Annotated in this window: 46 protein-coding genes (2 of these 46 only partly in view); 20 read left to right on the top strand and 26 right to left on the bottom strand. The window is 71.0% G+C overall.

Annotated elements, in window-relative coordinates; genetic code table 11:
- Together IPH07_12460 and IPH07_12455 are read left to right on the top strand one after the other, a co-directional pair.
- Nucleotides 1–373, top strand: partial view of a hypothetical protein gene (locus tag IPH07_12460; GenBank protein ID MBK6918206.1) — the 3' portion only. Its footprint begins 329 nt before the window's first position; the window shows 373 of its 702 coding nt (coding positions 330–702); the start codon falls outside the window, past its left edge; the stop codon is at nt 371–373.
- A gap of 511 nt (nt 374–884) precedes the next feature.
- Complete coding sequence (locus IPH07_12455; protein ID MBK6918205.1) at nt 885–1439, top strand: hypothetical protein; 555 nt, start codon at nt 885–887, stop codon at nt 1437–1439.
- Nucleotides 1440–1498: 59 nt separating this feature from the next.
- Here the strand turns inward: IPH07_12455 and IPH07_12450 are convergent, their stop codons facing one another.
- Nucleotides 1499–2089, bottom strand: a complete 591-nt coding sequence (locus IPH07_12450) for a hypothetical protein (GenBank protein ID MBK6918204.1) — start codon at nt 2087–2089, stop codon at nt 1499–1501.
- Complete coding sequence (locus IPH07_12445; protein MBK6918203.1) at nt 2083–3324, bottom strand: DUF1513 domain-containing protein; 1242 nt, start codon at nt 3322–3324, stop codon at nt 2083–2085. Before IPH07_12445 ends, IPH07_12450 begins: the two co-directional genes overlap by 7 nt.
- A gap of 42 nt (nt 3325–3366) precedes the next feature.
- On the opposite strand from IPH07_12445, the gene IPH07_12440 reads away from it, so the two are divergent.
- From IPH07_12440 to IPH07_12425, 4 genes are all read left to right on the top strand, one after another.
- Nucleotides 3367–3657 carry a Uma2 family endonuclease gene (locus tag IPH07_12440; protein ID MBK6918202.1) on the top strand — a complete coding sequence of 97 codons (291 nt, stop codon included), beginning with the start codon at nt 3367–3369 and terminating at the stop codon, nt 3655–3657.
- 100 nt (nt 3658–3757) lie between these two features.
- A complete protein-coding gene (locus IPH07_12435) occupies nt 3758–4501 on the top strand; it encodes an FkbM family methyltransferase (protein ID MBK6918201.1) in 744 nt (247 codons plus the stop codon).
- A gap of 48 nt (nt 4502–4549) precedes the next feature.
- Entirely contained in the window at nt 4550–5662 is a 1113-nt protein-coding gene (locus IPH07_12430) for a hypothetical protein (protein ID MBK6918200.1), read from the top strand.
- Between the two features lie 115 nt (nt 5663–5777).
- The gene (locus tag IPH07_12425; protein ID MBK6918199.1) at nt 5778–7013 is read left to right on the top strand and encodes a hypothetical protein; all 1236 of its coding nucleotides are present in this window, start codon (nt 5778–5780) and stop codon (nt 7011–7013) included.
- Nucleotides 7014–8383: 1370 nt separating this feature from the next.
- Here the strand turns inward: IPH07_12425 and IPH07_12420 are convergent.
- On the bottom strand, nt 8384–9085 hold the full coding sequence (locus IPH07_12420) for a hypothetical protein (GenBank protein ID MBK6918198.1): 702 nt from the start codon (nt 9083–9085) through the stop codon (nt 8384–8386).
- 107 nt (nt 9086–9192) lie between these two features.
- Here IPH07_12420 and IPH07_12415 point away from each other — a divergent pair, with 107 nt between their 5' ends.
- The 3 genes from IPH07_12415 (at nt 9193) to IPH07_12405 (ending at nt 12683) form a co-directional block, all read left to right on the top strand.
- Nucleotides 9193–9585: a BlaI/MecI/CopY family transcriptional regulator gene (locus tag IPH07_12415; GenBank protein ID MBK6918197.1), complete on the top strand. Its 393-nt coding sequence runs from the start codon at nt 9193–9195 to the stop codon at nt 9583–9585.
- Nucleotides 9582–11111, top strand: coding sequence for a transglycosylase SLT domain-containing protein (locus IPH07_12410; protein ID MBK6918196.1), 1530 nt, complete (start codon nt 9582–9584; stop codon nt 11109–11111). The genes IPH07_12415 and IPH07_12410 overlap by 4 nt, the downstream gene beginning before the upstream one ends.
- A gap of 75 nt (nt 11112–11186) precedes the next feature.
- Entirely contained in the window at nt 11187–12683 is a 1497-nt protein-coding gene (locus IPH07_12405) for an RNA polymerase sigma factor (GenBank protein MBK6918195.1), read from the top strand.
- A gap of 63 nt (nt 12684–12746) precedes the next feature.
- Here IPH07_12405 and IPH07_12400 read toward each other — a convergent pair whose 3' ends face one another.
- From IPH07_12400 to IPH07_12380, 5 genes are all read right to left on the bottom strand, one after another.
- Nucleotides 12747–13367 (bottom strand): hypothetical protein, encoded by a 621-nt coding sequence (locus IPH07_12400; protein MBK6918194.1) that lies wholly within the window; start codon nt 13365–13367, stop codon nt 12747–12749.
- A gap of 284 nt (nt 13368–13651) precedes the next feature.
- Nucleotides 13652–16354 (bottom strand): serine/threonine protein kinase, encoded by a 2703-nt coding sequence (locus tag IPH07_12395; GenBank protein ID MBK6918193.1) that lies wholly within the window; start codon nt 16352–16354, stop codon nt 13652–13654.
- A 27-nt stretch (nt 16355–16381) separates the two neighbouring features.
- Nucleotides 16382–17080, bottom strand: a complete 699-nt coding sequence (locus IPH07_12390) for a sigma-70 family RNA polymerase sigma factor (GenBank protein ID MBK6918192.1) — start codon at nt 17078–17080, stop codon at nt 16382–16384.
- A gap of 239 nt (nt 17081–17319) precedes the next feature.
- Nucleotides 17320–18975, bottom strand: a complete 1656-nt coding sequence (locus IPH07_12385) for a cation:proton antiporter (protein ID MBK6918191.1) — start codon at nt 18973–18975, stop codon at nt 17320–17322.
- 95 nt (nt 18976–19070) lie between these two features.
- On the bottom strand, nt 19071–20150 hold the full coding sequence (locus tag IPH07_12380; protein ID MBK6918190.1) for a VWA domain-containing protein: 1080 nt from the start codon (nt 20148–20150) through the stop codon (nt 19071–19073).
- A 232-nt stretch (nt 20151–20382) separates the two neighbouring features.
- Between IPH07_12380 and IPH07_12375 the strand changes: the two genes are divergently transcribed.
- Nucleotides 20383–21249, top strand: coding sequence for a hypothetical protein (locus IPH07_12375; protein MBK6918189.1), 867 nt, complete (start codon nt 20383–20385; stop codon nt 21247–21249).
- A gap of 23 nt (nt 21250–21272) precedes the next feature.
- Here the strand turns inward: IPH07_12375 and IPH07_12370 are convergent, their stop codons facing one another.
- Nucleotides 21273–21434 (bottom strand): hypothetical protein, encoded by a 162-nt coding sequence (locus tag IPH07_12370; GenBank protein ID MBK6918188.1) that lies wholly within the window; start codon nt 21432–21434, stop codon nt 21273–21275.
- A gap of 32 nt (nt 21435–21466) precedes the next feature.
- Nucleotides 21467–22894 (bottom strand): hypothetical protein, encoded by a 1428-nt coding sequence (locus tag IPH07_12365; protein ID MBK6918187.1) that lies wholly within the window; start codon nt 22892–22894, stop codon nt 21467–21469.
- A 374-nt stretch (nt 22895–23268) separates the two neighbouring features.
- On the opposite strand from IPH07_12365, the gene rpoC reads away from it, so the two are divergent.
- The 3 genes from rpoC to IPH07_12350 all read left to right on the top strand — a co-directional run bounded on the left by rpoC (nt 23269) and on the right by IPH07_12350 (nt 30525).
- The gene (gene rpoC, locus IPH07_12360; protein MBK6918186.1) at nt 23269–27453 is read left to right on the top strand and encodes a DNA-directed RNA polymerase subunit beta'; all 4185 of its coding nucleotides are present in this window, start codon (nt 23269–23271) and stop codon (nt 27451–27453) included.
- Nucleotides 27454–27592: 139 nt separating this feature from the next.
- Nucleotides 27593–28993 (top strand): protein kinase, encoded by a 1401-nt coding sequence (locus tag IPH07_12355; GenBank protein MBK6918185.1) that lies wholly within the window; start codon nt 27593–27595, stop codon nt 28991–28993.
- 32 nt (nt 28994–29025) lie between these two features.
- Nucleotides 29026–30525: a trypsin-like serine protease gene (locus IPH07_12350; GenBank protein ID MBK6918184.1), complete on the top strand. Its 1500-nt coding sequence runs from the start codon at nt 29026–29028 to the stop codon at nt 30523–30525.
- Between the two features lie 27 nt (nt 30526–30552).
- On the opposite strand, the gene IPH07_12345 is transcribed toward IPH07_12350, so the two are convergent.
- From IPH07_12345 to IPH07_12330, 4 genes are all read right to left on the bottom strand, one after another.
- On the bottom strand, nt 30553–31509 hold the full coding sequence (locus IPH07_12345) for a hypothetical protein (protein ID MBK6918183.1): 957 nt from the start codon (nt 31507–31509) through the stop codon (nt 30553–30555).
- Nucleotides 31510–31569: 60 nt separating this feature from the next.
- Nucleotides 31570–32844: a peptidoglycan DD-metalloendopeptidase family protein gene (locus tag IPH07_12340; GenBank protein MBK6918182.1), complete on the bottom strand. Its 1275-nt coding sequence runs from the start codon at nt 32842–32844 to the stop codon at nt 31570–31572.
- A 120-nt stretch (nt 32845–32964) separates the two neighbouring features.
- The gene (locus IPH07_12335) at nt 32965–34248 is read right to left on the bottom strand and encodes a DUF1501 domain-containing protein (protein MBK6918181.1); all 1284 of its coding nucleotides are present in this window, start codon (nt 34246–34248) and stop codon (nt 32965–32967) included.
- A gap of 11 nt (nt 34249–34259) precedes the next feature.
- A complete protein-coding gene (locus tag IPH07_12330; GenBank protein ID MBK6918180.1) occupies nt 34260–36614 on the bottom strand; it encodes a DUF1588 domain-containing protein in 2355 nt (784 codons plus the stop codon).
- 236 nt (nt 36615–36850) lie between these two features.
- Here IPH07_12330 and IPH07_12325 point away from each other — a divergent pair, with 236 nt between their 5' ends.
- The gene (locus IPH07_12325; GenBank protein ID MBK6918179.1) at nt 36851–37786 is read left to right on the top strand and encodes a class I SAM-dependent methyltransferase; all 936 of its coding nucleotides are present in this window, start codon (nt 36851–36853) and stop codon (nt 37784–37786) included.
- Here the strand turns inward: IPH07_12325 and IPH07_12320 are convergent, their stop codons facing one another.
- A complete protein-coding gene (locus IPH07_12320) occupies nt 37787–39001 on the bottom strand; it encodes a hypothetical protein (protein MBK6918178.1) in 1215 nt (404 codons plus the stop codon). It lies immediately after the preceding gene.
- Between the two features lie 131 nt (nt 39002–39132).
- The gene (locus IPH07_12315; GenBank protein MBK6918177.1) at nt 39133–39594 is read right to left on the bottom strand and encodes a zf-TFIIB domain-containing protein; all 462 of its coding nucleotides are present in this window, start codon (nt 39592–39594) and stop codon (nt 39133–39135) included.
- A gap of 601 nt (nt 39595–40195) precedes the next feature.
- On the opposite strand from IPH07_12315, the gene IPH07_12310 reads away from it, so the two are divergent.
- The 6 genes from IPH07_12310 (at nt 40196) to fusA (ending at nt 47686) form a co-directional block, all read left to right on the top strand.
- Nucleotides 40196–40567 carry a 30S ribosomal protein S12 gene (locus IPH07_12310; GenBank protein ID MBK6918176.1) on the top strand — a complete coding sequence of 124 codons (372 nt, stop codon included), beginning with the start codon at nt 40196–40198 and terminating at the stop codon, nt 40565–40567.
- A gap of 30 nt (nt 40568–40597) precedes the next feature.
- Entirely contained in the window at nt 40598–41086 is a 489-nt protein-coding gene (gene rpsG / locus IPH07_12305) for a 30S ribosomal protein S7 (protein ID MBK6918175.1), read from the top strand.
- Nucleotides 41087–41196: 110 nt separating this feature from the next.
- Entirely contained in the window at nt 41197–41814 is a 618-nt protein-coding gene (locus IPH07_12300) for a sigma-70 family RNA polymerase sigma factor (GenBank protein ID MBK6918174.1), read from the top strand.
- Nucleotides 41798–44629: a serine/threonine protein kinase gene (locus tag IPH07_12295; GenBank protein ID MBK6918173.1), complete on the top strand. Its 2832-nt coding sequence runs from the start codon at nt 41798–41800 to the stop codon at nt 44627–44629. The genes IPH07_12300 and IPH07_12295 overlap by 17 nt, the downstream gene beginning before the upstream one ends.
- 37 nt (nt 44630–44666) lie before the next feature.
- Nucleotides 44667–45491, top strand: coding sequence for a hypothetical protein (locus tag IPH07_12290; protein MBK6918172.1), 825 nt, complete (start codon nt 44667–44669; stop codon nt 45489–45491).
- Between the two features lie 62 nt (nt 45492–45553).
- A complete protein-coding gene (gene fusA, locus IPH07_12285; GenBank protein ID MBK6918171.1) occupies nt 45554–47686 on the top strand; it encodes an elongation factor G in 2133 nt (710 codons plus the stop codon).
- A 47-nt stretch (nt 47687–47733) separates the two neighbouring features.
- On the opposite strand, the gene IPH07_12280 is transcribed toward fusA, so the two are convergent.
- The 10 genes from IPH07_12280 to ccoN all read right to left on the bottom strand — a co-directional run.
- The gene (locus IPH07_12280; protein ID MBK6918170.1) at nt 47734–48129 is read right to left on the bottom strand and encodes a c-type cytochrome; all 396 of its coding nucleotides are present in this window, start codon (nt 48127–48129) and stop codon (nt 47734–47736) included.
- A 250-nt stretch (nt 48130–48379) separates the two neighbouring features.
- Nucleotides 48380–48964: a protogloblin ApPgb gene (locus IPH07_12275; protein MBK6918169.1), complete on the bottom strand. Its 585-nt coding sequence runs from the start codon at nt 48962–48964 to the stop codon at nt 48380–48382.
- Between the two features lie 108 nt (nt 48965–49072).
- A complete protein-coding gene (locus IPH07_12270; protein ID MBK6918168.1) occupies nt 49073–49732 on the bottom strand; it encodes a winged helix-turn-helix transcriptional regulator in 660 nt (219 codons plus the stop codon).
- A gap of 40 nt (nt 49733–49772) precedes the next feature.
- Nucleotides 49773–52187, bottom strand: coding sequence for a cadmium-translocating P-type ATPase (gene cadA / locus IPH07_12265; protein MBK6918167.1), 2415 nt, complete (start codon nt 52185–52187; stop codon nt 49773–49775).
- The gene (locus IPH07_12260; GenBank protein MBK6918166.1) at nt 52169–52879 is read right to left on the bottom strand and encodes a sulfite exporter TauE/SafE family protein; all 711 of its coding nucleotides are present in this window, start codon (nt 52877–52879) and stop codon (nt 52169–52171) included. The genes cadA and IPH07_12260 overlap by 19 nt, the downstream gene beginning before the upstream one ends.
- Nucleotides 52876–53403, bottom strand: a complete 528-nt coding sequence (locus tag IPH07_12255; GenBank protein MBK6918165.1) for a FixH family protein — start codon at nt 53401–53403, stop codon at nt 52876–52878. Before IPH07_12255 ends, IPH07_12260 begins: the two co-directional genes overlap by 4 nt.
- Nucleotides 53400–54779 carry a cytochrome c oxidase accessory protein CcoG gene (ccoG, locus tag IPH07_12250; GenBank protein MBK6918164.1) on the bottom strand — a complete coding sequence of 460 codons (1380 nt, stop codon included), beginning with the start codon at nt 54777–54779 and terminating at the stop codon, nt 53400–53402. The genes IPH07_12255 and ccoG overlap by 4 nt, the downstream gene beginning before the upstream one ends.
- Nucleotides 54780–54824: 45 nt before the next feature.
- Nucleotides 54825–55379, bottom strand: a complete 555-nt coding sequence (locus tag IPH07_12245; GenBank protein ID MBK6918163.1) for a c-type cytochrome — start codon at nt 55377–55379, stop codon at nt 54825–54827.
- On the bottom strand, nt 55376–55591 hold the full coding sequence (locus IPH07_12240; GenBank protein ID MBK6918162.1) for a hypothetical protein: 216 nt from the start codon (nt 55589–55591) through the stop codon (nt 55376–55378). The genes IPH07_12245 and IPH07_12240 overlap by 4 nt, the downstream gene beginning before the upstream one ends.
- Nucleotides 55588–57671, bottom strand: the 3' portion of a protein-coding gene (ccoN, locus tag IPH07_12235) for a cytochrome-c oxidase, cbb3-type subunit I (GenBank protein MBK6918161.1). Its footprint extends 52 nt past the window's final position; only the last 2084 of its 2136 coding nucleotides appear in the window; its start codon lies beyond the right edge, outside the window — the gene reads right to left on this strand; its stop codon occupies nt 55588–55590. Before ccoN ends, IPH07_12240 begins: the two co-directional genes overlap by 4 nt.

The following is a 57671-nucleotide window of genomic DNA, read 5'->3' as shown; positions in this document are numbered from 1 at the left end:
ACCCGGGTACCCGATGGCCCGTGACGTCGCCGATGACGTCGCCATCTTCAATTTCTTCCTCCGTCCCGCACGCGAACACGACTCCCTTCGAGGTCATCTGACCGAGCAGGACTTCGACCTCGCCAACGTGCTGTTCGAACACCGCATCGCGGACCTGCAGCCGCGGGCGATCGCCTTCGTCTCACGACTCGCGGCGAAGAAGTGCCAACTCCTCGAACGGCTGGAGATGCCGATCGTCGTCACGTGCCACCCCTCCAGCGCGTGGTGGAACCGCCGCTCGGACAAGTACGAGGGGCGTTGCGGTCGAGAGATTCTCGCAGCGTTCGTTCGCGATAGGGTTCGCTGGCGCGAACCCGTGGGTGATGCGCATTAGCCACCCTCGTGCACGGCTACGTCGCGAACACCGATGGCCTGGTCCCGTGCTCCGACACCCATCGTCTCTGCGATGCTGGTGACTTGACCGTCACGCCCGAGTTCCGATTCGATGCGGGTGCGCGGCTGAAGCAGGACTTCTCCAACGGTCGCTCCAATCTGGCGCGGCACGGCCAACGATTCAAGTGCCGGAACGGCTGCAGGACTGGCCTGAAGCTGCGCTTCTCCGGTAGCACGATGAATTGTACAGCGGTTGATGGTGGGACGGTCGCGTGTCGTCACCGACTCGCCCGCGCAGCAGTGCATCATTCACGTCTGGGATTCGGGCGATGGCGCAGCCGCGGTAGTCCCCACGACGGACCGTCCGCTGCAGCCGTGTGGTGAGGAACGCCGATGCCGAGCATGAGCGATCGCGACCGATGCGAGCTCTTGCAGTCGCACGGCAACCGTCCACGCGTCATCGCGCGCCCCGCCGTCCTCGCGGCCGCACGATGTGGCAAGCTCGTGTACGGATGTCCGAGCTCGAGGAGCTGCGCGCGACGCCGGTGCCCCGCCCCACGGCGCTGTGTCGCCGCCTCGCGCGACGGGTCGACTCGACGTGGGGCTTCATCGCCTACGGCCTGGTGTGGTTCTGCTGCACGTGTGGCTTCGCGACGCTGGGGTTGCTGGTCGGCGTCACCATCACCGGCGGCGAGCAGGGGCCGGTCGCGCGTGCGGTGGTGATGGTGCTCTGGGTCGGCGGTTTCGTCGGCGGCTGGGTGCCGTTTGTCGTCTGGGTCCGTCGCCGGCGGGCCGGCGCGGCGAGACTGTTCCGCGAGGGCAGCTTCGTCGACGCGCACGTGCAGAGCGTCCAGCACGTGTGGGTCCGCGGAGTCGCGATCACCCGCGCCGTCCTGCACGCGGCCGACGAAGGCGGTGCGCATCGCATCGGACTGTCGGTGGGCGGACACCCGGAGGCCCCGCGCGTGGGCATGGCGATGCCCGTGTTGCTCGTGCGGGGTTACGGCTACTGCGCCGTGTTTCCAGCCGATGGCCGTCTCGTGACGTCGTCGCGCACCGACGCGTGAGCGCCAGCCGATCGCGCCCGAACGCGGGCGGGATGCCAACGCGACGGTGTTCGCCAGCTCTACTCCGAGACCCCGAGCTCGGCGGTCGCCCACTTCGCGAACGAGATACCGCTTGGCGGGTTCGCTCGAAAGCTGGCGGCCGTCGGCTCGCCGATGGCTGCGTCACACTTCGGAGCATCCGTGGTGATCGTGTGCTCCGCCAGCGTCTTGCCGGTCGACGGATCCACCAGGCGTGCCGTTCGACGCTGACCGACGCGCGCGAAGCTCGGCCCCTTGCTGCGACTCGTCTCCACGACTTGCACGCCTGCGACGCCGAGGCCGCTGGACTCGACGAAGTCACAGTCGCCCTGCGCGACCTCCTCCGGCGCGTCGAGGCAGAACACCGTGTTGACGTCGGCCAACGTCTTCGGAGGACGCAGCTTGAAGTGAACCCCGTCGACGCTCCATTCGTACGGGGCATCGCGGCTCGGCCGAGTGAACACCGCGAAGCCATCGCCGCTCCGCTCGTGCGCGCTGGTGCCCGCGACGGCCTCGCCGCCACAGGCGGCGGCGACCTTTTGCTGGTCCGCCGACGGCATGACGAGCCCACAACCACACAGCGAGAGGACGAGCGAGGCGACGCGGACGCGGGCGTGGGCGAACATCAGCATGGAGACGAAGCAGCGCGGCCGCCGTTGCACGCGCGGCGAGGGGTCGCGCTCCTGCGCCGGTGGGGGCACGCGGGCGCGTGGGCGGCCGGCGTCCGTCCGCCGCCTGTCACCCCGGCAGCTCGATGCCGATCGCGTCCGCATCGGCCCCGACGTCGTACACGAACAGATGCGAGCCCGTCGCGCCGCAGCGCACGCCGTCGCGGTTGCCCGGAACGTCCACCGGCTTGCAGGTGCGGGCGTCGACGCGGGCGAGCTTGCCGTGGATGCCGAAGCTCACCACGAACTCGTTGCCGTCCAGGGTGAGCGCGACGCCGCGGGGGTTGGGGACGCGCAGGCGTGCGCGCAGGCTGCCATCGTCGAGGTCCCAGAACGCCAGCAGGTGGCCCTCGGGGTTGGTGGTGGCGACCGTTCGCGTGGGCTCGTGCAGCGCGACGCTCAGGGTCTCGCCGATCATCGCAGCGACGCTCTCGCGACGGTGCTCCGACTCGCCGTCGCGGTGATCGACGCTGTGCTGCGGCCGACCACGGGGCACCAACGTGAGGCCGCCGCGACTGCGCTCGGGGGCGATGGTGCCGTGGCGCGGGGCCGACACGATCGCGAGGTCGCCGTCGTCGCCGATCGCGAGGTGGCCGACGTCGAAGCGGGGGTCGTCGAGCACCAGCTTGCGCAGTAGCTTGCCGCTCGGTAGCTCGAGCCAGCACACGCACGGCGGGTCGGCCTGGCCGAGCGCGCCGCCGCCGTGGCCGACGACCAGCACTGCGCCGCCGTCGACGAGCACGCAGTCGTGCGGCGCGACGCCACCCGAGGGCAGCTCGCCGATGCGGGCTCCGGTGGTGCCGTCGTAGATGCCGAGCGTGCCCGCTGCGCCCGGCGTCCTTGACGATCTCGGTGGCGAACAGCAGCGCGCCGTCGCGGGTGAACGCGCCGTGGCCGTAGAACTCGCGCTCGGGTCCGCAGTCGAGCGCGCGCTCGGGCGTCAGCGTGCGAAGCTCGACGATCGCCGCGCCCGGGCCGTGCTTCTCGAACACGGCCACCCGCGCCGGCGCGTTCGGATCGGGCACGAACCCGTGGGCGAAGAAGGGCATCGCCATCGCACGCGGCGGCGCGGCGGTGTCGGCGAGGTCGCGACTGACGATGGCGAAGTGACGGCGACCCTCGGACTGCCAAGCGCTGCCGGCCCACGCGTGACCGAGGGTGCCGTGGGCGCCGGGCTCGTGCATCGACACGGACGGCATCGTACACCGTGACCCGAGCACCGTCGTGCTACGCTGGACACCGTGACGCTCGCGGCTCGACAGCGCTACAGCTTCACCGAGTATCTCGCGCTCGAGGCAATCAGCCCCGTGCGTCACGAGTTCTGCGACGGACAGGTGTGGGCGATGGCGGGCGGCTCGCCGAGTCGCGCCGCGATCGCGGTGAATGTCGCGAGTCTCCTGCGCGAGGGCCTGCGCGGACGGCCGTGCCGCGTGTTCGGGTCCGACCTCCGCATCCGCGTGCGAGCAACCGGGCTCGCGACCTACCCCGACGTGAGCGTCGTGTGCGACGCGCTCGAGCTCGATCGGCTGTGACCTGCCCGTGTGCGAGGTTTACCTCGACCCGCTGGCGCCCGCGCCATAGCGGCGCGCGACGACGCTGGCGTGCGCGAACGATGCCGGGCGAGCATGGGCCATGACCGACGCGTCCACCGATCGGCAGCTCGCCTGGTACGCGTCGCTCCTGCGTCGCGCCGACGGCCTGCGCGAGGGCTTCGTGGGCGCGGTGGTGGCGGACGTCGGTGCGCACGTCGGTGCGCTCTCGGAGGGCTTTGCGTCGGCGGTCGGTCGCGAAGGTCGGGTGATCTCGATCGAGCCGCTGCGCTCCAACGTCGCGCGCATCGAGGCTCGCATCGCGGCCGGTGGCCACGCGCACTGGTCGGTGCGCAGCGTGGCGATCTCGGATCACGCCGGCACGCTGGCGCTGCGGGTGGCTCGCTTCGACGATGGCTGGTCGAGCGCGGTGGCCGGCGTGCGCGATGGCGGGGCGGTGCGGATCGAGGTGCCGTGCCTGCGCCTGGTCGACGCCGTGCCCGACGCGACGGTGGTGAAGCTCGACATCGAGGGCCACGAGTACGCGGTGCTCGACGACGCGCTCGAGGCCATGCCAGGGGTGTGCGCGTGGTTGCTCGAGCTGCACATGCTGGTCGACGGCTCGCGGCCGCTGCAGGGTGTGATCGGCCGGCTACGCCGGGCGGGCTTCGACGTGCGCGCCGCCGGACGCAGCGCTGGCGATCCGCATGGGCCGTGGCGCGCGGTGCCGATCGACGAGCGCCTCGACTGGTCGCAGATCCCGTGGGCGCAGGCACGCGCGGCGCAGGGCCAGGGTGCACCCGGGTCCGTGAAGTCGCTGCACGTGGTCGCGCTGCGCGAGCGGTGACGCGCGGCACTTCCCGCGGCCGGCGGACGGTGGTGTACGATCGACGGCATGCGCGAGCGCAACGCACCGAGGTCACGCGCCAGCTTGCTGCCCACCGCGGTGTTGCTCGCGGGGGCGTGTGGTGACGGCGACGAGAACGGCAGCAGCAGCTTCGGCGGCAGCCAGAGCGCGACTGCGACCGAGACCGACGCGAGCGCGAGCGCCACGCTCACGTCGGCCGGCACCAGCGCGGGCCCGGCCGACTCGAGTGCGGGCGAGGCCTCGAGCTCCGGTGAGGGTGCGAAGTTCGACGTCGGTACCGGCAGCGATCTCGCGAGCGATTGCAACGCCGGCGATCCCGACTGTGGCTGCACTGCCGTCGACATCGTGTTCGTGGTCGACAACTCCGGTTCGATGCAGGAGCACGCCGCGCCGACGGTGGCCGCGTTCGACACCTTCGTGAACGAGATGATCGGCGCGCTGCCCCCAGGCACCTCGCTTCACGTCGGCGTCACGCGGGCGACGGGCTTCTACGACCCCGGCAACGGCGGCGGGTGGGGCGGGCCTGGCTGCGAAGCCGCGCTCACCGACGGCGTGTGGAACCCACCCGACGTCGCCGACAACGGCGTGAACGGCCAGCAAGGGCGGCTGTTCGAGCACAATGGTCAGCGTTACTTCGACTTCACCACCGATGCCGACCCCGCAGCGCTGAAGACCTGGTTCCAGGGCGCGCTGATGGGCGCGATCGACGGCTCCGCGCAGCACTCGAACACCGAGACCGTGGTCGCCGGCGCGGCCTATCCCTTCCACGACGCCAACGCCACCTACAACGCCGGCTTCATGCGCGAGCAGGGCGTGCTGGTGTTGTTCCTCTTGTCCGACTCCCCCGATCTCTCGCCGCCCGCGATTGCGACCCAGGACTTCATCGACATCGTCAGCGACGCGAAGTCGGCCTGCGGCGACATGTGCATCATCACCACCGGTGCGATCGCGGGCCAGTGCTACGACCAGCCCGGCAACACCAACACCCGGCTCTACGACTTCATGAATGGCTTCGGCGCCGCGCCGCCGTCGTGGATCAACCTGCAGTTCGGCATGACACCGGACTTCGAAGGCGTGCTCGGCACCGCGCTCGCCGAGGTCATCGGCTCGACCTGCGCCAACATCCCGCCCGCGGGGTGAGCTGGCGGGCGGTCCCGCGCCCGCGTGCGCGCAGGACCGTGCGCATCGACGGGGCAGGTGTCGCGCGGCTCGCTTGCACCGGGCGCGTCTGCCAAGCTGCAGGACGGAGCACCTCATGGACGAGTCTCGTGTTCGTGCCATCGCCGAGCAGTCGGCGTCGCTGCGAGAGCAAGGCCCGCACGAAGAAGTCGTGCAGGCGAGCGAGCCCGGGGACGACGCGCGGCGGGCAGCAGTGCATGCGGCATTCTCGGCGCTCACCGACGCCGAGCTGGAGTCCGCGATCGACGACGAGGATCCCGACCGTCGTCTCGCTGCGTGCTGGCGGGTGATGCTGCGGCAGCAGTCGCTGCCCACGACACCGCCGGACGATGGTGTGCGGCTGTTGCTGTTGGTGAACCTCGCGGCCGTGCAGTCACTCGACCTGCTCGAGACGCTCGCCGTGCTCGACCCCTGCGCGAGCGTGCGAGCCGCGGCGGCGACGCTGCTGTGGAGGGTCGCGCGTGACCGCGATCGCGTAGTCGACGTGTTGGTCGCGCGACTGGCGTGCGAGCGCTCCAGTGCGGTGCTCGTGTCGCTGCTACAGCTCGTTCCTCCACTGCCGATCGACCGCGTGCGCGCGATGGTTCGGCGCCATGCCGATCATCCCGCCTCCGACGTCCGCGGCGCCGCCGAAGCGCTGTGGCAGGCCAGCGGTGCACCGCCGCTTTCGGCCTACGAACACCGGTGGCATGCGTCCGTCCGGGCGCGAGCGTTCGCGTTGTGGTCGGCGAGCGATCGTGGGGACAGGGCCGACCTCGTCGCCCGCCTGCGCAGCGAGGTCGACGCGAATGTGCGCGCGTGCGTGTTCGGCCTGTGGGCGCGCAGCGATGGCTACGCAGAGCTGCTGCCGGTGCTCTCGGATGCGCGGCTTCGCGGCGAAGTCCTCGCGGCGTGGGCGCGGCACCATCGCCGCGTTGCATTCGGGCACGTGGCCCACCTCTTGTCGGAGGCCGAGCCGGAGTTGGTGTTGGCCGTCACCACCGGCCCATACCCACCGTGGGCACGGGATCAGCTGTTGGCGATGACGTGCGCGAGCGAGCTCGGCCGCGCGCTGGTGGTGACCCCCGAGTTGTTGCGATGCCTCGCAGAAGCGTCGGTCGGCGCTTCTGCGCCGGCGTACATCGACGCGTTGCGCTCGCGACTCGCGGACGCGGAGGCACGGCTGGCTCGGAGTGAAGTGCCGGAGTCGGCGGCGAACGCCGCCGCCGACGACTGGTTCGACGAGTCCGAGTCCGAGGCAGAGGACCTATACTGGGCTGCCCACGGCGAGGTCGACGCGATGCTCCGGATCCTGGGTGCGCTCGATGGCTGAATACGCGCGATCGCTGGTGGTGTCGCGCGTCGTCGTCCGCGCTGGCGTCCGTGCGGCCGCGCGAGCTCCAGCGATGGCGGCGAGCCTCGCGTGGTTGGCGTGGACCGGCTGCTCCAGAGGCAATCACGGGGACGTCGCGATGGCTACGACGACCGGCACAGCGGCAACCACCGACGCGGTCGTGACCGGTAAAACGAGCACCCATGGAAGCGCCGACGATTCGTCCTCGGCCGGTGGCTCTGCCGGCGCGAGCATCGTGCATTCCGCGGATCTCGGGGATTCCGCGCGAACGTGTGAGGTCTGGGCGCAGGATTGTCCGTCGGGCGAGAAATGCACACCGGTCGAGATCGACGGATTGTGGGGCCCGACCCAATGCGTTTCGATCGCTGCCGATCCCCGCCAGGCCGATGAAGCCTGCACCATCGCGGGGCTCGGCATGTGGGGGTTCGACGACTGTGATCGCGGTCTGCTTTGTTGGGATGTGAATCGCGAGCTCATCGGCACCTGCGTGCCGTTGTGTCAGGGTACCGAGGCCGCACCCGTGTGCGCCGATCCCTGTCGCGCCTGCTCGATCGCGAGTCCTGGGACGCTCGCGCTGTGTCTCACGACGTGTGATCCGCTCGCGCAGGATTGCGACAACCCGGGGGCCGCTTGCGCGCCGGCGTGGGGCGCGTTCCAGTGCTTGCCGACCCGCGCTGACCCGCCAGCGTCGGTCGGTGATCCTTGCTCAGTCGGGAACGAGGTCTGCGCGGCGGGGCTGGTGTGCACGTCCGCGCAACGCTTGCCCGGCTGCGCCGAGGGGGAGCAACGGGCTGCTGCTCGCCGTTGTGCGACACGGAAGCGCCGGACGCATGCTCGTCGCTGCTGCCGGGCACGCACTGCGAACCGTGGTTCGAGCCCGGGCACGCGCCCGGCTGCGGAAGCCTGAGGCAGACCGGTATCTGCACGTCGGCGATGCTGCAATGACGTCGACGCGGACGCGCGGACGCTCTGCTAGGGTGATCCCAGCGGTGGTGAGCTTGCCCAGCGTTCGTGGATCGCTCGTGGCGTTCGCGTTCGCATGCGGCTGCGGTGCGGTCGTCGATGACACGCACGGCGACACCGCGACCGACACCGGGGCGCCGGCGGGTAGCTGCCCCGCGCCCGACCCAAGCCTCGCACCGGTGCCGGAGGGCCAGGCCGCATCCCGAGGGCGCGATCTGTCCGCCGCGGTAGCGCGCCCGCGCCGTCGCTGACTGTCGCGTTCGCGAAAGCCCCGCGGTCGAGCCGTCGTCGGACAAGACGCGAACGTTCCTGGGTTGCGCGAGCGGAGCTGTCCTGGCGCTCGCATGCGTAGGGACTTGGAGCGTGCGTGCTTGGTGTTCGTGGCGCTACTGCCCGACCACCACGTCGACCTGTGCGTGCACCTCGCGGTGCAGCGTGCCGCTATCGCAGTCGGCGTCGACCGACGCGTCGAGCACGAACGTCTGCGTGGCGCCGATCGACTTCAGCGCGCTCGCGGCGACCACCGTGGTCGACAGCGTGAACTCGGGGCAGTCGTGCTTCGAGGTCAGCGTCATCGGGTCGTCGGCGTTCGGGGCACCGAGCGCGAGTTGAGCCACGGCGGTCTTCTCCATCGTCACGGTGTCGTCGAGGTCGCACGACGCGGGCGTGGTCACGTCGGTGATCGTGAGGCTGCCGCATAGCCCGATGCCGCCGGCGACCTTGGAGCCATCGGTCTGCGGGATGCCGACGCCGAGCGTGCCGACGCTGCAGTCGCCGTTGCCCTCGCCCTCGAGCGTGCGCGTGGTGGTGCAGTCGCCCCACTCGTAGATGATGGTCTCCGACCACGTGAAGTCGCCGATGTCGAGCGCACGGATGTACACATCGCCAGGGTCGTCGTTGCCGTCGTCGTTGCCGTCGTCGTCGTCGTTGCCGTCGTCCTGGGTGCCCGGGCCGGGGCTGGAGCCGGGGCCCGGGTCGCAGGCGGCGAGCCCGGCGGCGAGCAGGGCGAGGGCGACGGCGCGAGCGCAGATCATCGTCATGCCCGGTGAGTGGGCGCCGGGCCGGTGATCCGTCTCGCGGGCTCGCATCGGGGTCCTCCCGCGGCCATCCTCGCGCCGCCGCGCACGACCGTCGGCGATATCTACGAAGACTTTCGTTGACAACTACGAGGAGCTTCGTAGAATCACGCTCGAGCATGGGCGCACCGAAACCGACGGCGGCCGAGACCGAGATCCTCGGCGTGCTCTGGGACCGTGGTCCCAGCACCGTGCGCGCGGTGCAGGAGGTGCTCGAGACCCGCCGAAGCACCGGCTACACGACGGTGCTCAAGCTGCTGCAGATCATGGCGACCAAGGGCCTCGTGCTCCGCGACGAGCGCGAGCGCACCCACGTCTATCGTGCGGCGCAGCCCCGCGAGGCCGTGCAGGGCCAGCTCATCGACGACCTCGTCGAGCGTGCCTTCGACGGCTCCGCCGCGGATCTGGTGATGCGGGCCCTGTCGACGCAGCCCGCCAGCAAGCACGAGCTCGAGGAGATCCGCGCGCTGCTCGATCGCCTCGAGGCCGCGCGCCCGCGGAGGCCGCGATGACGTTGCCGGCAGCCCTGCACGCACTCGCGCTCGCGCTGCTGCACTTCGTGTGGCAGGGCGCGCTGCTCGGCGTGATCGCGCTCGGGGCTGCCCGCGCGCTCTCGTCGCGCGACGCCGCGCTGCGCTACGCGGTGCTGCACGGCTTGCTGTGGGCGATGGCGCTCGCGTTCGCATGGACCTACGCGTGGCTGCTGGGGCAGGCGCTCGGGTCCCATCGGCCAGCGGACATCGACCCGACGACGGCCACGCGCACCGGGCCCATGACGCTGCTGGGCGGTGCGGTGCTGGTCGCGTGGTCCATCGGTGCCGCCCACCGCGGCCTGCGACTCGGGCTCGGCCTCGCCGGCGTCGCACGCTGGCGACGGCGTGCGGTGGAGCTGCCGCCTCGGTGGAGCGACGCGCTCGCCGAGCTCGCGCGAGAGATGGGCGTGCGCGCCAGCGTGCGCATCGCGGCGCTGGCCGGTCTCGACGCGCCGATCGTGGTCGGCGTGCTACGACCGTTGGTGCTGGTGCCGCTCGCCTGCGTCGCGGGCGTACCCACCGCGGCGATGCGGGCAGCGCTCGCCCACGAGCTCGCCCACGTGCTGCGCCACGACTACCTGCTGCAGCTGTGTCACGCGGCCATCGAGGCGGTGCTGTTCTTCCACCCGGCCGTGCGGTGGCTGTGCGCACGGCTGCGCATCGAGCGTGAGTACTGCTGTGACGATCTCGCGACCGCACGGCTCTTCGATCCACTCGACTACGCGCGCGGCCTCGCCGAACTCGAGGGCGCGCGAGCCGTCGCATCACCGGCCCTCGCGGCCCATGGAGCGTCCCTGATGTCCCGCATCGATCGACTGTTGCACGCCCCTGCCACTGCCCCCTGCGCGCCCGTGCGTGCCGCCGCCATCACGGCGTGGCTCGGCATCGGCCTCGCGTTCGCGCCGACGGTGATCGTGCCCGCGTGCGTTGCCACCCACGACGACGTCGAGCCCGCGCCCGTGCTTGCCGCCCGCGACGAAGCCCGGGATGTCACGGCGAGCCCGAGCCGACCCGACGTGCGACTCGCGGTGCCGTGGCTCGCCGAGCCGCTCGCCGATCACGCGGCCGCGATCGCCGAGGCGGCCGCACGCCATGGCATCGATCCCTCGCTGCTCGCGATCGTGACGTGGGTCGAGTCGCGCGGCGACGCGCGGGCGAGCAGTCCGGCCGGGGCCCGCGGGCTCATGCAGCTGATGCCCGGGACCGCGGCGAAGATCGCCCGCGAGCGCGGCCTCGCTGGGCACAGCGACGCCCGCCTCGACGACCCCGCGTACAACCTCGATCTGGGCGCGTACCACCTCGCCGAGTTGCTCGACGACTACGGTGGCGGCGACGAGCTCGACGCCGACACCGTCGCGCTCGCGGCCGCGGCGTACAACGGTGGCCGCGCGCGCGCCGATGCCTGGCTCGGCGGCGCGGCGTTGCCCGACGAGACCGATCGCTACAAGGACGTGGTCGTGGCGCTGTGGCAGGCCCGTGGCGCCGCCGCGGCGCCGCGGCTGTGAAGGGAAGGGCGGGCCCGCGGCGCCCGCGGACGATTTTTCTTGGGACACTCTGCCCGTCGGTGACGTGGGATGGGCATGGATCTCGACCTCGAACTCCCCGCCCTTCGCCGGCTCGCCGGCGCCCTCGTGCACGGCGCCGACGCGGACGACCTCGTGCAGGACACGCTCGCCGCGGCGCTGCGGCATGGGCCGCGGGACGATCGCCCGCTGCGGCCGTGGCTCCACACCGTGCTGCGCAACGGCTGGCGATCGCGGCACCGCGCGCGCAGCCGTGAGCTGGCACGGCAGGCCGCGGTGCCGGCACCGCCGGGCGATCCCTCGCTCGAGCACGTGCAGCTGCTGCGCGAGCTGATCGACGAGCTCGCGCGCCTGCCCGCGGACGACCGTCGCCTGTTGCAGCTGCGCTTCTGGGAGGGGCGCTCGACGCCCGAGTGCGCGAGCGTGCTCGGGCGACCACCCTCGACGATCCGCACCCAGCTGTCGCGCATCGTCGCGCGGCTGCGGGCGCGGCTCGATCGCACCGGTGGCGGGCGCGCGGCGTGGATGCCCGTGCTCGCGCCGCTCGTCCCCCGCCCGGGCGGGCGCGCGGCATCGGCCGTGATGGCGAGCAAGCCGCTGGCGGCCGGTGGTGTGCTCGCGGCCGCGGTGCTGTGGCTGGGCGCCGCGATGCCCCACGGCTGTGGTGCGCGGGTCGAGGAGGCGCCCGAGCCGACGCCACCCGGAGCGTTGCCGAAGGACGGCGAGGACGTGCGCGCGACGTCGTTGCCCGCGGCGGTCGCCGTCGAGCCGCGCCGCGGGGCGCCCGGGCCTGCGCCTGCGCTCGTGTCTCCCGGCCCGAGCGACGACGACGATGACGTGCCGCCCTACGGCACCCTGCAGATCGGCCCGACCGGCGGCGAGCACCCGCTGCTGGCGCTCTCGATGGGGATGCGCGAATGGTGGCATCGCGCGGCGCCGTGCCACGTCGGCGCCGGCGAGGCGTCGGCTCGGCTGGTGCTGCACGTGCGCTTCGACCCCGACGGCTCGACCAGCTTCGAGCGCGTCGACACCTCCGAGGTCCACGGCTTCGACGCCGACGAGCTCGATTGCGTCACGCAGACGCTGCTCGCCCGCGAAGGCGCGGTGCACCGGGTCGACAACACCCTGCTCGGGGTCGGACCCGACGTCGCGATGGCGGTGACGCGCAACTTCGTGTTCCGCATCGACGACGGCCAAGCCGACGTGGTCGGTCCGCGGCCGCTGCGGGCGCTCTACCTCGACAAGACGAAGACCCCCGCGCTCGCCCAGGCGCTCGGCGCCTGCGGTGATGGCCCCATCGAGGTCGAGCTGGACTTCGAGCCGGTCACGGGGGCGCTGCGAAACACCCAGGTGCGGGGCGAGCTCGCCGACAGCGCGCGGGGGCGCTGCACCGTCGCTGCGTTGCAGCAGCGCGTGCGGCCGACCGTGCCGTTTCAGCCCGAGACCGCGGCCGACGCGATGCTCGTCTGCCGCTTCGATCCCGCCGGCGCCGAGCTCTACCGCTGCACGAGCGCGGCCGGCTCGGAGGACCCGCAGCCGGTCGAGCCCGACTGATGATCGACACCGACGCGCGTCACGACGCGTGGGTGCTGCGACCGGGCGTGCGGCGCACGGCGGTCACGCCGGGCCGGAGGGGAAGGCTGGAGGTCCGAGGCCGGCGGCACGCAGGCCGCACGCGAGCATCCAGGGGTCGTTGGTGCCGATGGTGGATCGCACGTCGTCGTGCAGCCCCAGACACTCGACGTAGTCGTAGCAGCAGTTCCTTCTCGCCCAGATGAAATCCTTGGGGTCCATGATCTCACAGAGCGCCTCGCCGTTGCAGGCCACCTCCGCCGCGAGGCAAGTCACCGGAGCGGCGACCTTGCGCAAGACCCACTGGCAAGTACCCCCGATGGTCCCGTCGATGGCCTGGAAGCCTGACGCGTCGTCGCCGCTGTCGTAGCCGGCGCCTTCCCCATCGCACTCCCAGACCATCTCGTACTGGTCCTCGGGGTTGTACTCCGGGTCGTCTTCAGCGTGGTACTCCAAGACGGTGCACTGCGTCCCGCCAACGTCAGCGGGCATCGTACCATCGTCGTCGGTGCCGCTGCCCGTGCCGTCGTCGTCGTCGGTGCCGCCGCCGAGGTCTTGCGACCTGAAGGACATGGCGTCGTCTCCCGCCTCGCCGCTACATGCTGCGATCAGGCAGGCGACGAACCCGATGCGGGCGGAAATCCTCACTGGTTCTCTCGACTTCATCTGCAGTCTCCCTTTTCGTACACTGCGCACCCACGTGCTTGATCGCTCGCCAAGGATTGTCTTGGTCGGGCCTCGATGCCGACGTCCTCGCCGCTCCAGAGCCACATCGCGCTGAGGCGCCAACGGTTGGTTGGTGCCCGTGTTTTTTCCTGAGGTCCCCGGGCCGGCCAAACCTCCGGCGCGTCGCTCGTCAAGCCAACGTGCTCGAGCGTCTTCCTGGCCACGCGCGGGTCGGTGGCACGGGGTCCGACACGGGATCTCGAGCGCGGAGCGCCCGCGCCTGGTCAGCGTGGATCGAGCGCGGCAATGGCGGTTTCGATCGCCGCCATCGTGTCGCGTTCGTCCGACGTCGCCGAGGCGCCGGCGGCACGCTCGCGGGCCCGTTGGAGGCTCGCGCGCGCCGCTTCGATGTCGCCCGCGGCCGCCTGACATTGCCCGAGCGTGCGCAACCCTGCCGCGCTCGCGCGGAACTCGTCGCGGGCCTCCCACTCCTCCAGCGCCTGCTGCACCAGCGGCGTCGCTTGGTCGCAACGCCCGACGAGCCGCAAGCCCTCAGCCACGTCGGCGCGCGTCCAGGTGAGTCGCCCGTCCTCCGTGCCGAAGGTCGTGCGTTGCCACTCCAGCACGCGGCGATGGACCGCGAGCGCCTCCTCGAAGCGCTCCTGGTCCCTCAGCACCCGCGCGAGCGAGTCGTCCACCACGTCGCGGTTGGACGAGCCGAGCTCTTCGGTCAACGTCGATGCTTCGCGCAGCACCGCCTCCGCCTCGCGCAGTCGGCCGCAACGTCGGCGGACCTCACCCACGACGTGGAGGATCCCGGTGGTGTTGACGTTCCGCGGTGTCTCGCGGGCCCGCAGCCAGGCGAGCGCGCGCTCGGCCGTGTCTTGCGCACCGCTCGTATCGCCGAGATCGAGCCGCGCGTGCGCTTGCTTCGCAAGGACCGCGCCTGTGCCTTGCGCCGCGAGCCCCGGGTCGCTGGCGAGCTCACGTTCGAGCCACTCCAACACCGCGAGCGCCTCCTGGGGTCGCCCGAGCTCACGGTGCGCCGTGGCCAAGTGCAATCGGGCGTTGAAGCCGACCTGCACCGAGGAGAGCGTATCGCCGATCGCCGCGGCTTCGGCCAGTACGGCCGCCGCCGCCTCGGGCCGCCCGCTCACCATCAGCAACCGGCCGCGGGCCAGTGCGAGCGCGGCTTGGTCAGCCGGATCGCTCCGCAGCCGTCGAGACCACGCCTGCGCCCGCGCCAGGCTGTCCTGCGCCTGCGGCAAGTGACCGGCGAGCGTCTCGAGGCCGCCGAGCACCAACAAGCTCTCCAGCAGCAATCCATCGAGACGATGCTCCTCGGCCGACAAGACGCCCCGTCGAGCAAACTCGATGCGCTGCTCGAGATCCAGCGTGACCCTCGCGTAGTCCGCGACGCGTAGCTCGAGCTCGGCCCGCAACGCGGGCGCGCGGGGAACGACCGGGTCGTCGAGCAGCGCGCGCAAGGCTCGTTCGTCCGCCGCGGTGCGAGTCAACCGGAGCCGAGCCAGCAGCGGCAGCAGCTGCAGTCGCGCACGCGCGACGTCGGAAGCGACGTCGGGATCCTCCGACGGCGACAAGTGCCGGGTTCGGTCCGGATCGGCGCAGGTGGACACATCGAGCATGCCCGCGAGGGCGTCGTCGGCCACGGGGATCATCGCGGGGTCGGCCTCGTGCAGGACAGCGAGCAGCGCGTGCAGTGCCACCATGCCTTCGTCCAAGCATGCCGCGCGCTGGCCTTGCTCTGCGACCGTGCGCGGGTCGGCTTGCGCGACCGCCCAGCAGGCCTCTCGCCGCGCGGGACGCCATTGCTCGGTGTACCGATCCACTGCACCGACGACGCGGTCCGCCACCTCGCGCGCTCCCTCGACCTCGATCGCGGCGAGTGCGTCGCGCAGCCGCTGACGATCGGCCGGTGCCCAGACCTCGTCGACCGCGGCTCCGGCGGCGTCGCAATCGGTCCCGCTGGTCCCGCGCGGCAGCGCGATCGCGACGGCAGCGATGCCGAGCCCCGCGAGTAGACCCCACCGCCGCGGACGCGATCGCCGACGCGTGAGCTCGCGGCAGATGGCGTCGAAGCTCGGACGCAGCTGGGGATCGGGATCGGTGGCACGCTCGACCATCGCCCGCAACCAGCTCGGGTGATGCGCGGGCAGGTACAGCGGTCCGCACCGCTTGGCGAGCGCGAGTGCGGCCGCGGTCGTCTCCGAGAACGGTCGGCGGCGCTGCACCGCCCAGAACAGCGCGACGCCGAAGGCGTAGACATCGCCTGCCGGCCCTTGGGCCTTCCCCGAGAACGTCTCGGGCGGCAGGAACATCGGCGTGCCGACGAGGAGCGCCTCGGCGGACTCGAGCGTCTCCGACACTGGCACGGCCAGCCCGAAATCGGTCACGCGCACCGTGCCGTCCGCGCCCACCATCAGGTTGTCGGGCTTGAAGTCGCGGTGAACGATACCGGCGCGATGCGCAGCCGCCATGCCGAGCGCGGCTTGAGCGAACACGTCGACGATCTCGCGCAACGGGGGAGGCGGATCACGCTCGAGCAGTCTGCGGTGGGCGGTGACCCCCTCGACGTACGCCATCGCGATCGCCGGCAGCCCCTGCGCCGTCTCGAAGGCATCGAAGATCGTGACCACGTTCGGGTGCTCGAGCTGCGCGAGTGCCCGCGCCTCCCGCAGCAACTCGATGTTGTCCTCGCGCCCGCGCACCGTGAGGACCTTGAGCGCAACCCGACGATCCAGTCGCGGATCGTACGCCAGGTACACCGTGCCGAAGCTCCCCCGGCCGAGCACCTGCAGCGTCACGAAGCGACCGACGAGCATCGGCGCTGAGCTCACCCCGAACAACGCCTGGCGCACCTCCGCGTCCGTCACCGCGTCCGCGGCGTCGTCCTCGAGCGCCCGCCGGAGCGTGGTGTCGGACAGCCCGAGCGCCTCGTCGACCCCTCGCTCGGTGCCGCTGCTCACCGGCGGCAGTGTAACGCCCGTCGCCGCTCAGGTTGCATCGAGCTGCGCCCGCACCTCGGCGGCCCAACCCGCGAGGCCATCGATGGTCGACGCAGCTGCGATGGGATCGCGCATCACCGCAGCCAGCTCCGCCTCGAGGCGCTCGCGGGCGCGAACCAGATGTGTCTTGATCGTGCCTTGCGGCCGCCCCAGCGCGATGCTGAGCTCGGTGGTCGTCAGCCGCTCCCAGTAGTGCAACTCGATGAGGATCTGATCGTCGAGCGGGATCCGGCGCAGCGCTTCGAGCAGCGCCCGTGAGGTCTGCTTGGCTTGCACCACCGAGGACAGCGACGGATCGAGCGCCGCGACCGACGTGATGAGCGGCACCGCGGCGCGTCCGCGGTAGTGCGAGCCGACGAGGTTGCGCGCGACGGCGAACAGGTAGGCGCGGGCGCTCGGCGTCGTGATCCGATCCGCATGCTCGAGGCAGGCGAGGAAGGTCTGCTGCATGAGGTCGGCATCCGACCCCGAGATCTTGCTGCGGAAGAACCGATGCAGGCTGGCGGCGTAGCGATCGTACAGGTCGGCTCCTGCCTTCGCATCCCCATGCCGCCACCGCTGCAACAACGCGTGGTCGGTCACTTCATGATCGCTCGCGTCGCTGCTCGTCACCGCCGTCACCGAGCATACTGCGGCCTCCGCCTCACGTCGCGCCCGGGCTCGCCGTTCGCCATGGTCTGCGCCCAAGGGGTTCGAAGCGGGATGCGGAGCGCCGGGAGCGACCGGGTCGGGGCCGGGGGTTCACTCGGCGACGAACGAAAGCTGGTCGACTTGCGCCCGGCGGGGCGGCGGCCGTGCACCGCGGGACGATGCGGGCGATTTCGCCGCGCGCGGGGCACCGACGCGCTGCGGGGACGTGAGCGAGAGTTGCACGCACCCCGCGAGCGCGTGGTCGGTGTCGTCGTCACGATCGACGCCGACGCGCGTCACGACGCGTCGGCGTCGCGGGGCGTGAGGATCGCCCGCAGCGCGTCCTCGAGCTGCTCGGGCGCGGTGCCCTCGAGCCGATCGAGCGCCGCCAGTCGCAGCACCAGCTCGCGATCGAGCCGCTCGGCGACCTCGATGTCGACGATCGCGTTGTGCTCGGCCTCGCGGACGCCGGCGCGCTCGGCCTCGGCGAGGCGCCGGATCGCCTCGGCGAGCTGCTCGCCGAACTGCGCGGCCCCGAGCGCCTCGGCGGCCTCGCGCTCGGCGTGCTGCTCGCGCTCGCCGTACCACGCCCGCAGTCGCTCGGCGACCGCCGCCTGCACGAGACCCTCGCGCTCGAGCGCGGCCAGCTCGTGCAGCGCGCGGCGGGCCATGATGCTGGTCGCGCGCGCGCGCTCGTAGGCGTCGTGGCGGTGCTTGCCCTCGAGCAGGCCGAGCTTGCGCAGCAGCGGGCCCATCGTGAGCCCCTGCACGAACAGCGACACGCCGACCACGCCGAACACCAGCGTGACCAGCACGCCGCGCGGTGCGAAGTCGACCGGCAACGTCAGGATCAGCACCATCGACAGCGAGCCCCGCAGGCCGCCCCACGACAGCACCGCCTTCCACGACGGCGGCATCGGCTGCGCGAAGCGGTTTGCGATCGGCACGCTCAGGTAGATCACGACCCCACGCGCGATCACGATCGCGATGAACGCGACCAGGATCGCCGCGCCCTCGGTGACCAGACCCATCGGCTCGAGCTCGAGCCCGACCAGCAGGAAGATGAACGAGTTGGCCAGGAACGCGCCGTACTCCCAGAAGTCCTCCACCGCGTTGCGGCTCGACGCGCTCATGCCCACGCGGGCACCGTACGAGCCCGCGACGATGCCGGCGAACACCGTCGAGAGCACGCCCGAGGTGTGCAGCATCTCGGCGACCAGGAACGAGCCGTAGGCCAGCAGCGTCGTCAACGTGGTCTCGATGAGGTGATCGTCGATCTGGCGCGTGATGAACGAGAACGCCCCGCCCAAGCTCACGCCGACCAGCGCGCCGCCCAAGCCCATACGGAAGAATGTCTCGAATGCGAACGGCAACAGGCCATCGTCGGGGCCGAGCGCGGCGCCGTGGCTCTCGAGCCCGTACACGCCGGTGATGATCACGAACAGCACCACCGCCACGCCGTCGTTGAGCAGCGACTCGCCCTCGACCACGAGGTACAGCCGCTTGGCCACGCCGAACTGCTTGAACAAGGCCAGCACCGAGACCGGGTCGGTCGCGGCCAGCACCGCCGACATCAGCAGCGCCTCGCGCCAGCCGAACCCCGCCATCACGCCGGTCATGCCGATGCCGACGTAGAGCAGCGCCGCGGTCGCAGCCGCGGCCGCGAGCACGCCCGGCACGGCGAGCACGAAGATCGGCACGAAGTTGCGGCGGAACTCGCGGAAGTCGATGTGGAACGCGGCCTCGAACAGCAGCGCCGGCAGCAGCAGCAGCAGCAGCAGGTCGGCGTTGAGCTCGACATCCGATAGCACGCCCAGGCGCATCAGGCCCAGGCCCACGCCCGCGACCACCAGCGCGAGCGTGTACGGCAGCCGCAGCCGTCGCGCGCCCATGCCGACCACCGTGGCCACCAACAACAGCAGCAAGACCTGGACTTCGACGTGCTCGATCATCGTGGCGGCCCCTGTCTGCCACGATGGGCCCGCGATGGCCACCCCGACGACCTCATTTTCCTCGGCGCGCGCGTGCACGCCGAGGGCGCGCGCGATCAACCCGCCGGCGGCAGCTCGGGACAGCCGAACACGAGGTTCACGGTCTCGACCGCGTCGTTCTTGATGCTGTCACACGCAGCGCCGTAGAACGTCACGGTGTTGGTGGTGGGATCGTAGTCCCAGCCGTTGGTGTGGGTGGGGTCGCGCGGCACCTGCATCATGTCGAAGAACGCGTAGAGCTCCTCGGGATCGGGCGGGACCTCGTCGAGCACGAACACGCACGAGAGCACGCTGCCTGCGATGTCGGCGAAGGCCATCTCGAGGGCGTTGGCATCGTCGGCCTGGTAGTACTTCGGATCGCCCGGCAGCGCGGTGCCACCGGCCTGCGCCATCGCGTCGAGCTGGTCGGGGTCGACGTCGGAGCCGAAGCCGACCACGAAGGTCTGGATCTCGGGGTCTTCCATGCGCAGCGTCGTCACCGATGGTACCGGGTCGTTGCACGTGGCCATGCCATCGGTGACGAGCAGGATGTAGTTGTCGTGTTCGGTGTCCTCGAGCCCGGCATAGTCGACCAACGCGTCGAGGTTCTCGGCGATCGGCGTGCCGAACATGCAGGTATCGGCGGCATCGAGGAAGCTCGAGATCATCGCCGCAGTGTCTTCGGCAGGGTCGATGAACACCGTGCCGGCGGTACACTCGGCGCCGTCGTTGCAGCTCTGATCGAGGCCGGGGAACAGCATCAGGCCCCAGCGCACGTCGGTCGCATGGGCGGCGGTGAGATCGTCGATGGCCTGACGCGCGATGTCCCACTTGGTGCCGCCGCCGATCTCGTCCTGCATGCTGCCGGAGCGATCGAGCACGATGAGTACATTGGGGGGCACCGCCGCGCTGCCGAACAGCTCGCTGTCGCAGCCGGTGCCGCCCTCGCCGACGCCACCGTCGACGCCGGTATCGGCCCCCAGATCGAGCTTGGGCCCGCTCGCGTCGGCGCCGGTGACGACGATGCCAGAGCTGCCGGTGGCATCGGCTTCGCCGCCGCCGCTCGGCTCCCGCGTGGGGCAGGCGAGCAACAACGCCCCCGCCCCGATGCAACCGCACCAGCGCACGAAGTTGCAGCGTCGATCGAACTCGTCCATGGCTCCACGCTAGCAGAGTCAGGCGTTCGCGCGACGACCGATGCGCGCCCGCAGGAGGTTCCTGCGGGGGTCCGATGCCGAGTTGGTACGCGGGCCCGCGTGTCTGCGGCATGCGGCGCCCCGATGCGCGTGGTGCCTGGCGGTCGGGCGTTTTCGTTACACGGCGACGCAGATTTTTTTCTCCTTGCGAGCTGATTCGGTCGCGAGGGATCGTCGACTTCACATGATGTCGATGCGTCCTCGGTGGCTGTTCGCGGGGCTGATGTGCTCGGGCCTCGCGTGCGGCCCGCAGGTGGGTGGCGGTGGCGATGGCGATGGCGATGGCACCGGCGCCTCGAGCAGCGGTGCGGGCTCGGGCGGCACGGGCCAGGAGGCGACGTCGGTGAGCGTGGGCGGTACCGCCGACGGCACCACCTCGATGGGCACCTCGGTCGGGAGCAGCGCGTCGGCCGGCACGGCCGGCTGCGTCGACGACGGCAGCGACGACGGCGTCAAGCTCGACGTTGGCCCACCCGATCCCGAGTGCGACATCTTCGCGCAGGACTGCGAGGCCGGCTTCAAGTGCGTGCCCGATGGCTTCTGGGTCCGCGTCTGCGTGCCCGTCGCCGAGATGCCGCTGGCCGACGGCGAGCCGTGCACGCGCAGCCCCGGCAGCGATCCGTGCGGTGACGGCTCGTGGTGCGGTCTGTTCGACCACGAGCTCGACCTCGGCACCTGCGTGCCGCAGTGTCAGGGCTCGCCCGCGGCCCCCGAGTGCCCCGCACAGACCATCTGCGTGATCGATGACGAGTCGGTGGTCGCGTTCTGTCAGCGCCCCTGCGATCCCTTCGCCGACGACTGCGGCACCGACACCTGCCAGCCGACCTCGCAGGGCTTCGGCTGCCTGCCGAGCGGCGCGCAGCAGGCCGGCGATGGCTGTCAGCAGCAGGACAGCTGCGCCGACGGGCTCTTCTGCATCCCAGCCGGAGCACTGCAGGACTGCTGCAGCGGTACATGTTGCGCGCCGATCTGCGACGACACCCATCCCTGCGCCGTGGGTGACTGCGTCCGCGTCGAGCCAGCACCGCCGGGCAGCGAAGGCATCGGCTTCTGCAGCTGAGGCGGGCGCGGGGGTGTCGAGCGTCACCGCTCGGCGAGGCGCACGAGCTGCAGCGCGTGCGCACCATCCAGCGGCGTGGTCTGGTAGAGCACGTCGCGGGGGTCGGCGCGGTAGGTGTCGGTCAAGTACGTGGACCACGGCGACACCTGCTCGGCGAGGACGAGGGGCGGCGCTGCGACCATCATCGCGAGGATCGAACCCCGCGCATCGCCTGGTCCTACGCTTCGTCCGTCGCGCATGCCCACGACGATACGCCGCGCGGGCGCCTGCGTCGACGCAGCCACGGCAGTGCGCACGCAAGCCACGGCAGCGCTCGGGGATCGGCGTGGGTGCGACAGCTGCAGCCGCCCCCCGAGGCGTCGGCGTCGCTGCCCGCAGGATCGCCGACCGAGGTGTCGGCGCCGCTGGTCGTGGTCGCACCCGAGCTGCCGCCAGCGGTGTCACCGCTCGCCGACGCGCTCGCACCTTGGCCGCTCGCGGTGCCGTCGGCACCGCTGCTGCCCTCGCCCGCGCTGGTGTCGTCGCCACCGCTGCTGGTGCCGCCCGGCGGCGGCTCGCCCATGCCTTCGCCCATGCGGAACACGAACACGTTGGCGTCGACGTGATCGACCCACACGAACACGTTGCGCGAGGGCGCGTAGCGGAAGCGGGTGAACGCACCGCCCGAGCCCACGATCGCGCCTGGATCGTCGCCGGCACCGGCGTGCAGCGAGAACGATGCGGTGACAGGGTCGAAGCTGTACACGTCGAGCCCGCCGCCCCACACCACGAAGCGCTGCGTCACGGGATCGAAGTCCATGCCGGGGCTGCCGTCGCCGAACAAGCTCGTGACGTCGGCGCCCGTGATCGCGACGTCCTGCGTGTAGACGTCGTTCGCCAGATCGTAGGTGTCGACGCGGCCACCGCCGATCATCACCATCAAGCGCGCGTCGGGATCGAGCGCGGTGGTGACGTTCGAGGCCCAGAAGCCGCCGTCGGAGTTGGCGCGATCGAGGAACACGTCGGCCGCGGGGTCGTACTCGAGCATGCGGCTGTTGGCGCGCCGGAACACGTGCCCGGTCGTCGGGTCGTAGACGCAGGGATCACCGAAGCCCTGCTCGGCGGGTCCGTCGGTGCCGCGGGTCCACGCGTTGGCGGCGAGGTCGAAGCGCCAGGTCCCGACGGCGAACGAGCCCGACTGCCACAGCGAGCCACCCATCGCGAACAGTGCGTCGTGGGGCGCGGGCACGTAGGTGAGGCCGGCGTAGGTGTGGCGCGAGCCGGGCGCGCCGTCGTCGTAGACCTCGTGGGTGCCACCCATGGGGATCTGATCGTCGGCGCTCGGTCCCCACGGTCGCGACCATGCGAGCGTGGCGAGATCGAAGCGGTACACCTCGTTGCCGCGGTAGTCGTTGTGCCCGCCGCCCCACACCAAGAGGTGGCCGCGCGTGGTGTCGATCGCCGCGCCGCCCCACGCCGCGGTCACGCCCTGGCAGTAGAAGTTCCAGTCGTAGTCGGCGGAGTTGGGCGGACAGGCCGCGCGCATCGGCGTGTCGGGGAGCTCGAGCCAGGTGCCGGGCGGCAGCTCGTCGACCGCATCGGCGCGGGCAGGGCGCGGCATCAGGAGCGCGACGGCCAGGATCACCCACGGCGAGGGCATGCGCATGCCTCGCCAAGTCGCGCCGGCCCCGGCGAACGGCTCACGTGCGCGAACGGCGGGGGCTCGCCGGCCGGTGGCCCGAAGGCGCCGGGATCGCAGTCGAAAGCCCCCGCCCAGTCGGCCAGGCCCCCGGGCAGCAGCGGCCAGGGCGGCCCGTTCGTGGCGTCGCACGAGCGTCAACGCACGTGTTTATGGCAGGTCCCCACCCCGTCCCGCCGCGGGACCCGAGCACCCGGGCGTACTTGGGTCTCGTTGCAGATGGGAACGGCACTTGCTATATGCCGCCCTCCCTCGCTGCCGGCGGGGCACGACGGCCATCCACGGCCCGTGCCCTTGGACGCCGTCCAGGTCGAGGGTCCTCGCCGCCGAAAAGGGAGCCCATGCGCGACATCTTCAGTTTCTTCGAGAAGCCGAAAGAGACCGCTCAGTTCAACGCGCTGCGCATCAGCATCGCGTCGCCCAAGACGATCCGAGAGTGGACGTACGGCGAGGTCAAGAACCCGGAAACCATCAACTACCGCACGTTCAAGCCCGAGCGTGATGGTCTGTTCTGCGCCAAGATCTTCGGACCCATCAAGGACTACGAGTGCTTGTGCGGCAAGTACAAGCGCATGAAGCACCGCGGGGTCGTGTGCGAGAAGTGCGGCGTCGAGGTCATCCACTCGAAGGTCCGCCGCGAGCGTGCCGGTCACATCGACCTGGCGACCCCGGTCGCGCACATCTGGTTCTTGAAGAGCCTGCCGTCGCGCATCGGCAACGTGCTCGACATCCCGCTGAGCAAGCTCGAGAAGGTCCTCTACTGCGAGGCGTACATCGTCATCGACGCCAAGGACTCCGGGCTCGAGGAGCGCGATCTGCTGAGCGAGGAGCGCTTCGACCAGCTCATCGACGAGCTCGGCCCCGATGCCTTCACCGCCGGCATGGGCGCCGAGGCCATCAAGGAGCTGCTCGCGCGCATCGACCCGGTGGTCGAGGCCCGCTCGCTGCGCACGGAGATCGCCACCGCCGGTAGCGAGGCCCGCCGCAAGAAGGCCGCCAAGCGCCTGCGCGTGATCGAGGCCTTCCGCAACTCGGGCAACAAGCCCGAGTGGATGATGCTCGACGTCATCCCGGTGTTGCCGCCCGATCTGCGCCCGCTGGTGCCGCTCGATGGCGGTCGTTTCGCGTCGAGCGACCTGAACGATCTCTACCGCCGCGTCATCAACCGCAACAACCGCCTCAAGCGGCTGCAGGAGCTGGCGGCGCCCGAGATCATCATCCGCAACGAGAAGCGCATGCTGCAGGAGGCCGTCGACGCGCTGTTCGACAACGGCCGCCGCGGCAAGACCATCACCGGTCCCAACAAGCGCCCGCTCAAGTCGCTGTCGGACATGCTGCGCGGCAAGTCGGGCCGCTTCCGCCAGAACCTGCTGGGCAAGCGCGTCGACTACTCGGGCCGCTCGGTCATCGTGGTCGGCCCGGAGCTGCGCCTCCACCAGGTCGGGCTGCCCAAGAAGATGGCGCTCGAGCTGTTCAAGCCCTTCATCTACAACAAGCTCGAGACCCGCGGGCTCGTCACCACGATCAAGAGCGCCAAGCGCATGGTCGAGCGCGAGGCCGAGGAGGTCTGGGACATCCTCGACGAGGTGATCAAGGAGCACCCGGTGCTGCTCAACCGCGCACCGACCCTCCACCGCCTCGGCATCCAGGCCTTCGAGCCGGTGCTCATCGAGGGCAAGGCCATCCAGCTGCACCCGCTGGTCTGCACCGCTTACAACGCCGACTTCGACGGCGACCAGATGGCCGTGCACGTGCCGCTGTGCATCGAGGCGCAGATGGAAGCCCGCGTGCTGATGATGTCGACCAACAACATCCTCAGCCCTGCGCACGGCAAGCCGATCATCGTGCCCACGCAGGACATCGTGCTCGGGCTCTACTACATGACGCGCGAGCGCGCCTACGCGCGCGGCACGGTGAACGATCCCAAGAAGGACCAGTTCATCGCCGGCCACTACGGCTCGCCCAAGGAAGTGCGCATGGCGTACGACCACAGCGCGCTGCACCTGCAGGCCAAGATCAAGTGCCGCATCAAGCCCGGTGAGGACATGGTCGAGACCACCTGCGGTCGCGTGCTGCTGTACGAAGGCGGCATCCCGCAGCAGATCCCGTTCTCGCTGATGAACCGCTCGCTCGGCAAGAAGGAGCTCAACGAGCTCATCGACGTCTGCTACCGCCTGTGCGGTCAGAAGGCGACGGTGCTGATGGCCGACTACCTGCGCTCGACCGGCTACTCCGAGGCCACCAAGGCCGGCATCTCGGTGTGCATGGACGACATGATCATCCCGGACATCAAGGAGAAGATGCTCGGGGACGCGTTCGCAGAGGTGAAGCGCATCTCGGCGCAGTACGCCGACGGTCTCATCACCTCGGGCGAGCGCTACAACAAGGTCATCGACATCTGGGCCAACGTCGCCGAGCAGATCGCGAACGCGATGATGGAGAAGATTTCGTCGGAGATCGTGAAGGACGATCGCACGGGCGAGAGCAAGAAGATGCCCTCGTTCAACTCGATCTTCATCATGGCCGACTCCGGCGCCCGCGGTTCGCGGCAGCAGATGCGCCAGCTGTCGGGCATGCGTGGTCTGATGGCCAAGCCCTCGGGCGAGATCATCGACCAGCCCATCACGACCAACTTCCGTGAGGGCCTCACGGTGTTGCAGTACTTCATCTCGACCCACGGCGCCCGCAAGGGTCTGGCCGACACCGCGCTCAAGACCGCCAACAGCGGTTACCTGACGCGGCGACTGGTCGACGTGGCGCAGGAGGCCGTCATCACCGAGGTCGACTGCGGCACCATCCAGGGCCTCGAACTCGAGGCGCTGGTCGAAGGTGGCGAGGTCATCGAGCGCCTGGGCGACCGCATCCTCGGTCGCACCGTGCTGGGCGGCGTCTACCGCCCGGGCACCGACGAGGTACTGGCCAACGAGGGCGACGTGCTCGACGAGGGCGCGGTCAAGGCCATCGAGGAGGCCGGCATCCAGAAGGTCAAGATCCGCTCGGGTCTGACCTGCGAGGCGCTGCGCGGCATGTGTGCCAAGTGCTACGGCCGCGACCTGGCGCGCGGCAATCTGGTCGACGTCGGCGAGGCGGTCGGCATCATCGCCGCGCAGTCGATCGGCGAGCCCGGTACGCAGCTGACGATGCGTACCTTCCACATCGGTGGCGTCGGCAACGTCGCAACCGAGCAGACGCAGCTCGAGGCGCGCTTCGGCGGCAAGGTCGTCTTCGAGGACTTCAAGGCGGTCGCACGCGGCGAGCACCTCATCGTCATGAACCGCTACTCGCGGATCATCCTGCTCGACGAGAAGGACCGCCCGCGCGAGCAGTACGACCTGGTGTACGGCGCCAAGCTGCTGGTGAAGGCCGGCGACATGGCCAAGCCCGGTCAGCTACTCAGCGAGTGGGACCCGTTCTCGCTGCCGATCCTCTCCGAGGTCGGCGGTACCATCGAGTACGGCGACATCATCGAAGGCGTGACCATGACGGTCCGCGTCGACGAACTCACCGGCCACTCGAGCATGGTCATCCAGGAGAGCCGCGATCCCGACGCGCGTCCGCGCATCGTCATCCGCGACGCTTCGGGCAACGTCGCCACCTACGAGGGCAAGCACGAGGCCCGCTACTTCCTGCCGGTGGGCGCATCGTTCACCGTGCACGAGGGCCAGACCATCGAGGCCGGCGACGTCATCGCGCGTCTACCCCGCGAGAACGTCAAGACCAAGGACATCACCGGCGGTCTGCCGCGGGTGGTCGAGCTGTTCGAGGCCCGCACACCCAAGGACCACGCGATCATCGCGGAGACCGACGGCGTGGTCAGCTTCGGCAAGGACAAGGGCGGCAAGCGCCGCATCATCGTCACGCCCGAGAACGGCGACCCCAAGGAGTACCTGGTGCCCAAGGGGCGCCACGTGCAGATCCGCGAGGGCGACCGCGTGCGTGCCGGCGAGAAGCTGATGGATGGCCCCGCCAACCCGCACGACATCCTCGCGGTGCTCGGCGAGAAGGCGCTCGCGCGCTACCTGCTCGACGAGATCCAAGAGGTCTATCGACTGCAGGGCGTGAAGATCAACGACAAGCACATCGAGGTCATCATCCGTCAGATGATGCGTCGCGTGCGGGTCACCGATCCGGGCGACACCAACTTCCTGGCCGAGGACCACGTCGAGCGCCAGGTGTTCCAGTACGAGAACAGCCGCGTGCAGATGCTCGGCGGCCAGCCGGCCACCGGTCAGGCGCTGCTGCTCGGCATCACCAAGGCCTCGCTGTCGACCGAGTCGTTCATCTCGGCCTCGTCGTTCCAGGAGACCACCAAGGTGCTCACCGAGGCGGCGTTGCAGGGCAAGATCGACTACCTGCGCGGTCTCAAGGAGAACGTCATCATGGGCCGGCTCATCCCGGCAGGCACCGGTCTCGGGGTCTACGATCGCCTCACCAGCGAGTCGGACGACCTCACCGCCGAGGAGCTCGCGGCAGAGCCGGTGGCGCGTCGGCAGACCGAGCGCGACCTGATGAACATCCCGGACTGATTCGGTCGGGAGCACACGCGCCGGCCCCGCGGGGCCGGCGACGACGCTATCATCGGGGGCGTGGGCGAGGGATCGCCCGCGCCTTCGTCGTATGTGCCCGTCCGAGCCGCCGTCCGTCGATGACCAGCACGGCACCGCCGTGGCGGTGCCCTCGTTGGCCGACGCCGCGCTGCAGCGGTGGCTGCGCGACGGTGAACGCCTCGGCGATCGCTACCGACCGGTGCGGGTGCTGGGGCAGGGCGGCATGGGCGTGGTCGTGCATGCGGTCGACGAGCGACTCGGGCGCGACGTCGCGATCAAGTGGCTGCGGCCCGAGCTCGCGCGCGACCCCAGCCTGGTCACGCGCTTCACCGCCGAGGCGCAGGCGCTCGCGCGGGTCCACCACCCCAACGTCGTGCAGATCCTCGACATCGCAGAGCACGGTGGCGAGCGGGCCTACTACGTGATGGAGTTCCTGCCCGGCGCGACGCTCTCGAGCGTGCAGCGCGACGAGGGCCGGCTGTCGTTCGCGCCCGCCTACGACGTGCTCGTGCAGACCGCGTCTGCGCTCGCTGCGATCCACCGCGTGGGCGTGATCCACCGCGACGTGAAGCCCTCGAACCTGCAGTGCCTCGAGCTGGCGAAGGACAGCTGGCACGTGAAGCTCATCGACTTCGGCATCGCGATCGCGTCGGGCGGCCCCCGCATGACGCGGCCGGGCGAGCTGGTCGGCACGCTGCCGTACATGGCGCCCGAGCAGTTCGCGGGCACCACGATCGACGCGCGCACGGATGTCTACGGCTGGGGCGTGCTGGCGCTCGAGCTGCTGTGCGGGGTCTCGCCGATGGAGCTGATGGGCCCCGAGTCCCTCGCGGGTGCGCCGCTGCGTGCTGCGGCGGCGCCGGCCCTGGCGCGCGCGCGCGTGCAGCTGCAGGTCCGCGGCATCGTGCAGCGCTGCCTCGAGACCCAGCCCGACGATCGCTGGCAGGGGATGGACGAGGTGCACGCGCAGCTGCGGGCGCTCGACGACGGTGGCGCGCCGACGCTGATCTTCCAGCGGGTGCCCTCGCGGTCGACCGAGATCGTCACGCCCGAGCCCGCGACGGCGGTGATGCGGCCCGGCACCGTGAGCACCGCGCCGACGCTCGACCACGGCGCGATCGCGGCGTCGTCGGGCACGAACCTTCCCCCCGCGTCGTCCTCGCAGCTCGGCGCGGTGGCGCAACCCGAGCCGGCCCCGGCGTCGTCGAGCGCGATGCCGGTGCGCACGGAGGTCGCGGCTGCACAGTCGCAGCTGGCTCGCCGCCCGCTCGCGGTTGCGCCGCGACGCGGTGGGCTCGGCGTTGCCGGGGTGGCCGTCATCATGGTCACCGCCGCGATCCTCGTGGGGCTCGGCGCGGGGTTGTGGCGACGCCATCAACGCGCCCAGCAGCCGCGGGGCGTGGTCCCGCCGCCGGCGGAGGCGTCGTCACCCGCGTCGGTGTCGCCGCCGACGCCGGCAGGCGCGGCCTCGACGTCGGCCGAGCCGGCGCAAAACGCCGACGCCGTGCCGCGACCGTGATCGACCCACCCTCCGATTCGCATAGGAGGTCGATGCCCACGGCGAACGGACCCCAGCAACCGACCCCCACGGTCACGACTCCCTGTTCGCGCGTACCTGCGATCGCGGCCCTGCTCGCGCTCGCGAGCGCGTGTGCGCCCGAGCCCTCCGCGGTGCAGGTCGATCGCATCTTCAACGGCACGGATCTCACCGAGCGCAACGGCAGCGTCGTCATCCGGCTGAAGAAGACCGCCAAGGAGCTCGAGGCCGATCCGACCAAGGCGTACTGGTACTGCAGCGGCGCGCTGGTGGCGGAGAACTGCGTCGTGACGGCCTCGCACTGCGTCCGTGGCGATGTCGACCGCCTGAAGAAGGACGGCGACGTGTGGCACCCCGACGCGTCGAACAACTGGCCCGCCGGGGGCAACAACGCCGGGCGTCCCAAGCCGAAGGACGGCGAGACCGTGTCCGAGATCATCGCGGTCGCCGACCGCGGCAACAACAACCATCAGGACCTCGCGGTCCTCAAGCTGAAGTCCGCGCTGCCCGGACCCACGCTCGCGGTCGGCACCACCCACCCCAAGGCCTCCGACAAGTTCAAGGGCCTCGTGCTCGGCAACGGATCGACCGAGACGGGTGCGTATGGCCATCGCTCGCTCGAGCTGCAGGTCTTCTCCGAGGTCGCCGACCCCAAGCTCGAGGGCTGGTCGTACTTGTACCTGTTCGATCCCGCGACGTGGAAGGAGGTCGACGACAAGAAGCGCAAGAAGATCGCGCCCGGTGACTCGGGCGGGCCGGTGCTGTACGACGGCAAGATCATCGCGGTCGTGAGCCGCGGCTTCACACCCGACGCGCCCGAGAACCAGCGCGTGTCGATGGCGGCCAGCGTGATCGCCCCCGAGGCACAGAAGTGGTTGAGCGCGCAGATCAAGGAGGTCTGCGGCGACGGTGGTGGCACCTCGACCGGCGGCGAGGAGTCCAGCGGTGGGGCCACCACGGGTGGGTACGGCGACGACGGGACGACCGGCAGTTGGTCGGAGAGCGGCGGATGGTCGGGAACCACCGGATGCTTCGACGGCAGCGGATGCTCGGGGACCGCCGGCAGCGACAGCGTCGGATCGTTCTCCACCACCGGCGGCGAGGGTACCGGTTACGGCTCGGGCGAGACGGGCCACACGTCGGCGGTCTCGGGGCCGAGCTCGGGCGAGACCGGCTCCACCTCGAGCGCATCGATCGGTGACACCGGCGAGCTGTCGGGCGCGACGACAGGTTTCACGGGCGGTTGGAGCACCGGCTGGACCAGCTCGAGCACGGGTGCTGCCAGCGTCGCCCACGACGCGGACGGCGAGGACTGGACCGCGAGCGAGCCGTGGCCGCAGTCCGACCTCGGCGTCGCCACCACGACCGACACCAGCGGCGGGTCCTCCGAGGAAAGCGGCGACACCGACCTCGACGACGTACCCGAACCGATCGCATGCGTCGCACACCTCGAGCTCGCGGACGAGCTGCCGGCGACATCGAGCTGCGACGCCGCGCAGCTCCCGGGGGACTGACCTCGTCGCGCGCGGCTGCCCGCGCGATCACCCAGGGCAGCCGACGCGCTGGGTGTCGAGCACGAGGTCGTCCATGTACACATCGATGTCCGGCGCGCCCATCGGGTGCCAGGTGCGGAAGCCGAGCCCGAGCGACGCGATCTCGCCGAGCAGGTCGGACTGGCCCTGGATGTCGTCGAAGGCGGCGCCGTCGGCCTCGCTGCCGTCGACCCACACGCGGATCTGGTTGGGCTCGTCGTTGAACTCCCACTCGAGGCAGAACCACTCGTCCTGGGGGATGTGTCCGCCCGCGCCGATGTACTCGGGGCCGTCGCCGGTCCAGTACGTCAGCTGCCAGATCGGGCCGGGACCGTCGTAGTACGAGCCGACCTCGAGGTGGTGGTCGGCCCACGGGAAGCCGTCGAGCCCGTTGCCACCAAGGACGTAGGCACTGTGGCCGCCGTTCTCGAACGGGAAGTCGGTGGCGCGGAACATGACGCGGCCGAACGCGTGCTGCCGGAGCGGCTCGGGTACCGCCTCGGTGAACATCATCGCGAGGCTGGTGCCGCCGACGGCGTGGAACTGCAAGGCGTAGCTGCCCCCGGCGACGACGTCCGACTGCACCGTCACGGTGTTGCCGTCGTCGGTCTCGATGCGGGTCCAGACCATCTCGTCGAGCGCGCCCTGCTCGAAGTCTTCGCACAGCACCGCGGCGCACGCGACGGCGCCGGTGTCCCCGCTGCTGCCGTCGCTGCTGCCGTCGCTGCTGTCGCCGACGGTGCCGCCGCTCGAGCCGCTCGTCGCGGTCGCGTCGGAGGTCACGCCGGCGCCGGTGGTGGTCGCCGCGGTGGCATCGCCGCTGCCACTGCCGTCGGCTGACGTGCTCGCCGGGCCGGTGCCGGCGCCGCTCGAGGCGTCGCTGCTGCCCCCGTCGCCGCCGGGATCGCTCGCGCACGCCAGCAGCAGCACCAGGGAGCAGGGCAGGGACCGCGCGCGCAGCATCATCGCGCCAGCCGTGAGCCGTCGCGATGCGGCGGCGGGTGAAAGAAAATCGCCGCGGGCCGGCTAGCGGCGGCGCCGTCGACCCAGCCCGAGCAGCAGCGCGAGCGCGAGCGGGTGGATCGATCGCGACGGCGCGATGCCGCAGCCGCCGTGCTCGCTGCGCGGTGGCTCGTCGGCGGCCCCAGAGACTCCGCCCGTGCTGCCGCCGGCGGTCTCGGAGGCATCGCCGGTCTCGCCGTCACCGGGCCCCGGGCTCGATGCGCCGCCACTGCCGGACTCGCCACCGCCGTCGTCGCTGCCGGTCGAGCTGCTGCTGCCCTCGCCCTCGGGCGCGGGTGCATACGACAGCCGGATCGCGTCGAAGGCGAGCTTGCGATCGAGGTCGCGGGCCTCGCCGGTGTTGTCGGCCAGGCGCACCCAGTGCTCGTCACCGGCGACGAGCTCGTGCACGCCGAGGTCGACCCACGCGGCCCCCGTCGATTGATCGACGGTGCCGAGATCGATCACCGCGGCGCCGGTGTGCAGCTCGTAGCGGGCCTGCTGGCTGCTCGCGTCGGAGCCCGGCACGTGCACCTCGACGCGGTACGGCCCCTCGACGTCGACCGCGAAGTTCCACGTGCCGATGCTGTCGGCCGTGCTCGCATCATTCGCCCACGTGTACATGTGGCCATCGCCGATGCCACCGTCGACCGGCCAGAACCAGCTCGACTGCCGCGTGAAGCAGCTGGCATCGCCGTCGTCGACCACGGTCTCGGTGCCGTCCAACACCGCGGCGCAGGGCTCGGTCGCCGGGCAGTTGTTGCTGGCCATGTCGACGTCCTCGTCGGGATCGCCGAACTCGACGAACTCCGCAGCGATGCTCTGGCACCACCACGAGCCGCAGTCGTGCTGGATCTGGAAGTGCAGATGCGCGCCGCAGACCCAGCCGGTCAGGCCGACCTTGCCGACCAGGTCGCCCTGCTCGACGACGTCGCCGACGTGCAGCGGCGAGCTGTTGTGCTGCAGGTGCATGTGCAGCGCCTCGGTGCCGTCGGCAAACGCGATGACGACGTAGTTGGCGTCGTTGGCGTAGGCGCTGTTGCAGCCGCCTTGGCTCGAGTCCATCTTGACCATGCGCACCACGCCGTCGGCGGGGGCGCGGACCTCGGTGCCCACCGCGAGCCCGAAGTCCCACGCGTACGCGTCCATGCCGGTGTGCGTGTTCGTGTGGTGACCGTTGGTGACGTGATGCACCTCGTCACAGGTCCATGGCAGGCGCAGCGGGGGCGTCGCGTTGGCCAGCGTGGGCGCGAAGAGCAGGGGCGCGGCGAGCAGGCAGGCGCGGGCGCGGATGGGCATGTTGGTAGGTTCCCGCAGGGGCGGTGGCTGTCCGAGCGTGGGTTTGCGCGGATACGCAGTGTGGCGTAGCGCGGGGCACGGGCACGCACGCACGCGCGGGACCCCTACGGGGTCACGCGCCTAGCCGATGGGATCGAACTCGTCGTCCAGCGCGATCGGGAATTGGTGATCGACGGCGGTGTCGGTGAGGCCGAGCGCGCGACGCATGCCGCGGTGAACGTGGGCGGGCGTGATCTTGATGCCGGCTGCGGCGTCGGCGGCTGGCATGCCCGTCAGGGGGTCGAGCGCGACGGCGTTGTGGCCATCGTCGGTGACGCCGACCATGCGGTTGCCGTTCACGCCGGCACCCATGGCGATCATGCTGGTGATGGACCAGTGATCCTTGCCCATGTTGCCGTTGTAGTTGGGCGTGCGGCCGAAGTCGGAGCCGATGAGCACCGTCAGGCGATCGGCGACCTGCTGGCGCTCGGCCTCGTCCCACAGGAACTTCACCAGGCCCAGCAGCTCGTTCATCCGTGCACTCTGCTGGTTGTCGTGATCGCTGTGGGTGTCGAAGTTGCTGTGGAACAGGTTGCCGGCCACGCCGACGCCAGCCTTGTAGGCCGCGACCACCAGCTGGGCCTGGCGCAGCAGCGGATCGCCGCTGGGCTCCGGCAGCACCGCCTCGAGGCGCTCGAGCGCGGCCGAGCCCTGCCTCGCGACGCGGAGGCTCTCGATGGCGTGGATGTATCGCGGCAGGCGGTTCTCGTCTGCCGCCCGTGCGCTGCGCTTCTCACGGGCGAGACGGATGAGCGCGTGCGTGGTGTCGGTGTGGTACGTCGCGCTGTTCGGATCGGCCGCGGCCATGCGGTCGGGATACGACAGCTCGGCGAGCATGTCGGGGTTGCCGTTGCGGGTCGGCGCGACCAAGCCACCGGTGCGGTCGTAGGTGCCGAAGCTGATGAACGACATCGGCCGCTGCGGCGCGAACTGACCCGCGTAGAGCCCGGCGAGGCACGGATGGCCCTCGCCGAGTCGACCGCTGGCGCAGAAGCGCTGCCCGGCGTCATGGGCGTTGGTCGAGGTGTCGACGCCGTTGATGAACACCGTGCGGCTGTAGTGGGCCTCGAACAGCGCGGTTGCCCCGGACAGCGGCGCGAACGCGAGGTTGCCGGCGGTCCGCACGTCGCCGGCGCCGTAGCTGTTGTTGAGGCCGGGCTTGGGATCGCACAGCAGCGTCGGATCCCAGCCGCCGTGGGCCTGGACCATCACCAGCAGCGGGCCCTGGTAGTCGTCCTCGTCGCCGAGGTTGGCGGTGGTGGGCCCGCGCAGGTCGTGGCCGACCTCGGCGTGACCGAACAGGGGCGCCGCGGCAAAGCCGAGGCCGGTGATCGAAGCGAGCTCGAGAAAACGTCGGCGGTCCATGGCGAATCTCCTCACTCGTACAGGAAGCGGTGATCACCCAGCAGGTACGTGATGACGGCCATCCACGCCCGCACGGTGTACTCGGGGTCTTCGACGATCTCGGTCCCCTCGGGCACCGGCGTGCCGGTGGCGGGGTCGACGGTGCCGGCACAGGCGGCCGCGATCGAGCTCGACAGCGGCGCGTCGGCGTCGAGCATGCGCGCGCGCCCATCGGCGAGCGCGGCCTCGAACAGCGCGAGCGTACGATCGACCTCGTGGTCGTCGTCGGCCAGCTGCTCGCCGAGCAGCTGATCGTGCAGGTGCACGATGTTGGCGCGGATGGCCTCGGTGCCGCCCGGGCTCTCCGGTAGGTCGGTGGGCTCGACCAGCGGCATCAGCAGACGATCGGCGGGCGCCTTGGTGAAGTCGAAGGCGGTCGCGGTGCACGCGACCTCGTTGGCCATGCGCTCGGCGATGTTGGCCATCACGCCGTTCATCTCGGTCAGGCGCGTGGTCACCGACGCGGAATCGATGCCGCCGTAGAAGAACTTGAAGTAGTTCGACGACAGCAGCACGTTGGTGGTGCCGCGGCGCCAGGCGACGCCGGTGGTCGCGACGATGCGGCGGTGCAGCAGCTCGGGGCTGAGCAGCCGCGCGCTGCCGAGGTCGGCCAGCTCGCTGGCGCGGCGGTCGGTCAACGGCACGGTGGCGTCGACCGCTCGGAACCACTCCGAGACGACCAGCTTCTGCACGACCGCACGGATGTCGTGGCCGCTGGCGACGAAGTGATCGGCGATCTCGCCGAAGCTGTGGTCCTGCGCGCGGAAGGCCCGGATGCGCTCGAGGTAGTCCGGCGCGTCCTCGTCGAGCGGCTCGACCAGGGGCTCCTGGCCGGTGAGGCCGCGATACATCGCGTAGACCACGGACATCGCGAACTTGCGGTCGCGGATGAGCCACGGCGTGATCCACTGCAGCGCGCGAGCGCTCTCACCGAACGGGATGTCGACCTGATCGAAGCCCGGCGGCCGCATGTCGGCGTACCAGCCCTCGGCCATCGGACGGTAGCGGCCGCGCTCGTCGAAGCCCTGGAACGCGCCGGCCATGGGATCGACGTTGTCGTGGCAGACGTTGCAGTTGGGGTTGTAGAGCGTGGGGTTGAAGTCCTCCACCGCGGTGACGTCGATCGGCCGCGCCGCGAGGCGCAGCACGTCGGTGCCGAGGAAGAAGTCGAACACCACCCGCGAGCGCGCGCGGTTGCGGTTGGTCGGCGTGGTCGGGTAGCGGTTGAGGAACACCGAGGTCGTCAGCAGGCCGGCGTGGGGGAAGTCGGCGAACGTGACCGGCACGAACTCCTTGGGGTCGTCGGGGTTCGCGAACATGCTCATCGGCACGTCGTACGAGCGCGCCGACCACGGGTTCACCATCACGTAGTTGGCCGTCAGGATGTAGGTGTACGGCAGCTCTTGCTTCACGACGTGGCGGATGAGCTCGAGCGGCTCGCGTGCGACCGCGGCGTTGGTGGCGTTGCGCGCCGCGCCTTGCTGGTCGTCCGGCAGCGCGTCGAACCAGCGTGCATTCGGGAAGCGCTGGGTGTCGATGGTATCGATCGCGTCGTCGCTGGCGAGGTACGCGTCGGTGTGGAGGATGTCGTTGTAGATCTCGAGCAGTCGGTTGTAGAACGCGTCCTCGCGCGTGACGCCCTCGAGCACGATCGCCAGGCCGTTCATCCCCAGCGCCTCGACACCGTCGATCTCCTCCTGGGTGGGCAGGCGCCCGGCCAGCATGAACGTGGCCTTGCGCAGGGTCTGCTGGGGGTCGAGGAGCGCGAGATCGGCGTAGAACGCCCGCACGTCGGCATCGTCGACGCAGTGCACCGGCGCGTCGAAGCGCTCGATCAGATCGGAAAGTCGCTCGAACTCGTCGCCATCCTGCTCGATCTGCTTGCCACCGGTGTGGTCGACCTGCGCGCTGGGCTTGAGCAGCAACAGCGAGGTGCCGTCGATCTCGAGCCGCGCGACGTTCTGGACCGTCTGCAGGTTGGCCTCGAGATAGCCGGGGTAGTCGCTGCCCTGCAGCACGAGGTCGGTGTGCTTCGCGGCGCCGGTGGGGTTGTGGCACGCGTAGCACTTCTCCTTGAGTACCGGGCTCCACACCTCGTCGCGGAAGTAGTGATCGATGTCGACGCAGCTACCGCCACCGCCGAGCTCGGGTGGTGGCTCGTCATCGGTGCCCCCGCTGTCGCCGACACCGTCGTCGTCGGGGCTCGCGTGGGCGGATGCGCCGTCGTAGCAGCCCGTGCCGAGCAGGGCACCGAGGGCCAGGCACCAGGTCGAGAGCACTGCGCGGCGTCGCGTCGTCTCGGGAATGTTGGCTTCGATCGTCCGCATGCTCTTCGTCGACGGTGCCCCGCACGGGCACCGCTCCCTTCCCGATCGGCGAGACGCCGGGCGCGACGACGGCGCGCGCAGCGAAGCCGCAGGTTGCGGTGGGGGCGGCGAGAAACCCCGCTGCGGCCGCGATCTCGGGGGAGCGTCGATGCCGCACCCGGCTCGGCCGCGGTCGCCACGATGGTGTCGTTCGCCCGCGCCGTCGTCGCCACTGCCGCGCGCTGCGTGATGCCGCTATCGTCCGCGTCGCCATGCAACGCCACGTCGCCCTCGCCGCTCTCCTGCTCGCCACCGCCGCATGCCCGCGCTCGGCGGACACCGCCAAGCCTGACGACGGCGCAAAGGATCCCGTGGGCACGCCTCCGGTCGCGACCGTCGTCACGCCCGAGGATTTCGCGGCCGTGCTCGCGATGCCACATCGCACCGCGGAGAACCGCGCCCGCGATGTGTGGCGTCACCCCGCCGAGACGCTCGCGTTCTTCGGCGTCGAGCCCGACGACACCGTGGTCGAGCTGTGGCCCGGCGGCGGCTGGTACACCGAGATCCTCGCGCCGTACCTCGCCAACGATGGCAAGCTCATCGTCACGGTCTTCGACCCCGCGGGCCCGACCGAGTACTACGGCACCGCCCAGAGCCAGAAGCTGCTCGAGCGCGCCAAGGCCGAGGCCGCGGTGTTCGGTCAGCTCGGCACCGCGACGGTGAAGCAGACCCTCGAGATCGGCCCCGACGGCAAGGTCGCCAAGACCACCATCCACGACTTCGAGCTCGCGCCGGCCGAGTCGGTCGACGCGGTGCTGACCTTCCGCAACAGCCACGGCTGGTATCGCAATGGCGCGCTGCCGGTCATCTACGGCGCGGCCTTCCGCGCGCTCAAGCCCGGCGGCACCCTGGGCATCGAGCAACACCGCGCGCCGGCGGGCAGCGACCCCGAGCAGACCGCGAAGACCGGCTACCTCTCCGAGGCCAGCGTGATCGCGACCGCCGAGGCGGCGGGATTCGAGCTGGTCGAGCGCAGCGAGATCAACGCCAACCCCAAGGACACCCACGACCACCCCGATGGCGTGTGGAGCCTGCCGCCCAGCCTCTCGGGCGGCGACAAGGATCGCGACAAGTTCGTCGCAATCGGCGAGAGCGATCGGATGACGCTGAAGTTCCGCAAGCCCGCGAAGTGATCAGCCGCCGACCGGGACGGTCGGGACCAGGAACAGTGCCTGATCGGTCTCTGCAGGATCCTGGCTGTCGGCGACCTCGGCGAAGAAGAAGAAGCCGGTCAGGGAGATCGCCGACAGCGGGATGCCGACGGTGATCACCTGATCGGTGTTGTCGACCGCGCCGTCGAGGGTGCCGTCGTCGTGCAGCGTGAGGCCGTCGGGCACGCCGGCGGTGGGCACCAAGACCTGCAGTGCGTTGGGCACGGGCTGCTCGGTCCAGTGGTACGGCGCGAGCCCGCCGTCGGCCTCGAGCTGGGTCGAGTAGGGCACCGGGATGCCGGGCACGATCGCCAGCAGCGGCAGCACCACGACCTTGAAGGCGAGCAGGTCGATGATGTTCGAGCCGACGATGTTCAGCGGCCGCAGGTCGACCTGTAGGCTGAAGTCGAGCTCGTCCCAACCCGGTGGGTTGGAGACGTCGACCACGCGTACGCGGAAGTCGAACGCGCCGGGCTCGGTCGGCACGCCGGTCAACACCCCGGCGGCGTCGAGGAACACGCCCTGGGGCGCGTGGCCACCGACGATGAACCAGCCGTAGGGCTCGTTGCCGCCCTTGGCCAGCAACGGCTTCTCGAACGGCAGGCCCTCGTCGATCGCACCCAGCTGCGGCGGCGTGAGGATCGTCAGCGGCTCGGGGTGCACCGACAGCGACAGCGTGCGCGTGGCGATCGCGTCGGCGCCGTCCTGCACCGCGACGTCGAGCAGGTAGTCGCCGGCCAACGTCGGCGTGCCCGCCAACGTGCCGTCGTCGGCGAGCGCGAGGCCGGGCGGCGCGTCGCTGGCCAGCGACCACGCGTACGCACCGTCGCCGCCGTCGGCCGCGAGCGTGGTCTCGTAGGCGGTGCCGACCTGCGCGGGCGCGAGTACCTGCGTGGTGATGAGCAGCGTGTCGGCATGGCCGCCGAGGCACACGCCGTCCTGGCACGTCGCACCGGGTTCGCACGGCACGATCACCCAGCCGGTGCCGAAGCCGTCGCAGACCTGCACGTCGTCGCCGCTGCAGCTGCGCGTGCCGGGGGTGCAGGCCGGCGTGGGTACGCCGGTGTCGACCGAGGCAGCACCGCTGCTGTCACTGGACCCGGCGCCGCCGTCGGCCCCCGCGAGTGCGGTCGCGTCGCCGCAGCCACCCAACGTCGTCAGCAGCAGGCACGTACGCAGCGAGCTTCGAAGCGCCATCGTGGGCCCGAGCATCGCACGCCCGCAACCGTGCGGATGTGCGTGCACGCGTGTGCTCGCTCGCAGCGGCGACTTGGCGACCCATGGCTGTGCTCGTTGCTCCGCGCCCGACTCGGGATCCACGCGGTGGTTCAGCCCAGCACCCGAGCGATCCAGCGCGCCAGCCACCCCGCCAGCGAGAACGACAGGTCGAGCTGGGCGAACTCGGTCGAGACCCCGGGGTTGCTCGCGCGGGCCGAGAGTGCAGCGCTCTCGGCGTTGCGAAGCTCGCGTGTGCGCTGCTCGTCGGCGCGGCGCTTGGCCAGCGCGAGGCCACCGCTGCGCACGAACGCGAGCACATCCTCGAGCTCACCGGCGTCGAAGAAGGTGCCGCAGCGACACTCGTCGACGAGCACGCCGGAGCAGCCGCCGAAATTGCGGCGCGCCATCATCTGCGCGCACGCGGGGCAGCGGCGATACTTCACCGCGGCCGCGAAGGTGCCGCTCGGGAGCTGTCGTCGGACCACGTCCTGCGCGGTGACGTCGCCCTTGGCCGCGGCGTGTCGCGCCGCGTCGTCGACGAGCGCGTCGCGGGTCTCGCGGGGCAGCCACACCCCACCGCAGCCGCTGCAACATGCGATGGGATGTCCGGCGGGGCGCGCGTGGGTCGGCGCCAGGCCCCAGCCATCGAGGGGCCGCTCGCACGCCGGGCACGGACCCGGCGCCGGTAGGGCCCGCCGCGAGGCGATGGCCGACCCGCAGTCGCAGCAAAAGGATGCGCCCCCGGGCATCGCTGCGTTGCAGCCATCGCAGCGGATCGTGTCGCGCGGATCGGGCAGCCCGAGACCAACGAGCGGTCCATCACAGAAGCGGCATGCGGAGGCCACCGGATCGGGGTTGGGTCCGCCGCAGGTCGGGCAGTATCGGGGTCTCGCAGGGTGCTGCACGTGGGGCCTCGGAGCTCTACATCGTAGCCCGCAGGGGATTCCGGTGCGCTCCACCGGTCCGCCGGGGCCCGCGGCAGGCCCCCGCGCGTCCGCCGGAATCGCCCCGACGGGGCCTGGCGCGCCGTCCCCGCGATGGGCAGCGAAAGCCGGGCGCCCGCGGTTGATCCCGCAGGCGATCTGTCTATACTCGCCGCCCGCCCCGGCCCCCAGACGCAACGATGCGCCCTGGATTCCACGGCCGCCGGTCTCCGAAGAAGCGCCTTTCGTCATGCCCACGATCCAGCAGCTCGTCCGCAAGGGACGCACGCAACAGTTCGCGAAGAAGACCGCGCCGGCGCTGAAGGAGTGCCCGCAACGCCGTGGGGTCTGCACCCGCGTCTACACGGTGACGCCGAAGAAGCCGAACTCCGCGCTGCGCAAGGTCGCACGCGTTCGGCTCACCAACGGCATGGAAGTCACGAGCTACATCCCCGGCGAAGGCCACAACCTGCAGGAGCACTCGATGGTGCTCATCCGCGGTGGCCGAGTGAAGGACCTGCCGGGCGTTCGCTACCACATCGTGCGCGGCACGCTGGACACCACCGGAGTCTCCGGTCGTCGCCAGCGTCGTTCGAAGTACGGCACCAAGCGGCCGAAGTGATCGGCGTACCGCGAGAGAAACGGATTCGACATGTCGCGTAAGAAGGTCAACCGCAAGCCGCGTCCGGTCACGGACATCCGCTACACCGATCACCCGACCGACACCAATCGTCAGGTCGCGAAGTTCATCAATGGCGTGATGAACGACGGCAAGAAGTCGATCGCCGAGAAGATCGTGTTCGGCGCGTTCGAGATCATCAGCGAGCGCACCAAGGACGATCCGATCAAGGTCTTCGAGAAGGCCGTGGCGAACACCCGCCCCCGGCTCGAGGTCCGCGCCCGTCGCGTCGGTGGCTCGAACTACCAGGTGCCGGTCGAGGTCCGCCCCGAGCGCAGCCAGGCGCTGGCCTACCGCTGGCTGATCCACAGCTCGCGCGCCCGCCCAGAGAAGACCATGCGCGAGCGTCTCGCCAACGAGATGCTCGACGCCGCGCAGAACCGCGGCACCGCCGTGAAGAAGCGCGAGGACATCCACAAGATGGCCGAGGCCAACAAGGCCTTCGCGCACTACCGCTGGTAGTGGGCTGAAGCTCGCGGCCTCGCAGGACGCCGCGACACCGATCGAGCGATGCAGCCGCCGTGGGGTCACCTCCGGCGGCTGTCCTGCGTCGGCATGGTAGCCTGCTCGCCGTGGACGACGACGCCGCGCTGCTGCAGGCCTGGCGCGACGGCGATGGCGACGCCGGCGATGCGCTGCTCGGACGGCACTTCAAGGGCGTGGTGCGGTTCTTCCGCAGCAAGCTCGGGGACGACGTCGACGACATCGTGCAGCAGACCTTCGCCGACGTGGTGCGGGCCCGCGATCGCGTGGCGACGGGGGGCTTTCGGGCCTACCTGATGACGGTCGCGCGCCACCGCCTCATCGATCACCTGCGCCGCAAGGCGCGGGGTCCGGAGATCGATCCCGGCGCCGACTCGGTGCAGAGCCTGGGTACGTCGGTCAGCCAGCGCCTGGTGCGGGACGAGCAGGAGCGGCTGCTGCTGCAGGCGATGCGCCGCATGCCGCTCGACGCACAGATCGCGCTCGAGCTGGCGTACTGGGAGGGCATGAACAGCGTCGAGATCGCCACGGTGCTTGGCGTCGGTGCGAGCACGATCCGCAGCCGACTGACGCGCGCCCGCGAGAGCCTGCGGCGTGCGCTCGAGGACTCGACCGCGCCGCCGTCGTTGGTGACCGAGAGCCTGCAGCGGCTCGATGCGTTCGCGGCCAGCTACGAGGGCGGCGTCGACGATGGACCCGGCGCCTGAGCACGACGCGGCTGCGTCGGGCGCCGAGTTGCTCGCGCGACTGCACGACCTGCGCCGCGACGACGACGATCACGACACCGCGTTGATGCTCGCGAAGGCCCGCGAGGCGCTGCTCGGCCGCGCGAGCAGCCCCACGCGGATCGGTCGCTTCACGCTGCTCGGTCGACTCGGGCGTGGCGGCATGGGCACCGTCTACGACGCCTACGACCCCGACCTCGATCGCCGCGTCGCGGTCAAGGTACTGCGTGCGGGCAGCGACGCCTCGGTGCAGCGGCTGCTCGATGAGGGCCGCGCGCTGGCGCGGCTCGGTCACCCGCACGTGGTCGCGGTCTACGAGGTCGGCTTCGCGGCCGGCGAGCTGTGGGTCGCGATGGAGCGCGTGCTCGGGCCCAACCTGCGCACGTGGATGCACGCGCTCGGACAGCCGCGGCCGTGGCGGGAGGTCGTCGACGTGTTGCTGCAGACCGGCGGCGGGCTCGCGGCGGCCCACGCCGCCGGTGTGCGGCATGGCGACGTGAAGCCCGACAACGTCATCGTCGCCGACGACGGGCGCACGCGCGTGGTCGACTTCGGGGTGGCGCGCATCGAGGCCGACGGCGCAATCGCGTCGGACGGTGGCGAGGGGTCGCCGCTGCACAGCCGTGGTGGCGGCACGCCGGCGTACCTGGCCCCGGAGCAGCGGGAAGGCGGGCCGGTGACACTGCGCGCCGATCAGTACGCGTTCGCGGTGATGGCCTTCGAGGCGCTGCACCTGCGACGGCCCGAGGGCGCCGCGCCGAGCTGGCGTCCGGGTGTGCCGCGGCGCGTGCGTCGAGTGATCGAGCGCGCGCTGTCGCTGCGCCCCGAGGAGCGCTTCGGCGACATGGAGGCGCTGTTGGTGGCGCTGCGACGGGCGCGGCGCGGTCCGGTGCCGGCGTTCGCGGTGGTGGTGTTGGGCGTGCTCGCCTGCGTCGTGGCGTGGGCGGCCGTGCGTGCGCCGGCCGATCCGTGCCCGTCGCGACCCGACGCGCTGGCGCCGGCGTGGTCGCAGGAGCGCCGCGACACGCTGCGCGAGCACTACCTCGCGCTGTCGTTGTCGGCGCCGGAGTTCGATCGCGTGGCCGCGCGCCTCGATGTCTGGTCCGAAGCGTGGCTGCGGCAGGACATCGCCGCCTGCCGTGCCGACGACGCGCGCGCCCCCGGTGCGCTCGGCGAGCGCCGTCGCGGCTGTCTCGCCGACCGACGCCGCGAGCTGGGCGCGCTGGTCGACGAGCTGGCGGTCGCGTCGGCCACGACCCTGCTGGAGGCGCCCGCCGCGATCGCGGCGCTCGAGCAGCCTGCGCGCTGCGGCGAGCCGCAGTGGCTCGCGAGCGCGAGCGTCGGCGCTGCGCCGGCCGAAGGCGACGACGATGCGCTCGCGCAGGCGCTGGCCCACGCCGCCGCGCTGCGCCACCTGGGCAGCTATCGCGCGGCCGTGGACGCGGCCCGGCTGGCGCGTGCGCGCGCCGAGCCCGATGACGCCCGCGCGCAGGTGCAGCTGCTGCACGAGCTCGGGCTCGCCAGCTACCTCGCCGGAGAGCGCGGCGCCGGCGAGGCGTGGCTGCGCGAGGCGGTGTGGCGCGCGCTCTCGCTGGGCGCCGACGAGTCGCTCGCGGCCGCTGCGTGCGACTACTTGCCGATGGCCGCGATGGTGCCCGACGCGACCGCGTCGCTGCCGACCTACCGCGAGCTGGCCACCGCTGCGACCGCGCGGGCGGGAGGCTCGGCGATGCAGCGGCTGCGGCTGCAGCAGGCGCTGGCCTCGGCCGCGATGCTGCGCGAGGAGCTGCCGGCGGCCCTCGAGCACCTGCGCGAGGCCGAGGCGTTGCAGGCCGAGCTACCCGAGCTCGACGCGCTCGAGCGCGCGCGGCTCGAGCACCGCATGGGCACGGTGCTGCGCGGGCTCGGCGAGCCGCAGCGCGCCGAGGCACTGCTGCAGTCCGCGCTGGAGCGCGAGCGTTCCGAGTTGGGCGACGACCACCCGATGTTCGCCCGCACGCTCGCGCAGCTCGGCGTACTGTGGCTCGAGCAGGGACGCATGGCGCAGGCCGGCGAGGCACTGCGGCGCGCGCTGGCGATCCGCGAGCAGCGACTCGGCGATCACGACGACACCGCCGATGCGCTGCACGAGTACGGCACCTTTCTCGCCTCGACGGGCGACTTCGAGGCCGCAGTCGCGACCCATCGCCGCGCGATCGACATGCTCGTGCGGCTCGGGTTCGACGCCGGCCACGACGTCGCACGGGCGTGGATTGGCCTCGGCAACGCGTACTACCAGAGCGAGCGACCCGCGCTGGCCCGCGACGCCTACCAGACCGCCATCGCCGCGTTGGAGCAGGTCGGCGACGGTGATGGCATGGACGCGGCGGACGCCCACGGCAACCTCGGCGGGGCGCTGCTCGAGCTCGGCGACCTCGCGGGCGTGCGCGAACACAACGCCCGCGCGCGCGCGATCGTGCTGGCGCGGAACGGCCCCGACGCCGACGGGCTCACGACGCTCGACCTGAACGCGGCCATCGTCGCGCTCGAGCTCGGCGAGCTCGACGAGGCCCGGCGTGGACTCGACGACGTGATCGCGCGGCTGCAGGCCACGGGCGCCACCGATACCCGCTTGCCCCACGCGCTGTGGGCCCGCGGCCGGCTCGCCCGCGCCCATGGCGACGCCGACGCGCGCGCCCGTCTCGAGGCAGCTCGGGCGGTGGCGCAGGCCCACGGCACCGCGTCGCTGCTCGCCGACGTCGACCGAGAGCTCGACGCGCTCGCGGCAGACCATGCCACCGCCGGCGCGACGCGGTGAGCCGCCGGGGCGCGCGAAGGCGGCGTACGATGGCGAGGTGAGGGGGGCCCGGCTCGCGCGCGCGTGGGTGATCGCCGTGCTCGGCGGCTGCGGGCCAGCGCGCGACGACGACGGTGGCAGCGCGCCGTGGCCGCCCGACGCCGTCGATCGCTACGCCGAGGCCCGCTGCGATGCGATGTTCCGCTGCCCGTGCGCGACCACCGGCTTCGTCGACGTCGCGATGTGCCGAGCGGAGATCCACGCGCGCTGGGACGACGACGCGGTCGCGCTGCGTGATGCGGCGGTGGAGTTCGACGCCGGGTGCTTCGAGCGCGTGCTGGGCTACTGGGCCTCCGCTGCGCCATGCGACGACCCGGCCGCGGCGGTGCCGGTGCCGTACTGCGTGCTCGCCACCGGCATGGCCGGGGGCGACGAGCCATGCGCGTCGATTGCTGGGCGCGCATTCGCGGCCTCCAGCTGCCCCGCGTCGCAGGTGTGCCTCGCCGACGGCGGCGACGGGCACTGTGGCACGCGCGCGACCCCCTCGATCCGCGCGCTCGGGGAGCCCTGCGACGGGGCCGCGGCGACGTGCGCCGAGGGCCTCTTCTGCGAGGCCGCCGCGGGCACGTGCGCCGCGCGAGCTGGGCTCGACGCCGCGTGCAGCGACGCGCAGCCGTGCGAGCTCGCGCTGTGGTGCGACGACACCGCCGGCACTTGCCGCGTGCGCGCCGAGGCCGGCGAGCCGTGCCCGGCTGGTGCGGCGTGGGACACCCGGCCGTGTGCGCCCGACACCGTCGCGTCACCGCCGGCGAGCTTCACCGCGTACTGCATCGACGGCACCTGCAGCGGCCGCGTGCCCGGTGCGTGCGGTCCGTGGCTGTGATTGCCGGTTCGCGGTCGCGCGGGCTATAAGCCCACGAGCGATCTCCACAGGATCGGTTTGCCATGGCTTCTGCGCTCGACATCCGCCACATCCGCGACATCGGCATCATGGCCCACATCGATGCCGGCAAGACCACGACCACCGAGCGCATCCTGTTCTACACCGGCATCACGCACCGCATCGGCGAGGTCCACGACGGCGCCGCGGTGATGGACTACATGCCGCAGGAGCAGGAGCGGGGCATCACCATCACGGCCGCCGCGACCACCTGCCACTGGCGGGAGCATCGCATCAACATCATCGACACCCCCGGCCACGTCGACTTCACGGTCGAGGTCGAGCGCTCGCTGCGGGTGCTCGACGGCGCGATCGCGGTGTTCGACGCGGTGTCGGGTGTGGAGCCGCAGTCCGAGACGGTGTGGCGGCAGGCCGATCGCTACCATGTGCCGCGGCTGGCCTTCGTCAACAAGCTCGATCGCGTCGGCGCGACCCTCGAGCTCACCGTCGGGATGTTGCGCGATCGCCTCGGCGCGCATCCGATGGTCGCGCAGATCCCCATCGGCCTCGAGGGCGACTTCGCCGGCATCATCGATCTCCTGACCCTCGAGGAGCTGCGCTTCGTGGGCGAGCACGGCGAGCAGGTCCAGCGGACTGCGCTGGTCGCCGGCAGTGCGTTGCACGAGCAGGCCCTGGCGGCGCGCATGCAACTGGTCGAGGCGGTCGGCGAGGTCGACGACGAGATCATGGCCGCTTACCTCGAGCAGGGTGTCGAGGTCGACGCCGTGCTGCTGCGCGCGGCCATGCGCCGCGCGACGCTGGCCAACCGCGGCGTGGTGGTGCTCTGCGGCAGCTCGCTCAAGAACAAGGGCGTGCAGCCGCTGCTCGATGCGGTGATCGACTTCTTGCCTGCGCCGAACGATCTGCCGCCGGTCGAGGCGATCCGCGAGGGCGACGGCGCCACCGTGCTGCGCGCACCGAGCTACGATGACCCGTTCCTCGCGCTCGCGTTCAAGGTGCTGTTCGACCCCCACCGCGGGCCGCTGGTGTTCTTCCGGGTGTACTCCGGCAAGCTCCGCATCAAGGACGCGCTGCAGAACGCCAGCAAGAACCGCAAGGAGAAGCCCCAGCGGCTGCTGCAGGTGCACGCCAACAAGACCGCCGAGATCGACGAGGTCGGCGTCGGCAACATCGCGGCCGCGGTCGGTCTCAAGTGGACCGGCACCGGCGACACGCTGGTGCTCGCCGACGACAAGGAGCGGGTGGTGCTGGCCGGCATGCAGATTCCCGAGCCGGTCATCTTCCGCGCCATCGAGGCCAAGACCGCCGCCGATCAGCCCGCGCTCGACGAGGCGCTGGCGCGCTTCGTCCGCGAAGACCCCAGCTTCCAGGTGCAGCAGGACCGCGACAGTGGTCAGACCCTGGTGTGCGGCCAGGGCGAGCTCCACCTCGAGATCATCATCGACCGCATGATGCGCGAGCACCGGCTCGAGGTGCACGTCGGCAAGCCGCAGGTCGCCTACCGCGAGACGCTATCGCGGCCGATCGGCAAGACCCTCGAGTACGAGCGCGACGCGGGCGGCAAGCGGCAGTACGCCAAGGTCGTGCTCGAGCTGGCACCGCGGGAGCGCGGCAGCGGCAACGCCTTCGAGGCCAGCGTGCCCAAGACCCCGACCGGCCAGCCGGGGCTGCCGCCGGTGTTCGTGCAGTCGACCAAGACCGGCTGCGAGGACGCGCTCACCCGTGGCCCGCTGCTGGGCTACCCCGTCATCGATACCGAGGTGCGCCTGGTCGGCGCGACCCACCGCGAGGGCGACTCGTCGGACGCGAGCTTCCAGGCCGCGGCCGCGATGGCGACCATGCAGGCCTTCGAGGAGGCCGGTGCGGTGCTGCTCGAGCCGACCATGGCGGTCGAGGTGGTGGTGCCCGACGACTTCACGGGCAACGTGGTGTCGGACCTCAACGGTCGACGTGGTCGCATCATGGGCATGGAGCCCGCGCGCGCCTCCACCGAGGGCGGTCGCAGCACCGCGCAGATCGTCCGGGCCGAGGTGCCGCTGGCGGAGATGGTCGGCTACTCGACCGCGATCCGCTCGGCGACCCAGGGGCGCGCCAGCTACACGATGCAGTTCAGCCACTACGACGTGGTGCCGCACGACGTGCAGCAGGCGATCATCACCCGCATGCGCGGGTACTGACGGCGACCGGCCCGCGCCGCGAGCCGGTCGCGCCCGAGTGCTTCGCGTCAGCTGAAGCTGCGCACCATCGCGAGCAGCTCCTCGACGACGGCGGGCTTGTCCTTGAGGTCGGGGTTGGCGGCCATGTCGGCCGACAGACCCACGCTCGCACCACCCTCGACCATCACCTGCTTGATGCGCTCGTCGGTGGTGTTCTTCTGCCAGTCGGCGTCCTTGAACGTGCGCGGCTTGGTCTTGAGCTGGGCCGCGTTGGGGCCGTTGCCCATGCCCTGCGGGCCGTGGCACGTCGCGCAGCGGGTGTCCCAGATCTGCTTGGCCTCGGCCACCACTGCCGGGTCGGCGCTGGACTTCTTCTTCTGCTCGCCACCGCCGCCGCAGGCGACGGCCAGGAGGCCGAACGCGAGGCTGAGGGCGCCGAGTCGAACGAACGTGGTGGGTTTCATGGCTGCTGTCCTTTCGCGGACCCCTTCACGGACCCGCTCGAGCCGCATGCGATGCGCTCGCGGTGTTCATGTAGTGCAGTTTGGCCGCCCCGCACAGTGGAAACGGTTGCGGCGCATCGGCGCGAGCGTGCAATCAATGCGCGTGTCAGGGGCATCCCGGGGGTGGCGTCACTTCACGCGACGTCGACCTCGTGCCGCCCCCGAGGCGAACCGCAGGGCTGCACGTTGGGGCCTCTGGTGGCGCGCGACGCTAGAAGTCCCCGTCTCTGACGTAGGGGTGGCTCCACAGGGTGACCTGCAGCAGGCAGCTCTTCAGCCACGCGGCGAACATCGCCTCGACCTGCGTCGCGCTGGCGCCCTTGGCCGCGAGGAATGGTCGCAGCGTGAAGGTGATCGGCACCACCAGCGCGAACAGATTCCGAAACGGCACCAGTTCGGCTGCGTCGGCGCCGTCGGTGCGGTTCTTCTTGGCGCGATGGTGTCGCAGCCCGATCTCGTGCTGGTAGTCGAGCCACGCTTGGTCGTACTCGGCGCGTGCGGTGTCGAGGATCCACTGGCCGAAGCGGCGGCGGACCGCTGCGAGGTAGTCGCCCTGCGGCTTGCCGTCGCTGCGGCCGGTGAACGACGCCAGCAGGTGCGGCTGCGAGCCGACGAAGCCGTACCAGACGTCGAGGATCGCCTCGACCTCGTCGGCGACGATCGCCTGCGAGCTGCGCAGCGCCGCGACGTCGTCGTCGCCGAACAGCACGCTCGCCTTCATCTGCGCGAAGGTCTCGAGCGAGACCGGTGAGCGGCCGACGGCCGCGGTGCCATGGGTGTAGCCGGGGATGGACATGATCTGCTCCTTCTCGAGGACGACGTGGGCATGCGCCCGCAACCACCCGACCGGCGACATGCCGACGGGTGCGGAGGAAACCCAAGGGATGCGCGTCGGCGCGGGCTGCTAGCCGGGGTCGCGGAAGCGCTGCCACTGCGCGTCGGCGTCGGCCGTGGCCGCGGGCTCGTGCTCGGCGCACTCGACCCGCAGATGCGACGCCGACATCGGCGCGTCGACGTACGCGCAGTGATGCGGCAGGGCGCCGTCGTGCACGTGGGGCTGGAAGTAGCGGCAGCCCACGCACATGCGCGCCTGCGCGATGCGACCGTCGGCCTGGAGCGCTCGGATCATCGCGACCACGCCGGTGAGGAACACCGCCTGCTCGTCGGCGCGCAGCGCCTCGCAGGCGGTGGCGAGGAAGTCGGGCCACGTCGCCACCCGACGCGCGAGCGTGCGGCCCTGCGCGGTGGGATGAAGCAGCAGCGCGCGTCCGTGCGACGGATCGGGACGCTTCTCGAGCATGCCCTTGTCGACCAGGGTCGACACCGCGTCGGCCACGGTCGGCGGCGTGACGCCCAGCTTCGCGGCCACCTCGCTGGCGCGCAGTGGCCCCTCGTTGACGAGCATCGAGAGGATGTGGCCCTGCGTCGGTGAGAGCCCATCTGCGCTCGCGCGCGACCACGCCTCGTGCTTCATCGCGAGGCCGAGCTTGTGCAGCCCAGTGGCGATGCGCCGCTCGAGAGGTTCGGACTCGCGATCGAAGACCGTGACGGTGCGTCTGCCCATGTCGACCTGGGCTCGACTATGAATTAGGACTCCTAATATGTCAAGCGGTGCGCGGGCGCGCGACCGGGGCGGCCGCGGTGGCCGGTCGCTGCGGCCGTGCGATGCCGCCGACCATGGAGCTGCCGATCACCGTGAGCGAGCTGAGCGGCATCAAGATCGCGGCCAGCAGCGGCGTGACCATGCCAGCCAGGGCCAGCGACGCGAACACCAGGTTGTACAGCAGCGAGAAGCCGAGGTTGCGGCGCACCACCGTCATCGTCGCGCGTGCACCCTCGAGCAGCGTGGCGACGTCGCGGAGGTCACCGCGTGCGACGTAGGCATCCGCGACCGCGAGCGCCGCCTCGGCACCGCCGCGCACGGCGATACCGACCGAAGCCGCGCGCAGTGCCGGCGCGTCGTTGATGCCGTCGCCGATCATGATCGACGGCGCGAGCCCGACGTCCTTGGCCTTGTCCTCGGGTGAGCAGCGACCGCGCGCGTCGGCGATGCCGAGGCGGGCCGCGACCGCGGCGACCACCTGCGGCTCGTCGCCGCTGCGCAACGCGACCTCGAGTCCGAGCGCACGCATGCGGGCGAGCAGCTCCGGTGCCTCGTCGCGGATGCGGTCGGCGATCGCGAAGCCGCCGACGATGACGCCGTCGCGCTCCACCAGCACCGGGGTCTGAGCGGCGGCCAGCGCCGCGCTCACCAGCGGTCGCTCGCCGCCGCCGAGCCAGGCCGCGCTGCCGATGCGCACGATGACGCCGTCGCAGCGCGCCTGCATGCCAGCGCCGGGGACCTCCTCGAAGTCCTCGATCGTGGCCGCGTCGCTCGCGTCGGCCCAGGCGGCCAGCGCACGCGCGACCGGATGACGGCTGCGACGGGCCATCGCGGCCACGCTGGCGCGCATGGTCTCGGGCACGTCGTGGGTGACGATGCGCAGGCGCCCCTCCGTGAGCGTGCCGGTCTTGTCGATGACGACCCGATGCACGCGCGCGAGCGGCTCGAGCGCGGCGGCGGAGCGCAGGATGAGGCCCTGATGACCGGCGCGGCTGCGCGCGATCGACAGCGCCATCGGCGTGGCCAGGCCCAGCGCGCACGGGCACGAGACCACCAGCAGCGCGACCACGACATCGAACGCGTGCGCGGGCGCGAGCCACCACCACACCGCGCCCCCGGCCGCAGCGAGGCCCAGCACCGCGAGCACGAACCACCCCGCGATGCGATCGGCCAGCCGCACGACGTCGGCTTGGCGCGCGTCGTCGTCGCAAGCGCGTGCGAGCACCTGCCCCAGTCGCGTGCCGTCGCCGACCTTGCGCACCTCGAGCTCGAACGCCGGACCCATGTTGATCGCGCCCGCGAACACGCCGGCGCCCGGGGCGATCGCCTCTGGCACCGACTCGCCGGTGAGCAGCGCGACGTCGACGTGGCTGCGGCCGGCCACGACCTCGCCGTCGGCGGGCACGCGGGCGTCGGTCGCGACGCGCACGCGATCGCCCGGCACGAGCTTGTCGCTGCGCACCGCCGACCAGCCGCCGGCCTCGGCCCGCTCGGCCATCGCCGGCAGCAGCGTGGCCATCAGCTCGCCGCGGGTCTGCGCGCGTTGCTGCCCCCACGTCTGCAGGCGCCGCCCCAGCAGCAGCAAGAACACGAGGATCGCGACGGTGTCGAAGTAGACCTCGCCGTGGCCGGTCACGGTGTTCCACGCGCTGGCGATGAAGCCCGCCGCGATGCCGATCGAGATCGGCAGATCCATGTGGAAGCTCCGCATGCGCAGGCCCGCGAGCGCGCCGCGGTGGAACGGCCACGCGCCCCACGTCACCACCGGCAGCGCGAAACCCAGCCCGAGCCACGAGAACAGCCGCTCGAAGCTGCCGTCCATGCCCGAGAGCTCGCCGGCATAGAGCGCGAACGCGGCCATCATGGTGTTGCCAGCCAGCGCACCGGTCACGCCGATGCGCCACAGCTGGGCGCGGGCTTGCTTGCGCGAGAGGTCCTCGGCCTCGGACGCGACCAGGCGCACGGGATAGCCGAGGTCGTGCACGAATGCCGCGATGTGCGAGAGTGCGATCGCCTGCGGATCCCACCGCAGCGACAGTGTCGCCTTGCCGTAGTCGACGCGCGCCCGCAGCACGCCGGGCAGCGCCCGCGGGAGTCGCTCGAGCAGCCACACGCACGCGGCACAGTGCAGCCCCGTCAGCCGCAGCACGACCTCGCCGGGCGTGAATCCGTGCTCGGCCAAGCGCGCGTCGTCGTCGAGCCACGCGTAGCGGTGGGGATCGGCGGGGGCAATCGCACCCCGGGTGCGCTCGGCATCGGCGAGCTCGCGGCGCAGTGCGTAGTAGTCCGACAGCCCGCAGCTCGACAGCGCGGCGTAGACCGTCGCGCAGCCGTCGCAGCAGAACACCGGTGCCTCGCCGGCGGGCGCCGGCAGGCCGCAGTGCGCACAGCTCGAGCTCACGGATGATGGCAACACGTGGGTTCCTCGTCGTCGTCGGCGTGCCAGTGCGGCGCGAGCCTGCCGGTCATGGTCGCGATCGCGACCACCACCAGCACCGCACTGGTGAGCTTGGGCGCCAGTCGCCCGAGTCGCGGGCCCACCAGGCCAGCCAGCAGCGTCACGCCCACGAGGCTCGGCAGCGTACCGAGCCACATCGCCAGCATCACCAGCGCGCCGTGCTCGGCGTGGGCGGTGCCGGCGGCGACCACCAGGAAGCTCCACAGCCAGCCGCAGGGTAGGGCGCCGGTCAGCAGTCCCACGGTGCCGCAGCCGACCGCACCACCGCGTGGCAGTACGCTCGCGAGCCAGCGCGACACCGGCGAGCGCGATGGCGTCCGGCGCAGACGCACCAGCGGTGCGCTCCGCGACAGCCAAGGACGCAGCGCCATCACCAGCAACACCGCGCCCATCACCACCGCTGCGACGTCCTGCACGCCCAGGCTCGCCATCGCGCCGCGATCGAGCCCGGCGCCGAACGAGCCTGCGATCGCGCCGAGCCCGACGTAGCCGAGTCCGCGGCCGCCGTGGTAGGCGAGCGCGCCCCACAGGCGACGCGCCCGCGACGATCCGGGGCCGCCGGCCGCCGCGACCGTCGCAATGCCGCCGCACATCGCCGCGCAGTGCAGGCTGCCCAGCAGGCTCGCGAACACGATCGAGAGGAACATCATGGCGTGCCCGACTCCCGCGCGAGCAGCTCGCGTGTGCCGATCCACGGCGCCGCACCGCCGTCGAGCGCGACGTCGAGGCGATAGAGTCCGCCGCGGACCAGCGGCAACACGACCTCGTAGTCGCCGTCGGTGCGGCCGACGATCGCGGCTTCGCGATCGAAGCGGGCGTCGTCGCCCCGTCGTGCGGTGATGCTGCCGCGCAGGCCTGACACCGCGTGACCGACGGCATCGGTGACGTGTACCGTCATGCGACAGGCGGCCGTCGCCTCGGCGGCGGGCACCGGCACGCAGGTATCGAGCACGACGCGCCAGCCCAGCGCCGCGGCGGCCCGGTGCGCGGACGCGACGTCCTCGTAGGCGACCAGCTCGTGCTGGATGTCGCCGGGCACCGGCACCGAGCCGTTGCGCACCGCGATCGACACCATCCAGAGATTGGCGGCGACGCCGGCACCGAGGCCCAGCGCGATCGCCCACGGCCACGGCGAGCGACGCGGCGCCATCGGCAGAGCAACAGGAGCGTTCATTGCGGACCTCCCGAGATGAACTCGGTGGAAATCTCCTCGGACCACTCGCCGCCGTCCTTCACGCGAAGGGTGACGGTCTCGTGGCGGTCGCGGATCGTGGCCGGGTCGCGCAGCAGGAACACCGGCATGTGCTCGACCAGGCCCGGCCCGACCTCGAAGGGGGAGATCGGTGCGACGACCTCGAGATCGGCCGGCGCGACCGCCTCGACGGTGAACGCGCGCAGGCCCTCGCCCTTGTTGGCGATGCGCAGCTGCATGGTGTTCTGCACGCGGCCGTCGGGGCCAGTGGCGTAGGGCGCTCCGACGGCACGGCTGACGTTGATCTCGATGTCGCTGCGCCCCGCCACGCCGATCGCGAACGCGAGCATCACGGCCGCCAGCGCGCCACCGTACAGGATGATGCGGGGGCGGATGATCTTCTGCGGTTGCTTGGCGATCGCGTTCTCGCTGGCGATGCGAATCAAGCCCTTGGGGCGCTGCAGCTTCGCCATCACGTCGTCGCAAGCATCGATGCACGCCATGCACTGCGTGCACTCCATCGTCACGCCGCGGCGGATGTCGGTGCCGGTCGGGCACACCGTGACGCAGCGGCGGCAGTCGACGCAGTCCCCGACGTCCTTCGTGCCCTTCTTGCCGCGGGGCTCGCCGCGGGGGTCGTCATACACGACGGTGAGCGAATTGCGATCGAGCAGCGCCGACTGGAAGCGGCCGTACGGGCACACCACCAGGCACACCTGCTCGCGGAAGTACGCGAAGTCGAACAGCAGCAGCCCGGTGATGAACAGGAACGTGAAGGTCCCCGCGGGGTGGCTGCTGGGGTGCAGCTGGGCCTCGAACGTGCCGTCACGGCCGAGGAAGTAGGCCGTGAAGGTGGTGCCGATGCCACCGGCGATCACGAGGTAGGCGGCGTACTTGGTGAGCTTGCGGGCGATCTTTCCGGCCGTCCACGGCGCCGCGTCGAGCTTCTGGCGCTGGTGCGCGTTGCCCTCGAGCAGGCGCTCGATCGGTCGCACCAGCGACTCGACGAACACCGTCTGCGGGCAGGCCCAGCCACACCAGACGCGGCCGAACAGCGCCGTGAACAGGAACACCGACAGCACGATGAACCCGAGCAGGAACATCAGGTAGGCGCCGTCGGTGGCGAACAGGTGCAGGCCCCAGAAGTGGATGCGGCGGCCGGGGATGTCGACGCGGATCGCCGGGTGCGCGCCGATGTCGATCCACGGCCCGACCATGAGCATCGCGACCAACACCCCGTGCACGATGGAGCGCCAGGTCAGCATGCGGCCGCGGAACCACTCGGGGTAGAGCCACACGCGCCGGCCGCCCTTGCCGATGGTCTTGGGCGCTTCGAGGGGTCCTGCGGGGGTGTCCATGGTCGTGCTCTCCGGTGCGGCGCCGGCCCGACGAGGGCGGCGGCATCAGTCGGTGATTGGATCCCCTTGCGGCGCCTTTGGGTTCGCGGGCTTCGTGCCGCGCAGGCTGTACACGTAGAGCCCGACCGCGACGATGTCCTGTCGCGACAGCTGACGGCCCCACGCGATCATGCCCTTGGCGGTGACGCCGTCGTGCACGACCTTGACGATGTTGGCGCGCGAGTAGCCGTGCAGGGCGAAGTCGTCGGTGAGGTTGGGGCCGACCTGACCGCCGCCATCGGCGGCATGGCAGGAAGCGCACCGCACCTGGAAGATGCCCTTGCCGCGCTCGGGCAGCTTGGGATCGTCGCTCGCCATCGCGACCAGCTCGTTCTCGTCGGGCAGCGGCACCGGCGGGTGCAGTCGGTTCCACTCTTCCATGTCCTGCGCCCACGCCTGCATCGGCAGCACGCCGGGGCCGAAGTGGTAGTAGGGGATGTAGACGACGGCGGTGAGGATGGTGCCGATGAAGAGGTACACCCACCAGCGCGGCAGCGGGTTGTCGTACTCCTGGATGCCGTCGTAGTCGTAGTCGAAGCTGCGGTCTTCTACCTTGCTCATGACTCCACCTCCACCGCGGCGAACTTGCCGTCGCGATCGAACTCGGCGCGGTCGTCGGCGTCGAGCGCCAGGAACCGCTGGTTGGCGTAGGCCTGCTTCGCGCCCGGGCGCAGCACCAGGTACAGCGCGCCGACGAACACGGCGACGAACAGCACCAGCGCGATCTCGGGCAGGAACAGCAGCTCCGTGCGGGATAGGATTTCGCTCTTCATCCGGCGGACTCCTCGCTCGTCGCCGCGCGGATGTCGGTGCCGAGCCGTTGCAGGTAGGCGATGAGCGCGACGATCTTCTTCGTGCGCACGTCGGGCAGCTTCTCGTTCATCAGACCGTCGGCGATCTGTGCCGCCTGGCCCCTCGCCAGCACCTCGGCATGGTCGAGCTCGTAGCTGGTGTAGGGCGCGTCGAAGGTGTCGTGAAAGAGGGCGATCTTCGCGTCGATGTCTCCGAGGTCGAGCTCGTCGTCGAACAGGTGTGCGTAGCTGGGCATCAGCGAGCCCGGCGACAGCGTCTGCGGGTCGAGCATGTGGTTGTAGTGCCAGGAGTCGGGGTACTTGCCGCCGACACGCAGCAGGTCGGGGCCGATGCGACGCGAGCCCCACAGGAACGGGCGGTCGTAGACGAACTCGCCGGGCTTGCTGTAGTCGCCGTAGCGCAGCGTCTCCTCGCGGAACGGCCGGACCATCTGCGAGTGGCAGTTGACGCAGCCCTCGGAGATGTAGATGTCGCGACCCGCGAGCTCGAGCGGCGTGTAGGGGTGCACCGAGCTGATGGTCGGGATGTTGGTCTTGATCGCCATCGACGGGATGATTTCGAACAACCCACCGACCGCGACCGCGATCGTCACGCCGACCGAGAACGCCAGCGGACGTCCCTCGAGGCGGTGGTGCCAGTCGACGCTCGACGTGGCCTCCTTCTTGGTCTCCGGCATGTCGTAGGTGACGGTCTCGTCGGCGACGTCGCCGCGGGTCTGCCAGGTCTTGTAGAGGTTCCAGATCATCACCAGCAGGCCGGCGATGAACATGGCCCCACCCAGCACGCGCACCCAGTACATCGCGCGCAGCGACGGCACCATCTCGGCCCACGCGCTGTAGACCAGGCGGCCCTCGGCGTCGAACTCCTTCCACATGAGGCCCTCGCTGACACCCGCCGACCACATGCTGAGCACGTAGGTCGCGATGCCGAGCAGGCCCAGCCAGAAGTGGGCGGTCGCGAGCGCCTGGCTGTGCAGCTGCGTCCTCCACAGCCGCGGCATCAGCCAGTAGAGCATCCCGAAGATGAAGAAGCCGTTCCAGCCCAGGCCGCCGGCGTGGACGTGGGCGATGGTCCAGTTGGTGAAGTGCGACAGGCCGTTGACCGACTTGAGCGACAGCATCGGACCCTCGAAGGTCGACATGCCGTAGAACGTCAGCGCGACCACGAAAAACTTCAGGATCGCGTCGGTGCGGAGCTTGTCCCACGCGCCGCGCAGCGTGAGCAAGCCGTTGATCATGCCGCCCCAGCTCGGCGCCAGCAGCATCACGGAGAACACCGTGCCCATCGACTGCGCCCAGTCGGGCAGGGCCGAGTTGAGCAGGTGGTGCGGCCCGGCCCAGATGTAGAGGAAGATCAGCGCCCAGAAGTGGATGATCGACAGCCGGTAGCTGTAGACCGGGCGCTTCGCGGCCTTGGGCATGAAGTAGTACATCAGCCCGAGGAACGGTGTGGTCAGGAAGAACGCCACCGCGTTGTGGCCGTACCACCACTGCACCAGCGCGTCCTGGGCACCGGCGTACACCGAGTAGCTCTTGAAGAGCGAGACCGGCACCGCGAGCGAGTTGAAGATGTGCAGCATCGCGACCGTGATGACCGACGCGATGTAGAACCAGATCGCCACGTAGAGGTGCTTCTCGCGACGGCGCGCCAGCGTGCCGAACAGATTGATCGCGAACACCACCCACACCAGCGCGATCGCGATGTCGATCGGCCACTCGAGCTCGGCGTACTCCTTGCTCGTGGTGATGCCCATCGGCAGCGTCAGCGCGGCCGCCACGATGATCAGCTGCCAGCCCCAGAAGTTCACCTTCGAGAGCATGTCGCTGAACATGCGCGCCTTGAGCAGGCGCTGGGTCGAGTAGTAGATGCCGGCGAACATGCCGTTGCCGACGAACGCGAAGATCACCGCGTTGGTGTGCAGCGGCCGCAGGCGTCCGAACTGGATCTGCGGGATCCCCAGGTTGAAGCTGGGGCTCGCGAGCTCCAGTGCGAGCCAGAGGCCGGCGAGCATGCCGACCACGCCCCACACGAGGGTCGCGA

The sequence above is a fragment of the Deltaproteobacteria bacterium genome (genome assembly GCA_016709225.1).
GTDB classification, from domain to species: Bacteria; Myxococcota_A; Polyangia; order Nannocystales; family Nannocystaceae; genus Xiheibacterium; species Xiheibacterium phototrophicum.
Note: the sequence above shows the minus strand (reverse complement) of the source record. Positions and strands in the feature narration are given on the sequence as shown.

Bases quoted from the DNA above. Each gene is read 5' to 3' on its own strand.
- IPH07_12320 (MBK6918178.1), bottom strand. From the start codon at position 39,001: ATGGCGCTTCGAAGCTCGCTGCGTACGTGCCTGCTGCTGACGACGTTG.
- IPH07_12330 (MBK6918180.1), bottom strand. From the start codon at position 36,614: ATGCGGACGATCGAAGCCAACATTCCCGAGACGACGCGACGCCGCGCA.
- IPH07_12275 (MBK6918169.1), bottom strand. From the start codon at position 48,964: ATGTCCATCCCCGGCTACACCCATGGCACCGCGGCCGTCGGCCGCTCA.
- IPH07_12375 (MBK6918189.1), top strand. From the start codon at position 20,383: ATGCGTCCTCGGTGGCTGTTCGCGGGGCTGATGTGCTCGGGCCTCGCG.
- IPH07_12340 (MBK6918182.1), bottom strand. From the start codon at position 32,844: ATGCCCATCCGCGCCCGCGCCTGCCTGCTCGCCGCGCCCCTGCTCTTC.
- IPH07_12370 (MBK6918188.1), bottom strand. From the start codon at position 21,434: ATGATGGTCGCAGCGCCGCCCCTCGTCCTCGCCGAGCAGGTGTCGCCG.
- IPH07_12335 (MBK6918181.1), bottom strand. From the start codon at position 34,248: ATGGACCGCCGACGTTTTCTCGAGCTCGCTTCGATCACCGGCCTCGGC.
- IPH07_12435 (MBK6918201.1), top strand. From the start codon at position 3,758: ATGACCGACGCGTCCACCGATCGGCAGCTCGCCTGGTACGCGTCGCTC.
- IPH07_12415 (MBK6918197.1), top strand. From the start codon at position 9,193: ATGGGCGCACCGAAACCGACGGCGGCCGAGACCGAGATCCTCGGCGTG.
- IPH07_12420 (MBK6918198.1), bottom strand. From the start codon at position 9,085: ATGCGAGCCCGCGAGACGGATCACCGGCCCGGCGCCCACTCACCGGGC.
- IPH07_12400 (MBK6918194.1), bottom strand. From the start codon at position 13,367: ATGAAGTCGAGAGAACCAGTGAGGATTTCCGCCCGCATCGGGTTCGTC.
- IPH07_12445 (MBK6918203.1), bottom strand. From the start codon at position 3,324: ATGCCGTCCGTGTCGATGCACGAGCCCGGCGCCCACGGCACCCTCGGT.
- IPH07_12425 (MBK6918199.1), top strand. From the start codon at position 5,778: ATGGACGAGTCTCGTGTTCGTGCCATCGCCGAGCAGTCGGCGTCGCTG.
- IPH07_12295 (MBK6918173.1), top strand. From the start codon at position 41,798: ATGGACCCGGCGCCTGAGCACGACGCGGCTGCGTCGGGCGCCGAGTTG.
- IPH07_12350 (MBK6918184.1), top strand. From the start codon at position 29,026: ATGCCCACGGCGAACGGACCCCAGCAACCGACCCCCACGGTCACGACT.
- IPH07_12270 (MBK6918168.1), bottom strand. From the start codon at position 49,732: ATGGGCAGACGCACCGTCACGGTCTTCGATCGCGAGTCCGAACCTCTC.
- IPH07_12380 (MBK6918190.1), bottom strand. From the start codon at position 20,150: ATGGACGAGTTCGATCGACGCTGCAACTTCGTGCGCTGGTGCGGTTGC.
- fusA (MBK6918171.1), top strand. From the start codon at position 45,554: ATGGCTTCTGCGCTCGACATCCGCCACATCCGCGACATCGGCATCATG.
- IPH07_12240 (MBK6918162.1), bottom strand. From the start codon at position 55,591: ATGAAGAGCGAAATCCTATCCCGCACGGAGCTGCTGTTCCTGCCCGAG.
- IPH07_12255 (MBK6918165.1), bottom strand. From the start codon at position 53,403: ATGAACGCTCCTGTTGCTCTGCCGATGGCGCCGCGTCGCTCGCCGTGG.
- IPH07_12450 (MBK6918204.1), bottom strand. From the start codon at position 2,089: ATGCTGATGTTCGCCCACGCCCGCGTCCGCGTCGCCTCGCTCGTCCTC.
- IPH07_12405 (MBK6918195.1), top strand. From the start codon at position 11,187: ATGGATCTCGACCTCGAACTCCCCGCCCTTCGCCGGCTCGCCGGCGCC.
- IPH07_12310 (MBK6918176.1), top strand. From the start codon at position 40,196: ATGCCCACGATCCAGCAGCTCGTCCGCAAGGGACGCACGCAACAGTTC.
- IPH07_12410 (MBK6918196.1), top strand. From the start codon at position 9,582: ATGACGTTGCCGGCAGCCCTGCACGCACTCGCGCTCGCGCTGCTGCAC.
- IPH07_12455 (MBK6918205.1), top strand. From the start codon at position 885: ATGTCCGAGCTCGAGGAGCTGCGCGCGACGCCGGTGCCCCGCCCCACG.
- IPH07_12365 (MBK6918187.1), bottom strand. From the start codon at position 22,894: ATGCGCATGCCCTCGCCGTGGGTGATCCTGGCCGTCGCGCTCCTGATG.
- IPH07_12260 (MBK6918166.1), bottom strand. From the start codon at position 52,879: ATGATGTTCCTCTCGATCGTGTTCGCGAGCCTGCTGGGCAGCCTGCAC.
- IPH07_12385 (MBK6918191.1), bottom strand. From the start codon at position 18,975: ATGATCGAGCACGTCGAAGTCCAGGTCTTGCTGCTGTTGTTGGTGGCC.
- IPH07_12280 (MBK6918170.1), bottom strand. From the start codon at position 48,129: ATGAAACCCACCACGTTCGTTCGACTCGGCGCCCTCAGCCTCGCGTTC.
- IPH07_12345 (MBK6918183.1), bottom strand. From the start codon at position 31,509: ATGATGCTGCGCGCGCGGTCCCTGCCCTGCTCCCTGGTGCTGCTGCTG.
- ccoG (MBK6918164.1), bottom strand. From the start codon at position 54,779: ATGGACACCCCCGCAGGACCCCTCGAAGCGCCCAAGACCATCGGCAAG.
- IPH07_12245 (MBK6918163.1), bottom strand. From the start codon at position 55,379: ATGAGCAAGGTAGAAGACCGCAGCTTCGACTACGACTACGACGGCATC.
- IPH07_12430 (MBK6918200.1), top strand. From the start codon at position 4,550: ATGCGCGAGCGCAACGCACCGAGGTCACGCGCCAGCTTGCTGCCCACC.
- rpoC (MBK6918186.1), top strand. From the start codon at position 23,269: ATGCGCGACATCTTCAGTTTCTTCGAGAAGCCGAAAGAGACCGCTCAG.
- rpsG (MBK6918175.1), top strand. From the start codon at position 40,598: ATGTCGCGTAAGAAGGTCAACCGCAAGCCGCGTCCGGTCACGGACATC.